Here is a 57,671-nt window from a genome sequence, read left to right on the forward strand (position 1 = left end):
GTGTAATTGGCAGGCTCATTGACACCCTACACAGCCAGCCCCCGATGGGATATCAAACCATCAGACGTAAAGTACGACCACCAAGAAAGCAGAACGGCCTACATTCCCCCTTATGAAGCCGGCGAGCACTGAGGTCATTCGGCGATCAGGCCCGAAGGGGCGCAACAGGGACTGATGCGCCTGCGATGAGGTACAGGATGTACCGTCAGCGCAGCCCGCCGAATGATCTCAGAGCGCAGCGAATAGGCTTCATTGGGGCGTGCTTTCTTTGCATACTTTCTTTGGCACGAGCAAAGAAAGTATGTCGTCGACAGGCGAAATACGGGCCCGAAAAAATCAGCGGAGCTTCCGTCTGCAAGCGCGATCTAGAGCACTTTCATCTTACCTCGACCCATATCCGGCCGCCTCGAAGTAAGGAAGCACTCAAACAAAACAACCTCGATCGACAGATAAGTGTTTCGTGAAAATGCTCTAGCCGATAAGGCCCTGCGACTGACGTGCTGCGAGCGAGCGCGCATAAAAAACGACAGCCCGGGCTGTCGTTTTTTATGCCGGGCACAGAGCCGAGGCAATCAGGCGGGAAAAAGGCTGCCGTCACGCAACTCAAGCTTGCGGTCCATGCGCGAGGCCAACTCCAGATCGTGGGTCACGACGATAAAAGACACGCCGGTACGCTGATTCAGCTCATCCATTAGCGCCTGTACTTCAGCCGCCGTATTGCGATCCAGATTGCCCGTCGGCTCATCCATCAGTACACAGGAAGGCTCCGTCACTAGCGCGCGGGCGATGGCAACGCGCTGGCGCTCGCCACCACTAAGTTGTGCCGGGCGATGCTGCAAGCGCTTGCCCAGGCCCACCCCACGCAGCACCCTGTCGGCAGCGGCGGCGGCTTCGCGCACCGGCGTGCCACGAATCAGCAGCGGCATGGCCGTGTTTTCCAGCGCACTGAACTCCGCCAGCAGATGGTGAAACTGATAGACAAAGCCCAGTGCCCGATTGCGGATTTCACAGCGCTGACGTTCCGCTACGGCGTAAAGATTTTCACCCCCCACCTCAACACTGCCGGTGCTCGGGCGATCAAGGCCGCCCAAAATATTCATCAGCGTACTCTTGCCGGAACCTGAGCTGCCGATAATTGCCACCCGCTCACCGCGCGCGATCTGCAACTGCACATTTTCAAGCACCTGCAAAAAGGTATCGCCCTCGCTGTAGGCCTTGGCGATATTCTGCGCATTCATCACCCAGTTACTCATAGCGCAGCGCCTCCGCAGGCTCGGTGCGGGATGCGCGCCAGGCCGGATACAGGGTTGCAAGAAAGCCGATGGTCAGCGCCGCACTGCAAATCAGCGTAACGTCATCCCACTGCAGCTGCGAAGGCAGGTAACTAATGAAATACACATCGGCGGAAAGAAACTGAATGCCCAACGCCCGTTCCAGCCAGGCCACCAGATCCGTGACGGTCAGGGCCAGCAAAACCCCAAGCCCAGTACCCAGCAGAGTGCCGATGGTGCCGATAAGACAACCCTGCACCATGAAGATGCGCATGATACGCCCGGACGTCGCCCCCAGGGTGCGCAAAATGGCGATATCCGCCTTCTTGTCTGTCACCACCATGACCAGGGTCGACACTATATTGAATGCGGCCACAAAAACGATCAGAAACAACAGCAATCCAATCATGCGCTTTTCCATCTGAATCGCCTGAAACAGGTTACCGTGGGAGCGGGTCCAGTCACTCACCAGATAAGGCCCGTTAAGGCCGGTGGCAATCTGGCGCACGGCGGCCGGCGCATCGAACAGATCCTCAAATCGCAGCCGGATACCATCCACACCGTCGCCCTGACGCGTAATAATGGCGGCATCTTCCAGACTGATATAGGCCAGGTTCGCATCCAGCTCCGCGCCCACTTCAAACACGCCCACCACGGTAAAGCGCTTCATGCGCGGCACCACACCGGCCACGCTGACCGACGCTTCCGGCAACACCAGCGTCACTTTGTCGCCGTCACCCACACCCAGAGAGCGCGCCAGAATGGCACCGAGCACAATACCAAAACGCTGATTACCCAGCGCAGCCAGGCTACCCTCGCGCATGTGATCGCCGATGATGGACACCTGATTTTCACGCACAGGGTCTATTCCTGTCACCTGTACACCGTGCACGCTGCCACCCTGGGTCAGCATGCCCTGGGCCTGAATAAAGGGCGCAGTGCCCAGCACACCAGGCTGGCGTGCAATATCGTCGGCGACGCTGCGCCAGGATTGCAGCGACTCGCCGTAACTCGAAATGGTGGCGTGGGGTACCATCCCCAGAATGCGCTGTTTGAGCTCGCGGTCAAATCCGTTCATGACGGACAGCACCAGAATCAGTGCGGCGACACCGAGCATTAACCCGAGCATCGAAACCAGGGAGATAAAGGATATAAAATGATTGCTACGCTTGGCGCCGGTATAACGCAGGCCAACGTAAAGAGAGAATGGTCTGAACATGCGCGGGATTAAACCATAGAGGGGGCATTTACTCTAACAAAATCAGCGCAATGTTGTTATTCTCCGAAGCAGAAAAAGAACCCTAGGAGAGCCTTGCATGGACCAGGATCGGCGCCAGTTTTACCGTATCGAACACCAGGTCGCAATCGAGTACAAGCTGGTACCCGAAGCCGATGTCATGGACAGCGCCCGCCCCTATCAGTTCGACGTGTCGCGCCATTTTCTGCTGCTCAGCGAACTCCAGGCCATGGATACAGACACCGGCCACCTGCTGCGCAAGATCGGTGAAAAGCAGCCCGAAGTATCAGCCTACCTCAAGCTGCTGGACACCAAGCTCAATCGCATCGCCCGCAGCCTGGTATCCGAAGAGCTCAAGGACACCGGCTCACTGCGCATGCACAATATCAACCTCAGTGAAGGCGGCCTGTCCTTCGACTGCGACGATGACCTGCCGCTGGGACAATACCTGGCGCTCAAGCTGGTCTTCCCTGACAGCCTGCTGGGCCTGCTGCTCTATGCCAGCGTGCAACGCAATGAAGCCATCGACGGCGGTTACCAGATAGGTATCGAATTTTTCAAAATGCCGGAAAGCTGCCGCACCCTGCTGGCTCGCTTCATCCTGGAAGCCCAGGCACGGGAACGGCAGCGCCGGCTCAACCCAGATGACTAAAGCAGCCTCAGCCGCCAGTCAGCCCCTGGCCAGCGAGCTACTGGAAGCCTTTGATCTGCTAAACACCAGCCTGACACACTTCTGTACCCAGCTGCGCCAGAGCGATCGCGCCCTCTGGGTACCCAGACGCGACAGTGAAAGCGGTTTTAGCGAGCGGGACTTCGCCTGCTCGCTGATGGCAGACATCTGGTACAAAGACGGCCAGGACGGGCGCTGCACCCGCAGCCGCCACGGCCTGATCGGCGCCGATGAGACACTGCTTGCCAGCGCTCAGACGCTCAACCTGCACAAGGCCGCCTTCCAGCGGGCCGCCAGCAGCCTGAACGCACAGCACTTGCGCGAACTGCCCACCCAACTGGCTCATCGCAGCACCCTGCTGGGCGAGTTACTGAATAACCAGGGCCTGGGCCGCATTCATCTCAAGCAGTGCTATCGTCAGATTCCCATACTGGAGCGCACGCCAACACGTATTGGTTTCAACTGGTACAGCAGCGGGCGCAGCATACGCCGCCTGACGGCGGGCGAAGCGATGCAGCTGCTGCTCAAGCTCGACCAAAGCCAGCCCCATGTGCAAATTCAGCTGGCGCGCCTGTCGCCCCTGAGCGCAGAAACACCGCTGGCCCAGCTGCAGACCCAGGTACCGGTGATGCGCGCCAATATCGGCTGGAAAACCGATCAGGGCTGGCAACGCCAGGCCCGCAACTGCCCACTGCCGCTGCTGTTCCCGCTGGCGCAGGGTGGCGCCCTGCCAGAACACAACAGACCCGAACTTACGCCACCCATCGGTCGCCAGCGCGCCGAACGCTCGGATGCACGCATAGACCCCGAACCCTTTATTGCCAGTCTGCGCATTCACCGCTACCAGCATTAACGATACCGATCAGGCCAACCATGTCCCCAGCCAGAACCAAACTGCTGCACCATATCGCCACCGCCCTGGGCCTGCTGTTCCTCGGCCTCTGGTACGTCCTGTTCAAACAGCTCGGCGTCCTCGACTGGATCATCAATCTGGTGCCACGCTCCCACGCCGGTGCCGGCCTGATGCTCGGCATAGCAGCGATCATGATACCGGGCTTCTTTATCTGGAAACTGTATAACCGCTGGGTCGAGCACCGCCTGCAAATTCGCGGCCGATACTACGAAGACGAGTACTACAAAAGCACAGCAAGCACTGCGCAGCAGGACGACAGTGAAGAACCCGAAAAATAACCGCTATTACCCGAACAACCCCCGCGGCAGCGTCAACCGCTGCCCGACATCGGCCACCTGATCGTCTACACTAGTGACACGCCTTTACCACCATAGAAACTCATGTCGCTGGCCGTCGATAGGCAAGATGACACCATGGAGCTACCAACGCATTAACAGGACGTTATGAGCCAGTCAGATACCGTTAGAGACACCAGCATCTCACCCAAATACCGCCCGGCTGCTGAATCACCAAAGCAGTCGGACACAACACAGCCACAACCACCGCGCCTGCTTGCCTGGGCACAGCGCAACCCAACGCAACTCAGAGCCTGCGCTGCGCCGCTCATCCTCCTGCTCATGGCCTCTGTCTATTGGCTGGTATACAACACCGGCGGTGTCAAATACGTCTATGCACACTCCATGTATCTGGTGATACTGCTGGGTGGTTTTATTTTTGGCGCACCTGTCGGCGCCCTCACCGGCGCCCTGGCGGGACTGGTACTGGGCCCGCTGATGCCAATTGATGTCAGTACGGGCGAAGCTCAGAAAACCCTCAACTGGCTTTATCGCAGTGGTTTTTTCATCCTTGCAGGGCTATTCTGCGGCACCGCCAGAGACTGCGTGCTGCGCTACCTCGGACATATCCAGTGGCTTATGCACCACGACTGCAGCAGCGAACTGCCTAACCGCCAGGCATTGATCACCCACCTGAACGCGACCCCTAACAGCAATCAGAACTGCAGGCACAGCTACCTGGCGGTGATTTCGGTGGAAAACATGCTGGAGATGGAAACCGCCTATGGCCTGGGTGTCAGCGATGAAGTCATCCAGCAGCTGTCCCACCGCCTGCAAAACCAGCAAGACATGAAACATGAACCCTACCGCATCAATAGCCATCAGCTGGCAATCATATTTGCACCAATACCTGAACACTGCATAGATAAGTGTCTGGCCCAGCTGAGCGATACTTTCAGCCTGCCATTTCGTTTCGACACCCTGTCGATTCACGCCGATATCGGCGCCGGCTGTACCGAGCTTGCAAATCGCAATGAAGACGCCGAAACCTGCCTGCGCCAGGCAGAAATCGCACTGCGCCGAGCCGCCGAACATTCACAGCGCTGGGTGCGCTTTAACCCGGAGCTCGACGTTGCCCAGAATGAGGATACCCTCGAACTGCTAGCGGAGCTCAAGACAGCCCTGACATCCAGTCAGCTGACGCTGCACTATCAACCTAAAGTCTGCCTGCTCAGCAATACCGTCCTCGGTGTCGAAGCCCTGATGCGCTGGCAGCACCCCGAGCGCGGCTTTATCCCGCCGGGGAAGTTCATCCCCCGCACCGAACACAGCACCCTGATCGACCAGCTTACCGCCTGGGCCATCGACAGCGCCCTGGCGCAGATTTCCCAGTGGCAGGCCATGGGCATTCAACTGAGCATTGCCGTCAACATCTCCACCCGCAACCTGCTGGCCCCTGACTTTGCCGATAGCGTACTGGCGCTGCTGGAAAAGCATCAGGTCGATGGCACCCTGCTGGAACTCGAGATCACCGAAAGCGCCTTTATGCTCGACATTGAGCGCACCGTGCACGAACTCACGCGCCTGGCGGACGCCAAGATAACCCTGTCCATTGATGATTTCGGCACCGGCTACTCTTCACTGCATTACCTTGATGCCCTGCCAGCCTCCATCATCAAGGTTGACCAGTCATTCGTGAAATCCCTCTCCAAAACGTCGGGTTCATACCATATCGTCAAGGCCGCCGTGGACATGGCCCACAACCTCGGTATGCAGGTGGTTGCCGAAGGCGTTGAGACCAAGGCCGCCTATGAGCTGCTGACAGACTTCGGCTGCGATTTTGCCCAGGGCTATTTCATAGCTCGCCCCATGCCCGCCGACGCGTTCAATAGCTGGTACCTGAGCCACAAAGGCCGCTATCGCCCCTGCTAACGCAAGCCCTGCGCCTGGGACTGTGCAGCCGCGCTCCAACGCAGGTGATATAATCGATGGCAACATTGCGCCGCCCCGACGACTCGCGCATCTGACATTGATACTCCCAAAGGATCACGCTGATACCATGAACCAGCCGCAACCCAATAACCCCCTGCACGGCATTACTCTGGAACAGGTGATCACCCGCCTGGTAGAGTATTATGGCTGGAGCGAGCTGGGCGATCGCATTGATATCCGCTGCTTCACTCAGGACCCGTCCATCAAGTCGAGTCTCAAATTCCTGCGCCGCACCCCCTGGGCACGCAAGAAGGTCGAAGACCTCTATATAGCTGTGCTGACAGACAGCCCCCACGGCTGAGAACCCTGGGCGCCTTGGCAGCCTGATCTCCCGCAGGATGTCTTATCCAGACACCCTCGACCATCCTCAACGCGGAACCCCGTTTAATGGCGAACAAAGCATTTATTTTACAGCGCATCTGTATCTATGCCGGCACCAGGATAGACCCCGATGCCGACGCCGAGGTCAGGCAGATACTGCTCAACAAGTTCAACCTGCCCCTGCCGCAACGCCGCTCAATGGACGAGTCCTTGATGGCCGTGGCCACGCCGCGGCCGGAAATCATCGACCTTATCATTGAATACCGCGCCCTGACGGCGAGCAAAAACAAGGCAAGCCTGATCAATGCGCAAAGAAGAACGTGAAGCCCCCGGCAAGGCCGACATTGCCCTTATGCCCCCATTCCAGGGACTGGGTCTTGCCCAAATCCTGATACCGCGCAGTCATGAGGACTTCATAGCGGCCACCCGGGATCTGCTGCAGTGCCGCTATGTGGGTTTTGACACTGAGTCCAAGCCCACCTTTGACAAGGGCGAAACCTCCCGCGGCCCCCATGTAGTGCAACTGACGACCCTCAAGCACGCCTATATCTTCCAACTCTGGCGCGAGCATTGCTGCGAGCAGCTGTGCCGCATTCTGCAATCGGCGGACACCGTCAAGGTAGGCTTTGGACTGCGCTCCGATCGCAGCCATATCCGTCGCAAGCTGGGGATTACGCCCAACGCGCTGCTGGACCTGGATCAGGTATTTCGCAAACAGGGCTATCGTCGGGAGCTGGGCGTCAAGGCTGCCATAGCAGTGCTGCTACAACAAAAATTCCAGAAATCGAAAACCGTTGCCATGTCCAACTGGGCTTTGCCGGAACTCAAAGACAACCAGCTGCTCTATGCCGGCAACGATGCCTATGCGGCACGAGTAGTACTGGAGCTGCTTGATATCGACGATGCGGAACTGCCAATCAGCCATGCTGACACACCCAAGACCGGGCAGCGTAATAACAAGCGAAGGGGTACGCAGAGGACGCTCAGATCACCAGCCTGACAGGCTGACGGATAAGAACAGCCCCGACCAGAACCAGACGGCTCCGACCGGGGACATCGCCAAGCTTCTAGAGGTTGGAAATTCGATTCAAACCAGAGATAGCCGCAACCCGGTAGGCTTCCGCCATGGTCGGGTAGTTGAATGTTGTATTGATAAAGTACTTCAAGGTGTTAGCCTCACCCTTTTGCGCCATGATCGCCTGACCGATATGGACGATCTCGGAAGCATGGTCACCAAAGCAGTGAATCCCCAGAATCTCCAGCGTATCGCGGTTGAACAGCAGCTTGAGCATACCCACCGTCTGGCCGGATATCTGCGCCCTGGCAGTATCCTTGAAGAAGGCCTGACCCACTTCGTAGGGCACACATTCCGCCGTCAGCTCTTCCTCGGTCTTGCCGAGCGAACTGATTTCAGGAAGCGTGTAAATGCCGGTCGGCACTTCATTGATGTAACGGAAGTCCTCGCAGTTCAGCAGATCCCCCGCCGCCGCGCGCCCCTGATCCAGCGCCGCGGACGCCAGGCTCGGCCAGCCCACTACATCACCTGCGGCATAAATACCTTCGCAACCGGTACGGTAGTGATCATCCACCTCGAGCTGACCACGGCTGTTAGCCACCAAGCCGATCTTCTCCAGCCCCAGCCCGTCGGTGTTACCGGTACGGCCGTTACACCATAGGAAAGCATCGGCATGAATGCGCTTGCCAGACTTGAGGGTCATGATCACGCCGCCCTGGTCCGCCACTACAGATGCGTATTCTTCATTGTGACGAATTTTCACGGCGTTGTTACGCAGGTGATAGCTGAGCGCATCCGAAATTTCGCCATCCAGGAAGGACAGCAGACGGTCACGCTGATCAATCAGATCCACCTTGACGCCCAGACCTGCAAAGATGGAGGCGTACTCACAACCTATAACCCCGGCACCGTAAATCACCATGGTACGGGGCGTATGGCTAAGCTTGAGAATGGTATCGGAGTTGTAGATACGCGGGTGTTCGAAGTCAATATCCGCCGGGCAGTAGGGACGCGAACCGGTCGCGATCACCACATTGCGCGCACGCAGCGTTTCCTCGCCATTAGCCGTGCCGCGCACGATAAGGGTGTTCTTGTCAGCAAATTCAGCCCGGCCAAAGAACACATCCACCCGATTGCGGGCATAAAAGTTAGTGCGCAGCATCACCTGATTGGCGATAACCTTTTCGGCGCGATTTAACACTATGGGAAACGAAAACCAGCGCGGCTCACCAATATCACGAAACATCGGGTTGGTGTTGAACTCGATGATCTGCTTCACGGAATGACGTAGTGCCTTGGAAGGAATTGTACCCTTGTGCGTACAGTTGCCGCCGACCAGGTCCTGTTCCTCGATCACCGCAACGCGGCGCCCTTTCTTGACCGAATTCATGGCCGCACCCTCACCCGCAGGTCCGGATCCGATCACAATGACGTCATAGTCATACACTGCCATTCGTTTCCCCTTCGTATCTTGTAATAGCACCACTGTGGGCGACTATAAATCCAGGTCCAGGCCTATGCCTTGACCTCGTACGCCATGGCCGCCAGTGTCTTGGCACGGTCGGTCTTTTGCTGTTCTTCGTCGCACTTGTTCGGATTACCGCCGCAGATATCGCACACGGTTTCCACGCCCATGGCACCCATGCCGCCACAGGACCCCGCGATAGGCTTGCGTCCCATCAGGACACCCACGGACATGGCCAGGATCACGGTACCCAGCACCACAAAAGTCAAAATCATAATATCCATCAGTAACACCTTACTTGCTTAGGTACTGCTCGAATTGCGGCGTCATGCGCTCTACAAAACCAGCTTCGGACTTGACGATAAAAAAGGCCGCTATCTGGTTATCGACCGCATATTGGTAGCCGCGTTCATCCCCCATCACCGTCAGCGCCGTGGCCAGCCCATCCGCTTCGGCGCAGGTTGAGCGCAATACGGTCACCGACGCCAGTTGATGGGTAATAGGCCTGCCGGTAAGCGGATCCAGGGTATGGGAAAAACGCACCCCGTCTTCCTGGAAGTAATTGCGGTAGTCGCCGGAGGTGGCCACGCCGGTTTCATGCACCGTAATAACACGCTGCACTTCACGGCCCGCATCGACCGGGCTTTCAATCGCGATGCGCCAGCCATTGCCATCGGGCTTTAGCCCCCTGGCACGCAGCTCGCCGCCAATTTCAACCAGGTAGCTGCCAATACCTTCATGCTCCATCACCCGCGCCAGCTCATCAACACCATAGCCCTTGGCGATAGCCGAGAGATCAACGTAGAGATCAGCCGCCTTGCTCGCGTGCAGCCTTGGGGCATCCAGCTGCAGGTACTGATAACCCACGCGCTGACGCGCCTGGTCTATCTGTGCCTGTTCAGGCGCATGGGTCACGCGCCCATCAGGCCCAAAGCCCCAGAGGTTGACCAGCGGTCCGACGGTCACATCGAAAGCCCCCTGGGTACTCTCACTGAGACTCTGAGCCAACTGCAGCACTTCAAACAGACCGGCCGAGACTGCAGTGCTGTAGCCCGCCCCTGCCTGGTTAAAGCGCGACAGCTCAGAATCCTCGATGTAGGTCGACATCGACTGGTTCACGCCCAGCAAGGATTGCTGCAGAAGCGCCCCTATGCGCTCAACAGACTCATCTCCAGCTTCAGCCGACACCCATTTGACGGTATAGGTCGTGCCCATGGTCGCGCCTGACACACTCAGCACTCGCTGCTCGGGCTCCGAACTGCAGCCGGACAAAATTAGCAGCCACACAAACAAAATGGCCAGCAGGGAAGCTGCTGGCCATTTTGTTGTCAGCTTCGGCACAGAAGCGACCATCCATTAACCACCGAAGTCGTCAAGATAGATGTTTTCACGCTCCACACCCAGATCTACCAGCATCTGGATGACCGCCGCGTTCATCATTGGCGGCCCACACATGTAGTACTCGCAATCTTCGGGCGCATCATGATCCCGCAGATAGTTTTCGAACAGTACATTGTGGATAAAGCCGGTGTGGCCATCCCAGTTATCTTCAGGCTGGGGATCCGACAGTGCCAGATGCCACTTGAAGTTATCGTTCTCTGCCGCCAGCGCATCATATTCTTCGCTGTAGAAGGCCTCACGCATGGAACGTGCGCCATACCAGAAGCTGATCTTGCGCTTGGAGTTCAGGCGCTTGAGCTGATCGAAGATATGGGAGCGCATCGGCGCCATGCCGGCACCACCACCGATAAAGACCATCTCGTTATCGGTTTCCTGGGCGAAGAACTCACCGAAGGGACCGTAAACGTCGATCTTGTCACCGGGTTTGAGGCCGAAGACATAGGACGACATCTTACCCGGCGGGAAGCTGGTGCCAGGCGGCGGCGAAGCGATACGGATATTGAACTTAACAATACCCACTTCTTCCGGGTAGTTGGCCATGGAGTAGGCGCGGATAACCGGTTCATCAACCTTGGAGACATACTGCCAAACGTTGAATTTGTCCCAGTCTGCGCGGTATTCCTCTTCGATATCGAAGTCCTTGTAGTGCACTTCGTGAGCCGGAGCCTCGAGCTGCACATAACCACCGGCGCGGAAATCGACGTTCTGGCCTTCAGGCAGGCGCAGCGTCAGTTCCTTGATGAAAGTCGCCACGTTCGGGTTTGAATCGACGGTGCACTCCCATTTTTTCACGCCGAAGACATCGTCTTCGAGCTCGATCTTCAGATCCTGCTTGACCGCAACCTGGCACGACAGACGCCAGCCCTGCTTGCCTTCACGCAGCGTGAAGTGGGACTCTTCTGTCGGCAGCATGGAGCCACCGCCCTCTTCCACGATACATTTGCACTGGGCACAGGTACCACCACCGCCACAGGCGGAGGGGACAAAGATGCCAGCGCCTGCCAGGGTCGACAACAGCTTGTCGCCGGCCGCAACTGTAATGGTTTTTTCCGGGTCGCCATTAATCTCTATATTGACGTTACCGGAACTTACGAGCTTTGAACGGGCTGCCAGGATAACCGCGACAAGTGCCAACACCATCGCGGTAAACATGACAACGCCGAGAACGATTTCAGCATTCATTGGCTTGATCCACCCTTGTGTTCATCATGTTCCTTACAGCTGCACACCGGAGAAGGACATGAAACCCAGAGACATCAAACCAACAGTAATGAAGGTGATGCCCAGGCCACGCAGTCCTGCCGGTACGTCGCTGTACTTCAGCTTTTCGCGAATACCCGCCAGCGCCGTGATGGCCAGAGCCCAGCCCGTACCGGCACCTACTCCGTAAACCACACTTTCGCTGAAGTTGTAGTCACGCTCTACCATGAACAGAGCCGCACCCATGATGGCGCAGTTCACGGTAATCAGCGGCAAGAACACACCCAGGGCGTTGTAGAGCGCCGGTACGAACTTGTCGAGGAACATCTCGAGAATCTGCACAACCGCCGCAATAACGCCGATGTACGAGATATAGCCGAGGAAGCTCAGGTCCACGTCAGGGTAACCGGCCCAGGCCAGTGCACCTTCACGCAGCAGATGGTTGAAAACCAGGTTATTGATCGGCGTCGTGATGGCCAGCACCACTATAACCGCAATACCCAGACCAATCGCCGTCTGTACCTTCTTGGAGATCGCAAGGAAAGTACACATCCCCAGGAAGAAGGCGAGCGCCATGTTTTCAACGAAAACGGCCTTAACGAAAAGGCTTATCAGCTGTTCCATGATTACACCGCCTCCTGCTTGCTATTGGGGGCCAGCACATATTCCGGCGCCTCAACCTGGTCTTTCTTCCAGGAACGCACGATCCAGATAAACATGCCGATAATGAAGAACGCGCTCGGCGGCAGCAGCAGCAGACCATTGGCCTGGTACCAGCCACCGTTGTTGACCAGCGGCAGAATCTCGATACCGAACAGAGAACCTGAGCCCAGCAGCTCACGGATGGTACCGACAAACATCAGTACCACACCGTAACCCAGGCCATTGCCGATACCGTCGATGAACGAAATCACCGGCGGGTTCTTCATGGCGAAGGCTTCTGCGCGCCCCATGACGATACAGTTGGTGATGATCAGACCGACGAAGACCGACAACTGCTTGGACACATCATAGGCATAGGCCTTGAGGAACTGATCCACCACTATTACCAGGGACGCGATGATGGTCATCTGGCAAATGATACGGATGCTGCCCGGAATGTGATTGCGGATCAACGAAACAAAAAAGTTCGAAAACGCCGTCACCACAATAACGGCAAGGCTCATCACCATGGCAGTATTGAGGTTGGACGTAACCGCGAGCGCAGAGCAGATCCCGAGAATCTGCAGGCCTATCGGGTTACTGGCAAAAATCGGTTTCGTCAGGACATCTTTAGCTGAAACTGGTGCCATGATTTACACCCCCCCTGCACGCAGGTTAGCCAGAAAAGGCGCATAGCCATTCTCGCCGAGCCAGAATTTAACCAGATTGCTCACGCCATTACTGGTCAGAGTCGCACCGGACAGACCATCAATCTGATGCGCCGCATCCGCTGAAGACGGATTCACATTGCCCTTGATCAGATGCAGCAAAGGCTCCATGGAACCCTCCGCGTACACCTGCTTGCCTGGCCAGAGTGCTTTCCAGGCCGGGTTGTCAACTTCGCCACCCAGACCCGGTGTTTCGGCGTGGGAATAGAAGCCCAGACCCACCACTGTGTTCAGGTCGCCTTCCAGCGCCAGGAATCCGTACAGGGTAGACCAGAGTCCGTAACCGTGAACCGGCAGTATAATGCGCTCAATCTGGTCTCCATCCTGCACCAGGTAGACCGGCATGTAGCGGGCCTGACGCTTGATGGAAGCAATGTCATCCTGCCGATCCAGCTTAATGGAGCGCGCCGGATCCTTGGCAGCCTTGATTGCATCATAGGTCGCAACATTCACCGCATCAGTGAACTTGCCTGTTTCCAGATCGACGATTTTGGTGGTGATCTGTGCAAAGAGTTCATCCACGGACTTGCCGGGTTCACTGATGCCCGCTGCCGACAGGATGTTGGACTTGCGATCCAGCTCCTTGTTGGAAACCTGCTGAGGCTTGAGCAGTACCGCTGCGGCGGATACAACTACCGAGCAGACGACGCACAGCAGAACGGTAACGGTAATCGTCTTTTTGATCGAATCATTAGCCGCCATGACGTTTCATCCTCCGCTTGATGTTGGCCTGCACCACAAAGCTGTCGATCAGCGGTGCAAAGAGGTTACCGAACAGAATCGCCAGCATCATGCCTTCAGGGAAGGCCGGATTGACGACGCGAATCAGTACCACCATCAGACCGATCAGGGCACCAAAGTACCACTTGCCGGTATTGGTCATGGACGCCGACACCGGATCCGTGGCCATGAAGAACAGACCAAAGGCATAACCGCCAAGCACCATGTGCCAGTAGAAAGGCACACTGAACATGGGGTTGGTATCAGAGCCGATCAGATTCAGCAGCACAGTGGTTACCACAGTACCGGCCAGCACGCCGGCAACGATACGCCAGGCTGCAACTCTTGTGTACAGCAGAACCAGGCCGCCGACGGCGATAAAGAGCGTGGATACTTCACCCACCGAGCCCTGAATGTTGCCGATGAAAGAATCGAACCAGGTGATGTTCTGCGCCAGGATGGCATCCACACCACCCATGGCCGCCAGACCCAGTGGCGTAGCACCGGAGAAGCCGTCAACCGCGGTCCAGATCGCATCGCCTGACATCTGCGCAGGATAAGCGAAGAACAGGAAAGCACGACCGGTCAGCGCCGGGTTAAGGAAGTTTTTGCCGGTACCACCGAACACTTCCTTGCCGATCACCACACCAAAGCTGATGCCCAGGGCAACCTGCCACAGAGGAATCGACGGTGGCAGAATCAGGGCGAACAGAATGGAGGTGACAAAGAAGCCTTCATTGACTTCGTGACCACGCTTCATCGCGAACAGCACTTCCCAGAAACCGCCGACCACAAAGGTCACAGCGTAGACGGGAATCCAGTAGGCAGCGCCGTGAATGATGTTATCCCACAGACTGTCCGGATTGAAGGATGTCAGGGCACCAGCAATGCCGCCCTGCCAGCTGCTTGCGTCGGTCAGACCCAGGCTCGCCATGGCGGTGTTGGCCTGAAAGCCAACGTTGTACAAGCCGAAAAGCACGGCCGGAAAAGTACAGAGCCACACCAGGATCATCATGCGCTTGAGGTCGACACCATCACGCACGTGGGCAGCGCTTTTGGTCACCTGCCCCGGAGTGTAGAAAATGGTATCAACCGCTTCGTAGAGCGCGTACCAGTTTTCATATTTGCCGCCTTTATGGAAATGCGGCTCCATTTTGTCAAGAACGTTTCTCAGGCTCATTGGATCAGGCCTCCTTCTCGATACGCAGCAGGTTGTCGCGCAGGATGGGGCCGTACTCGTACTTGCCCGTACAGGCAAAGGTAAAGAGTGCGAGGTCTTCCTCATCCAGCTCCAGACAGCCCAGCTGCATCGCTGTCACGATGTCGCCGGTGATCAGGGAACGCAGCAACTGTGTCGGCAGGATATCCAGCGGCATCAGCGTTTCGAACTGCCCCACAGGCACCATCGCGCGTTCGGAACCGTTGGTACTGGTAGTGAAGGCGAACTTCTTGCCCGCATTCAGCACAGACGCAAACATGTTCAGTACCGAGAATTTCTCGGTGCCGGCGGCAATCCAGCCCATGAATTCACGCTTGTAGCCTTCTTCCAGCACGCTCACCTGGGTCGCGTAGCGGCCGAGATAGCCCAGAGGGCCTGAGGCGCTGCGGCCATTCCAGATGGAACCGCTGATCACGCGATTGGTACCAGGCTTAAGACGACCGGCGCAGATCTCCGCCAGGCTCGCACCCAGACGGGTACGCAACAGCGTCGGCTTGTCGACCTGCGGACCACCCAAAGCAATAACACGTTCGGTCGACAAACGGCCTTCGGTGAACAGCTTGCCCATGGCGATAACGTCCTGGTAACCCAGTGCCCAAACAGTTTTGGTGCGGGAGACAGGATCCAGGAAGTGAATATGCGTACTGGCGTTGCCGGCCGGATGAATACCGGAAAACTCGGACAGCTGTACACCTTCAACCGTATTGATCTTGGCACCTGCAGCCTTGCACAGGTAAACCTTGGTCTTGCTCAGCACAGTCAGAAGCTTCAGACCATTGGCAAAAGCTTCAGCCTGCTCGGCAACAACGATCTGAGGATCAGCGGCCAGCGGGTTGGTATCGATCGCGGTAACGAAGATCGAGTGTGGCTCGCTGCCAGGCGCAGGAACCTTGCTGAACGGACGGGTACGAAATGCTGTCCAGAGCCCGGACTGCAGCAGGTTCTGTTCAACCTGAGCACGCTCAAGACTCGCCAACTGACCGGCATCGTACTTGGCAAATTCGACCGCTTCTTCGTTGTCATCCAGTTCGATAACAACAGACTGCAGTACCCGGCGTTCGCCACGGTTGATTTCCTTGACGACACCCGCGCCAGGAGCCGTGAAGTCGACGCCTTCTGTTTTTTTGTCGGAAAAGATCACTTGACCGAGTTTTACCCGGTCCCCCACCTTGACGGCCATCGTAGGCTTCATGCCTACATAATCCGGACCCATCACGGCGACGGAGCGCACGGTCGGAGCTGCGCTAATTAGCTGCTCCGGTGCCCCCGCAATCGGTAGATCCAGACCCTTATTGATCTTGATCATACGCCTCACCCAATCACGTTAACTATGTTTCAGGACTCCGCCCTTGAACATCAGTCATCCAGTGAACGCTGCCCCGGCAACGATCGAGATGCTGTTTTGTTTTTGTCCCAAGGAAAGATTTGTCCCGCCAAAAATCCGCAACAGTATAACTGAGCGCAGCCTGTCTTTTCTACAAAGTACCTTTGCAATCAGGCCCTTTGCTTCATTTAAGTTCGATAATTTTTAACCTAGACAAACAGAATGCACAAAAAAACGCCACGGCGGGGAAAAAGCCCCACTCAACTCAACACACAACAGAGTGCAACACAGGAAGCAACCCGACCTTAGTCGCACAGACTGCGAATAAACCCTGCCCCAGATCAGCCAGATACAAAAAATTACTGGAATAAGACACTAGCAGCCATTGCCCGCCAAACACAGCGAACGCACATAAAAACAGCAATTAACCAGAGCCCATAAAAACAAAAACCGGCTGCACCCAAGGTGCAGCCGGTCAGGTCTCTTTTCAGAGATAGTCGGCCAGGCCTACATCAGAACGACCCAGGCCAGAGAGATCTAAATCAGATCCCCTTAAGCGGGAACGCCGGCAGAGTGCAGTGCGCCATGGCCTGCATCATGCGGAATACCTGACAGCTGTAGCCGAACTCATTGTCGTACCAGACGTAGAGAACGCAGCGCTTGCCATCAGCGATAGTTGCCAGACCGTCCACCACGCCCGCGGCACGGGAACCAACAAAATCGGTCGATACAGCTTCAGGCGATGTGCTGAAATCGATCTGCTTTTGCAACTCGGAGAAGAGCGCAGCATCACGCAGGTAGGCATTCAGCTCCTCCTTGGTGGTTTCCTTCCCCAGGTTCAGGTTCAAAATAGCCATGGAGACATTGGGCGTCGGAACGCGAATCGCGTTACCCGTCAGCTTGCCTTCAAGCTGCGGCAGCGCCTTGGCAACAGCCTTGGCAGCTCCGGTCTCGGAAATGACCATATTCAGACCAGCCGCCCGACCACGACGATCACCCTTGTGATAGTTGTCGATCAAATTCTGGTCGTTGGTATAGGAATGCACGGTTTCAACATGACCGTTGAGCACACCGAACTTCTCATCAATCTTCTTCAGCACCGGCACAATGGCGTTGGTGGTGCAGGATGCGGCAGACAGAATACGATCCTCGTCGAGGATATCCTGGTGATTCACACCCATGACGATGTTCTTGATACCCTTGCCAGGCGCCGTCAGCAACACGCGGGATACGCCCGTCGCACGCAGGTGCAGGCTCAGACCATCGGCATCGCGCCACTTGCCGGTGTTATCAATCACCAGTGCATTGCTGATGCCGTAATCGGTGTAATCGATGGTGTCAGGCGCATCGGCAAAGATAACCTTGATCATGTTGCCATTGGCAATCAGGGCCTGGTTTTCTTCATCAACCTGAATCGTGCCTTTGAAGGATCCGTGTACGGAGTCGCGACGCAGCAGGCTGGCGCGTTTTTCCAGATCGTTCTCGGCATTGCCACGGCGCACCACTATGGCACGCAGGCGCAGGGACTGACCACCACCGGTTCGTTCGATCAGCAGGCGCGCCAACAGACGACCAATGCGACCAAAGCCGTACAGTACGACATCGGTAGATTCGCGCTCAGGTGCGCCTATTACGCTATCAAGCTCTTTTTTCAGGAAGGCTTCGATATCACCGTTGCCCTCGTGCCGGAATTTGATCACGAGCTTGCCGACGTCTACGTGGGCGTTGGCAACGCCCAGCTTGTCGACTGCTTCCAGTACTGGATAGGTATCATGAACGCTAAGTTCTTCCTGATCCTGCATCATCTGGCGCGCAAAACGGTGCGCCTTGAGGATATCGGTGACCGAACGCTTGTGTATAAGGCGTCCGAACACAGAAGTTTCAACATTCCGATCACGGTAGAGACGGCCGATTAACGGCACCATGGCCTCTGCCAGCGCTTCTCGCGCCTTCCAGTCTGCGAATACTAGTTCTTGGCTCACAGGTAACTCCAAATTACGTCAAGGCTGAAATTGGCTGCGGGCGCATTATCGCTTTTTCCGCCAAGCGGGGCAAACTTGCCGGCCTACGACTTTCGCACTGCAACATTTGGCGCGGCCCCCTGCGCAGCAAGCCTGCCCTTTTGACCCCGCAGGCGGTAATATAGGCCGCTTTTGTAGTCGGGGCCTCAAGGAGTCAGCAACCGTGTTTGAACTGGACTATCCGATGCCGGCGGGAGCGGGCGATATCAAGCGTATCGGCCAGTTAAAAGGCAGCGCCCAGGGATATCTCGCCGCCACCGCGGCCCGCCGCCACAAGGGCGTCACTCTGGTGATCGCCACCAGCAGCGATGCTGCTGCGCGCCTGGCCAGCGAAATCGCCTTTTTTGATCCCGAGGTCGAACTGCTGTCTTTTCCCGACTGGGAAACCCTGCCCTACGACAATTTCTCGCCGCACCAGGATATTATTTCCGAACGCATCCTCAGCCTCTACCGCCTGCCACAGCTAAGCCGCGGCATTCTGATAGTGACGGCGGCCACCCTGATGCAGCGCATAGCACCACGCCAGTTTATCGGCGGCAACAGCCTGCTGCTGGACACAGGCCAGACACTGGACCCCAGCGAAACCCGCCAGATGCTCAGTGATGCGGGCTATCGCGCCGTTGAAACAGTATACGAGCACGGCGAATTCGCCCAGCGCGGCGCCATCCTCGACATTTACCCCATGGGCAGTCGCCTGCCCTATCGTATCGACCTGTTTGATAACGAAATAGAAACCCTGCGGGTGTTCGATCCGGAAACCCAGCGCTCCATCGAACAGGTGGAGCAGGTGCGCCTGCTGCCAGCACAGGAGTTTCCGTTTGATTCCAGCGCCATCACAGGCTTTCGACAGCGCTGGCGCGAACGCTTTGATGTCGACCCGGGCCGCTGCCCGACCTACCAGGACGTCAGCAATGGCGTGACACCGCCTGGCATTGAATACTATCTGCCACTGTTTTTCGAAAACAGCATGACACTTTTCGATTACCTGCCGGAAAACACCTTGGTGGTGTGCGACCCCGGCCTTGAGGCAGCGGCCGAGCAGTTCTGGCACGAAGCCCAGGCGCGCTACGAAGAGCGCCGCCACGACATCGAACGCCCGCTGCTGGCGCCTGAAGAAGTATTTACCCGCGTCGCCGACCTGTTCGGCGCCCTCAAACGACTGCCCCGACTGGTATTGCACAGCGACAGCGCAGGCACGGGCGGTGGCGCCCAGGACAGCGCTTTTGTCGAGCCACCAGCACTGCAGGTGAACGCCCAGTCGAACCAGCCCATGGCGACACTGAACGCGTTTCTGGACAGCCACCCTGAACCCATACTGTTTTGCGCTGAATCCGCCGGGCGACGCGAATCCCTGCTTGAGCTCTTTGCTGCGGCCGGCATAAAGACGCAAAGCGTCGAGAACTGGCAGGACTTTGCCGAGCAGCAGCCACGTCACGGCATCTGTGTTTATCCACTGGAACTGGGCCTGAGCCTGCCTGGCCAGTGCCAGCTAATTACCGAAACTCAATTATTCGGCCAGCAGGTATTCCAGCGCAGGCGTCGCAGTCGCGACAAGGAGCAGGCCGACCAGGTCATCAAGAACCTGTCGGAACTGCGCACCGGCGCACCCGTGGTACATCTTGATCACGGCGTTGGCCGCTATCTGGGCCTGCAGTGCATCGAACTGGACGGCCAGCAGAATGAATTTCTGACACTGGAATACGCCGACAACGCCAAGCTGTATGTGCCGGTTAGCTCACTGCACCTGATTAGCCGTTACGGCGGCAGCAGCGACGACAATGCCCCGCTGCATCGCCTGGGTACCGAGCAATGGGTCCGCGCCAAGCGCAAGGCGGCCGAAAAGGTCCGCGATACCGCCGCCGAGCTGCTGGATATTTATGCCCGTCGCGGCGCCCGCGAAGGCTTCAGTTTTGGCACACCGGATGCCGAATACCGACAGTTCAGCGCCAGCTTCCCATTCGAGGAAACCCCCGACCAGGCACTGGCTATCGAGGCCGTCATCAATGACATGACCGCCAGCCAGCCGATGGATCGCCTGGTGTGCGGCGACGTCGGTTTTGGCAAGACGGAAGTGGCCATGCGCGCCGCTTTCCTGGCGGTGCAGAACAGCAAGCAGGTGGTGATACTGGTTCCCACTACCCTGCTGGCACAGCAGCATTACGATAACTTTCGCGACCGCTTTGCCGACTGGCCCGTCAACGTCGAGCTGATTTCGCGCTTTCGCAGCACCAGCCAGCAGACCCAGGCGCAGGCCAAACTCGCCTCCGGCGAAATCGATATCATAGTGGGCACCCACAAGTTGCTGCAGGGCGACATCCAGTTCAAGGATCTGGGCCTGGTCATCATTGACGAGGAACACCGCTTTGGCGTGCAGCAAAAAGAGCGCCTCAAATCCCTGCGCGCCCAGGTGGACATCCTCACCCTCACCGCCACACCGATTCCGCGCACACTCAATATGGCCATGTCCGGCATGCGTGACCTGTCGATCATCGCCACGGCACCGGCGCGGCGCCTGTCAGTAAAGACCTTTGTGCGCGAGGGTGACAAGCCCATGATCAAGGAGGCCATCCTGCGTGAACTGCTGCGCGGCGGCCAGGTGTACTACCTGCATAACGAAGTCAAAACCATCGAGCGTACCGCTGAAGAGCTCAAGGCGCTGGTGCCTGAAGCCCGCATCGGCATAGGCCACGGTCAGCTGCGCGAGCGCGAACTGGAAAAAGTCATGACCGACTTCTACCACAAGCGCAACAACCTGCTGGTGTGCACCACCATTATCGAAACCGGCATCGATATCCCCAACGCCAACACCATTATCATCGACCGGGCCGACAAGTTCGGCCTCGCCCAGCTGCATCAGCTGCGTGGCCGTGTCGGCCGCTCCCACCACCAGGCCTACGCCTATCTGCTGACACCCCCCGTCGCCAACATGACCACCGACGCCGGCAAACGACTGGAAGCCATCGCCCAGGCCAGCGATCTGGGTGCAGGTTTCACTCTGGCAACCCACGACCTGGAGATTCGCGGCGCCGGCGAACTACTGGGGGAAGGCCAGAGTGGCCAAATGCAGAGCGTTGGCTTTACGCTTTATATGGAAATGCTGGAACAGGCCATACAATCGATGCGCGATGGCAAGACCCCTAACCCAGACGCGCCGCTACGGCACGGCCCCGAGATCAACCTGCGCCTGCAGGCCCTGATTCCGGACGACTATCTGCCAGATGTGCATAACCGGCTGATTCTCTACAAGCGCATTTCCAACGCCAGCAACGACGCCCAACTGCATGAACTCCAGGTGGAAATGATTGACCGTTTTGGCCTGCTGCCGGAACCGGTGAAGAGCCTGTTCCGCATCACGGCGCTCAAGCTGTGCGCCAGCGCACTGGGGATATCCAAGGTCGATGCCGGCGATAAAGGCGGACGCATCGAATTCAGCCCAGATACCACCATAGACCCCTACAAACTGGTCACTCTGGTTCAGAGCCAGCCGCGACGTTTCAAACTCGAAGGCGCCAGCCAGTTACGTTTTAATGTCGACATGACAACTCCCGAACTGCGTGCCCAGACCGTCGAAGACCTGCTAAACGAGCTTTCTGCATGAGTTTTTACCCGCCCCGCCCCACTCTCTTCAATACCCTGGCGTTCACGCTTCTAACCCTGCTCAGCCTGTGCGCCCGGGCCGAGAACCCCGTCTACAAGGTCGAAGTGCTGGTATTCGCCAATCAGGACCCCGCCGCCCTTAAAGAGCAGACATGGAACACCCTGGAAATACCCCGTCTTGCGGGTGCTGCGGAGCTCGGTAGCGGCGGCAGTGGCCCCTATCAGCGCCTGCCCGGCAACAACCTGGTACTGACAGCGGAAAAAAATCGGCTGGCTCGCCAGCAGGGATTTCGCACCCTGTTCCACGGCGCCTGGTATCAGCCGGTGGGTAACCAGAACAGCAGCCGTGCGGTGCACCTGCGCGGCGGCCAGTTGATGCCCAACGGCGCCTACGAACTGGACGGCTACATCAGCATCGACCGCGACGACTTCCTGCACCTGCGCCCCGACCTCTACTACACCAGCATCAACCCACAAACCGTCGAAAAGCTGCAGATGGCAACGCTGAATACACCCAGGCGCATAAAAGCCAACCAGATTCACTACCTGGATAATCCGCTGTTCGGTGTACTGGTACTGATTCAGCGCTGACCCGACAGACCCAACATCGCCGGCGCACAAAAAAGGGCCCTTGCCGGGCCCTTTGTATAATCGAATCCTTGTACCTCAAAACCACTGCCTTGCCTAAGACCCACTCCCGGGCACTGCTTAAACGCACACCTTATCAGCGTGCGGCAACCCTGCTGTCATCCTAACCCGCAACTACCTTTTCCAAGGGCTTGCCTGAAAGCTCAGCGTCAACCGTCACCACAGGCAGGTCGACATGAAATACAGTGCCCTGCCCTGGGGCCGTGTCAAAACTGATCCGCCCACCGTGGCGCTCAACGATGGCCCGCGTAATAGCCAGACCCAGCCCGGTTCCACCCAGCCGCCGCGTATCCGAAGAGTCCGCCTGAGTGAAGCGCTCGAACACCTGCGCCTGAAATTCCTGCGGGATACCTGATCCTGAATCCGCCACACTGATACGCAAGCCTCCAGCCGCTGACAGCAAGGACACCACAACCTCGCCGCCCGCCGGCGAGTATTTGCAGGCATTGGACAGCAGGTTTGAAAACACCTGCAACAGGCGGCTCTCATCTCCCAGTACCAGCACCGTCTCGTGCACGCAGGACACCAGGCGACAGTGCACGCCAAACTTGTCGGCATAACCCTGATTCATCGCCAGCGCCTTTTCGGCCAGCGCATTAACCGGCACCGACTGCAAATTAAGCTCAGCTTCGGCGTACTGAATCTTGCCAATATCCAGCAGGTCATTAATCAGGGTCTCAAGCCGCTGGCAGTTATCATAGGCCAGCGAAATGGCACCAGCCTTGCGCTCTGGATGAGCATCCAGTACGCCACCAACCACCAGCCCAAGAGCCCCCTTGATCGACGTCAGGGGCGTCCTGAGCTCATGATTGACCGTGGAAATGAATTCATCCTTCATGCGATTGACCTTATGCCGCTCGGTCAGGTCGTGAATGATGAGGGTGTAGCGCCTGCGCTCACCGACCGGCAACGGACTCACCGCCAGCTCTATGGGCACCCGGATTCCATCAGGGCGTAAAGCCCAGCTATCGCAGCGACTACCCTCTTCGGAGAGCGACAGCAAGCCCCCGGCGCCCGCCACCAAACTGATAAAGAACTCAGGTACAACCTCGCTAATCAAACGCCCGACAAGCGCATCGGCGGGCCGAGCAAACAGCGCCTCGCCGACCGGGTTGACCGACTCCACCCGCCCCTTTCCATCCAGCGTCATAATGGTTTCAATGGCGGTATTAAGAATTCCGCTCAACTCGGCGGTACGCCTATGTACCAGCACCCCCACCTGATAGGCGCGGCCGGTCATGGCCAGCAGGAATGCACCCAGCACACAGGTAAAGAGCAACCCCGCCGCCAGCACCCCCCAGGCCTGCCAACCGCGATGCCCGGACAGGTAACCCGCCGATGGCCAAAACTGCAGCTCCCACTGCCTCCCACCAACATTAATATCCGCTGCAAAGCCATAGGTGGCACCTTCCTGGCTCGCGTGCTCTTCGGGACCATAGAGATGGGCCTTTCCCTGCGGGGCCCCTCGATCATGGATCGACAACAGAACATCACTAGGCAGACTGGTGCTCAGCACCGCATCCACGATGTCACCCACACGCAAGGCCCCGAGCGCAAACCCAACCAGACTTAGCCTGCGCTCAGCCTCATTACTGCTTGGCCCGCGGTACACCGGCTGAAACAGCAAAAAGCTGGACTGGGTACCCCTGTCCAGCACCAGCGTTATTGGCGCCGTCGCCACCGCAAGCCCCGAATCCCGAGCCCGATTCAATGCCTCGAGGCGCTCACTATTGGACGTCACATCGAATCCCAGCGCCTTGCCATTAACGTCCATCGGCTCCAGATAGGTCGTCACCACATATTCTGCTCGCCTGGCGGCGGCTACCATATCGCCCGAAGGATTCCGCTCGGTAATGGTAAAGCCAGCAAAGCCCTCAGCCTGCATCAGCTCTTCGAAATCCGCTCTCTGGGCATCGGTGATACGCGGATTCCAGGCCAGTGCCTGAATACCCGGTTTTTTCACCAGCATGTTTTCAACAAAGGTACTGAATTCCGCGCGCGTTACCCGGGATGAACTGACAAAAAAACGCTCGATCGATGCCACCGAATCCAGATGACCGGCCACACTGGAGCGCAAAGTTTCCACCGCTTCGCTTGAGACCTTGCGAAATTCAAGCTCGGCCCGCTGGACTTCCCACTTGCTGACCCACACGAAAAGCAGAATCACCAGCGCCAGCGACAACAACAAGGGCACTGCCACCGAATTGCGCCGCCCCCACCACAGCGACCTGGGCTGAGAAAAACAGATAAACATCAGTGGCGCACCTATCAGCACGCCGATTACATCCCCCACCCACCAGGTAAACCAGCTGTAGCCGTAATCGGCGATACTAATAACACCGCCTACATAGAGGCTCGTCGCCCCCATACTGGCACTCACCAGACTGGCAACAGGGCCTGCCAGCAGCATAAACCAGAAAATATCCTGCTCACGGGACTGAGGTGTCGGATACCCCACAACACGACGCACCAACCAGGCCCCGGAAAGCGCCTGCAGGGTTGCGCCACTGGCAGCACCAAAAGACACCAGCAGGGCAAGCAGCGATAGCCCACCCTGCTCCAGCCCCACCCAACCATTCAGCAGCACCGACCCCATAAAAATACCCGGCCAGAGACGATTGCCCCAGATCAGCAGAGCCGCAACAGCAATACCGGCGGAGGGAAAAATCGCCGTCGCATAGCCAGGCGGTATGGCCAGCAATAGCGCCAGTCGCCCCAGCAGCGCGTAAACAATGCTCAACACCAGTAAAGCCACCAGCCAGGCCGGCTTACTCCCTGTACTAAAAAATCTGTCCATATAGCGGGACGCCCCTCAATATGTGGAATAGGATCCCTGCAGCGACGGCGATGATCCCGCAAAAACGCCGCACTCTGCCAATATCCCTGCGGAATAATAGTGCACCATCTTCCGGCGAGGTACCACAGCGGGGGTCTTGCGCCAGAACCCCACCACCAGCAGATTACGGGGCCGCCACGCGCCAGAACGAAAAAATCCCGCCACCTCGTGCAAGGTAGCGGGAATCTTAAGGGCATACTGAGGCCGAACCTGGGCCCAGAATAGCCCGATCAGGTCTGCGCTGGCGCTCGTTCCGATTGGGTCTGCGATGGCAGCACTCCCTGCGCCACAGCAGTATCCGGCAACGATGCCAGGTGCAGCGTTTGGGTCGGGAAGGCCACTTCTGCACCGCGGGCTTCGATGATCTCAATGATGCGCAACAGCACATCCTGCTTGATCTCATGGAAACGCACCCAGTTGGTGGTACGCGTGAAGGTATAGACGAAGAAATCAACCGACGATGCACCGAAGCTGTTCAAATTGACGATCAGCGTCTGCTCCTGGTCAATCTCATCGTGCTGGCGCAGCATGGCATGTACATCCGCCACTATCGCCTTGACGTGCCCAACATCGTCGTAGCGCACACCAATGGTTTCATAGATGCGCCTGTTGGTCATGCGCGAGGGATTCTCCACCGAAATACTGGCAAAGGTGGCATTGGGCACATAGAGCGGGCGCTTGTCGAAGGTGCGGATACGCGTCTGACGCCAGCCGATTTCCTCCACCGTACCCTCGATATTCTTGTCCGGGGAACGAATCCAGTCTCCTACCTTGAACGGGCGGTCCAGATAGATCATCAGACCGCCAAAAAAGTTAGCCAGCAGATCCTTGGCCGCAAAACCTACGGCGATGCCGCCTATACCGCCAAAGGCCATGACGCCGGACACGCTGTAACCAAAATTCTGCAGTACGACCAGCCCAGTGGTAATAACGATCGACAGACGCAACAGCTTGCCGATGGCACCGACGGTGGTCTGATCCATCGGCGTTTTGACCTTCTGCGGCGACACCAGCGCCACTTCGGCACGGCGAATCAGACGAATCAGGAACCAGGTGATCAACACTATCACTGCCATGCGCCGCATCGGATCAACTACATCCATCAGCAGGGTACCGGTCTCGCGGTCGATGACCTCCAGCGCCCAGGCAGCGCCGAAGACCCAGATCAGCACCGCAATCGGGCGCCGCGCCGCCGACAGCAGCAGGTCATCCCACACATTGCTGGTCAGCGTAAGTCGCTCATTCAAGCGCCGAAACAGCCGATTGGAAAGATAATTCACCAGCATGGTCATAAAAACGATGAAAAAGACCCGCAACATCCAGCGCGTGTCCTGACCGAAAGGCCAGTAATTCGCCAACTGCTCACTAAACTCCTGCCACATCCGTTACATTCTCCGCTTGATTACAGATTACCGTCAGAGCGCCCGCAGCTCAGCTGCCAGCGCCTGCGCCCGCACCTGACGTTGCTGATCGATTGCGCGCCTGTCGCCGCGCAGCGCAGCAATAGCCAGGCTTGGCACCCGGGGGTGCGCCCGCAGATAATCCAGCACCTCCTGTGCACCTTCCGGGTGATTGCACACCAGCAGCATGTCGCAGCCAGCTTCAAGTGCACGTGCAGCCCGTGCCGCATAGCCGCCGGCAAAGCCAGCCCCTTCCATACTCAGGTCATCACTGAAGATGACACCTTTAAAGCCCAGCTGCATGCGCAGCACCTGCTGCAGCCAGTAGCGCGAGAACCCTGCGGGTGACGGGTCCACGGCGCTGTAGATGACATGGGCTGGCATAACGCCTGCCAGCCCTGCATCGATCAAGCGCACAAAGGGCTGCATGTCCTGCTGCTCAATGGTGGCGAGATCCCGCTCGTCGGTGGGAATTTCCAGGTGGGAGTCAGCCTCGGCCCAGCCGTGCCCCGGGAAGTGCTTGCCGGTGGCGGCCATGCCAGCCTCAGCCATGCCGCACACAAAGGCTCCCGCCAGGGCGCTGACCGTTGCTCCATCGCCACCAAAGGCGCGATCGCCAATAACCCGGCTGCGGCCATAATCCAGATCCAGCACAGGCGCAAAGCTGATATCGATCCCCACATCCAGCAGTTCCGCCGCCATCAGCCAGCCAAGCTCAAGCGCTTCAGCCAGCGCAGCCTCAGGCGCCCTGGCATAACGCTGGGCCAGCACACCCATGGCGGGCAGCAGGGTGAAGCCCTGGCGAAAACGCTGCACCCGTCCACCCTCGTGGTCGACCGCAATAAGAATATTCGGCGCAAGCGCCCGCACCGTCACAATCAGCCTGCGCAACTGCACCGGGCTCTCAAAGTTGCGACTGAAGAGTATCAGCCCGCCAACCCCCTCTTCGGCCAGCAGCCTCGCTTCATTGGCACTCAGCTCGGTGCCCGCCAGATCAAGCATCAGTACAGCGGCTGTCATGAAAATCCCTCAGCTCTCAACTTTTTACACACCCAAAAGGCCACCAACTGACACTGTCGTGACTTAATAAATTCAAGGGTCAATCTCAACCAGGGTACCTGTGACCACACGTTCAAACAGATCCAGTACATCGGCATTGCGCATGCGAATGCACCCGTGGGACAAGGCCACCCCCATGGGTTCGGTATCCGGCGTGCCGTGTATATAGATGTATCGACGCATGCTGTCGACCATCCCCAGGCGATTAAAACCTGGCTCACAGCCACTGAGCCAGAGAATGCGCGTCAGTATCCAGTCCCGCTCAGGGTGTGTGCGAGCCAGCATCTGGGAGTAAATTTCACCGGTAAAGCGGCGCCCGCGAAAAACCGCGTTAAGCGGCTGCCCAGCACCTATCTTGGCTCGAATGCAGTGTCGGCCGCGGGGCGTACAGCCGCTGCCTTCCTGCTCGCCAGGGCCGTTGCGCGCCGTGGATACGGCATAGCTCTGCAACAACCGATCACCCTCGAACAGCTCAAGCTGCTGCCGGCTAATCGACACCCGCACGCGCCGCTCGCTCATAACCAGCAGAATTTCGTGTTTTCGGCCCGCGCCTGAAAGCCGCCGGCCAACACCGGCACCAGACGGTGCAGAGTACGCTCGATTTCGGCATCCAGATCAAAGGTCTGTTTTTCGATCGCCACCAGGGTCTGGAAGTTTGCCAGGGTAAAAACGACCGAGCCCAGCAGAAAGTGCAGGCGCCAGAAGAACTCATCGTCCTCCATGGGCGCCGAATCCTGCCTCAGATGCTGCAAAAACGGCTGCAGACGCGCACCGTAGCGCGACACCAGATGTTCGCGCAGTGCCTGCTGGCGCCCCATATAGGCCAGATCCAGCAAGCGCATGAATACGGTCAGCCCATCAGTGCTGAGCCTTTGCGCCTGCAAGAGCGCGCGCATCAGCATGTCCATTAGCTCATCGAGCATCAGAGACTGCGGCGCCAGCGCCAGGCGTTCCACCAGCACTCGCTCCAGCTCTTCCACCAGCGGTTCGATACAGGCATCCGCCAGCGCCAGAATCAAACGCTCCTTTGAGCCGAAATGATAGTTGACTGCAGCAAGGTTAACATCGGCCCGTGCGGTAATCTGACGCATGGTAGTGTCATTGAAACCCTGTTCGGCAAACAGCGACGACGCTGCCTGCAATATCTTGTCCGTGGTGTCGGATTGGGGCATCCGTTTTTCTCCATTTGAACGTGCCACTCGTCCCGAGTGGCACGATACAGCTTGCCTGCTCTGTTAAACGCAACCCGTATTAGCGGGACAACAAGCGACTTTTGTACAGCCGGTCCCACCAGCGCAGCATCAGACTGTCGCCGGTATGTATGGCAAAATCGCTGATGCGCTCCTGCAGGCTCTTCTTTTCTTCATAGCGTACAACGAACACATCAGCTTCACGCGCGGCCTGCATCAGGTAGTCGTCACTGGTGCAGATTTCATCGATCAGGTGCTGCTCCAGGGCGCGTTTGCCGAACCAGATTTCACCAGTGGCCACCTTGTGAATGTCGAGCTGAGGCCTATAGCCCGTGACAAATTCCTTGAACAGCTCATGGGTGTCTTCCAGCTCCTCAACGAACTTTTCCCGACCCTTATCGGTGTTTTCGCCGAACATGGTCAGGGTGCGCTTGAATTCGCCGGCGGTAAGAATTTCCATGTCGATATCATGCTTTTTCAGCAATTTGTGGAAGTTCGGCATCTGCGCCACCACACCAATGGAACCCAGCACTGCAAAGGGCGCTGCCATCAGCTTGTCGGCCAGGCAGGCCATCATGTAACCGCCGCTGGCGGCGACACGGTCAACACAGATGGTAAGGGGGATTTTCTGTGCACGAATGCGTTCGAGCTGCGAGGCGGCAAGACCGTATTCATGCACCAGACCACCGGCGCTCTCCAGCCGGAGTACGACTTCATCTTCGGGGCCGGCCACGGTAAGGATCGCGGTAATCTCTTCGCGCAGCGGTTCAACATCGCTGGCCTTGATATCGCCATCAAAATCGAGCACAAACAGGCGTCGCCCGGAGGATGCCTCAACCGGCTCACCCTTTTTAAGCGCCTTTTTGCGCGCCTTGGCTTCGGCCTTTTCCCTCTTGGCCTCGTCTTTCATCTGCTGTTTGTAGCTGTCTTTATCCATCACCGATTGTTCGATGGCGCTTTGCATATCTTCAAGCTGATCGTTGAGGCTAGTGACACTGATCTCCCCGTCCGAACCGCCTTTGCGATTACGCCCGGCAATCAGGGCAAGCCCCAGTACACACACCAGCACCGCAACCACCAGGGTCATCGTTTTGGCCAGAAACAGGCCGTATTCAGACAGGAACGAGAGCACGCGCTTCTCCAGAAAGTCTTAGATCAATGTAAGCCGGGTAATGTACCATAAAACGCTGTCGTCACGACCAGACGGTTTACTGCCCAGGACACAGTGGAATCCCATGAACGAACAGATCAGCGTCGACCAGGTAATTGATAAACTCCCCTCCCGTTTTTGTGCCGACCAGGCGAAGGATCTGAACTGCTCTTTCCAGTTCATTATCGATGACGAAAATGCCTTTTATATCGCTATTCAGGACCAGCAGTGCCAGGTAGTACGCCAGCACCACGCCGACCCCGACATCACTATTTATGTCGGCAGTGACGCCTTTATCCGGGTAGTCACCGGGGAGCAGGATGGCATGAGCGCCTTTCTGAAAGGTCAGCTACGCGCTGAAGGCAACATCATGCTGGCCACGCGCCTGGGCAAACTTTTTTCCCGCCAGCGCCAGAGCTGATACGCAGGACGCAGAGCCTCAGCCCAGCTCGCCGCGGCGGTAACTTTCGATCAGCTGGCGCGAGATGGAAAAAGACGGCGGCAGGTCCGGCAGATTGTCACGACTGAACCAGTGGGCCTCCAGTATCTCCACGCCATCGGGCATCAGCTCTCCCGCCTTGTAATCGGCAAAGAAACCCAGCATAAGCGCATGGGGAAAAGGCCAGGACTGGCTCTTGAAGTAACGCACGTTCTGGACCTCGATACTGACCTCCTCCTGAATTTCCCGCGCCACTGCGGCCTCTGCGGTCTCACCGGCCTCAATAAAGCCCGCCAGGGTACTGAAGCGCCCCACTGCGTAATGGGGTGCCCGGGCCAGCAGACACTGATCCCCGCGCACCACCAGCACGATAATGCACGGCGAGATGCGCGGGTACTGGCTCAGGCCGCAGGGCTCGCAGGTCTTGGCCAGGTCCTGGGCGTGATGGATGAGTGCAGCGCCACATCGGCCACAAAAACGATGTTGTTCATGCCAGGTAGCCAGCTGAGCGGCCCGCGCGAGCCAGGCATATTCCGTCTCGTTGCGTGCCTGGGCCAGCGCATCGCGCAACGCCATGGCGGGCTGTCGCAGCGCAGGTTCGCTGTCAGCGTGCAGCACCAGCAACCGACCATCCACCGCATCAGGCCCTAACGGATACTCTGCTTCTATCACCTCTGATGGCAGCGTTTCCAGTTCTGCCGACATGTCCAGCGACCCACCGGTGCGGCTTTGCAGCAAGCGCCCACCGGCTGCCAGCAGTATCGGCTGACAATCATCCTGTCTCATCTATTCGCCTCTTCTGCGATACACATAAAGTTTGGTTTATCTTAACAATAAACAAACATGATAATGACTTATAGGTTAACGCCAACAGTCCCGAAACCGGTGACCGCAGGGCGGTCGTCAGACCAGACAAGCCGCCATTGGTACCGCCATTTTATAGCTTATGGCTATTCTTATTTTTTGTTGCCGCTGCTAGGCTAGCCGCGCTTTGTCATAAAGGGTCATGATTCAAGGCTGCGCAGCCATAGCTGAGCGTGGCTTGAGTCGTGACACCGTAAACATAACAGACTCTGCTGGCATAGGAATAACAGCCATGACGAACACTTTACCCCAGGCGTTAATACGCAATTTTCTGGGCAACTCACCCGTCTGGTACAAGCAGGCGATTATTGGCTTCCTTATCCTGAACCCCATTCTATTTCAGGTTGCAGGCCCAGTGGTTACCGGCTGGCTGCTGATCTTTGAATTTATCTTCACCCTGGCGCTGGCACTCAAATGCTACCCGCTGCAACCCGGCGGACTTCTGGCCATTGAGGCCATTATCATTGGCCTGGCCAGCCCCGAGTCGGTCGCCCACGAGGTTGAATCCAACCTTGAAGTCATACTGCTGCTGATGTTCATGGTGGCGGGCATCTACTTCATGAAAAGCATGCTGCTGTGGCTGTTCACCAAGATACTGCTCAAGGTGCACTCCAAGGTCATGCTGTCGCTGCTATTTTCCCTGTCTTCCGCCCTGCTGTCGGCATTTCTCGATGCTCTTACTGTCACCGCAGTACTGATCAGCGTGGGCGTGGGTTTCTATGCGGTTTACCACAAGGTGGCCTCGGGCAAGTCGACCCAGCATGACCACGACCACTCTGACGACGATGACGTCGGCGATACTCATCGCAGCGAACTGGAACAGTTCCGCGCCTTCCTGCGCAGCCTGCTGATGCACGGTGCTGTCGGCACGGCGCTCGGCGGCGTCTGCACCCTGGTGGGTGAACCGCAGAACCTGCTGATCGCCCAGAAAGCCGGCTGGGATTTCGTCGAATTTTTCGTCATTATGGCGCCCATCACCATGCCGGTACTGGTTGCAGGCCTGCTGACCTGTGTCCTGCTGGAGAAAGCCAAGCTGTTCGGTTACGGCGAACAGATTCCGCTGAACGTGCGTCAGATTCTGGAAGAGTTCAACCGCGAGGAGAACCGCAAGCGCACCAAGCGCGATGTCGCCATGCTGGGTGTTCAGGTCGTGGTATCTGTATTTCTGGTGCTGGCGCTGGCATTTCACCTGGCAGAGGTAGGCCTTATCGGCCTGTGCGTCATCATTCTGCTCACGGCCTTTAATGGCATTGTTGAAGAACACCAGATCGGCAAGGCATTTGAAGAAGCGCTGCCCTTCACTGCACTGCTGGTGGTTTTTTTCTCCATCGTTTCGGTGATCCACGAACAGCACCTGTTCCAGCCGATCATTCACGCCGTACTGGAAATGAGTCCCAGCGTGCAGCCCGCCGTGTTCTTTGTCGCCAATGGCCTGCTTTCAGCCATCAGCGACAACGTTTTTGTCGCTACCGTGTATATCAACGAAGTGGTGGAGGCGCTAAACAATGGCGACATCACCCGCGAGCATTTCGACAAACTTGCTGTGGCCATCAATACTGGCACCAACATTCCCAGTGTGGCGACGCCCAACGGTCAGGCGGCATTTCTGTTCCTGCTGACCTCGGCGCTGGCACCGCTGATCCGCCTGTCCTACGGACGCATGGTGATCATGGCTTTGCCCTACACCATAGTAATGAGTCTGGTCGGCTTTGCCGCCGTAAGTTTCACACTCTGAGAACGAGCAGCCTGCCACTCTTTCGCAGGGCACAAAAAAACACCCCCGCAACGGGCCGTTGCGGGGGTGTTTTGTTATGGGCGTGCACCAGTGCACGTAAATAACCGTACCCAGCTTACCGGGTCTAAGGCTCGGACGGCTCCTGCGATTCCCACAGGCAGGGCTCGCCGGCTTTCTTGCTCAACAAGGCGACAAAGGCCCGGTGCGCTTCGAGCTCTTCATCGCTGGCACGCAGCACCTGCAACTTATAGCGCCCTTCTTCCACGCGCCTAATATCCCGCTCCGCGCCACCGCCATCGGAGCCATCATCGCCGGTATCCAGCTTGAGCTGACCACCAGTTAACCCCAGATAAACATCGGCCAGAATCTCGGAGTCGAGCAGAGCGCCGTGCAGCTCACGGTGTGAATTGTCGATGCCGTAGCGTTTGCACAGGGCATCCAGATTATTCTTCTGCCCTGGATGCTTCTGACGCGCCAGCAGCAGGGAGTCGATTACGCCACAGATATCACCAATCCGCTCGGGATGGCGAATACGCTCAAGCTCGGCATTGAGAAAGCCAATATCGAAGGCCGCGTTGTGAATGATCAACTCAGCGCCACGGATAAACTCCAGAAACTCAGCCACCACCGCAGAGAACTTCGGCTTGTCGGCCAGAAAATCATTGGTGATGCCGTGAATCTCGATGGCTTCCTGATCGATGGCATGATCGGGCTTGATATAGACGTGATAGGTGCGCCCGGTAAGCTTGCGACCCACCATCTCGACACAGCCGATCTCGATAACATTGTGACCTTCCGCCGGCTCAAGACCGGTGGTTTCGGTATCCAGTACGATTTGACGCATTTACAGACCCTAACCCTTTATTTGCTCAACGCCCTTGTTGGCCAGTTCATCGGCCAGTTCGTTTTCCGGGTGCCCGCTGTGTCCCTTTACCCAGTGCCACTTGACTTCATGACGGGCCACCTCGGTATCCAGGCGCTGCCACAGGTCGGCATTCTTCACCGGCTGGCGGGCGGCGGTTTTCCAGCCATTGCGCTTCCAGTTGCGCATCCACTCGGTAATACCCTTGCGCACATACTGGGAGTCCGTGGTCAGATCCACAACGCAGGGCTTGGTCAGCGCCGCCAGGGCCTCAATCGCCGCCATCAGCTCCATACGGTTATTGGTGGTATTTTTCTCGCCGCCAAACAGCTGTTTTTCCACATCGCCATAACGCAACAGGGCACCCCAGCCCCCCGGGCCCGGATTACCCTTGCAGGCACCATCGGTGTAAATCTTAACGGAATTCTCGGTTTTCACGGCAATGCTTTCCTCGCGCAGACGGCTCAGGTATCGGCAGACTAATCAGTTTTCGGCGGCGCCACTCCGGCTGTATGGGAGTCATGCCAACCACATCCTTGCGCGCCACCAGCAGCGAAAAAGCGCCGTGATAGCTGCGGCCGGGCTTGGCATAACGCTCCAGCGCAGAGAATCGCTGGCGCCATTTACCCGTCGCCATGGGCGGCAGGAAAAAATCGGTTATCAGCTTCACTTCCACCAGCTCCACCAGACTCAGCCAGTCACTCATGCGCCAGTGGCTGATAAAATGGCCGCACCAGGGCACCTCGGTGCGCTTGCGACACAGACGGCTATAGAGTCCCCACAGGCTAAGCGGATTAAACCCCAGCACCAGCAGATGACCACCCGGGCGCAGCACGCGCGCGGCTTCACGCAGCACCTGATGCGGGCTCTGGGCAAAATCCAGTGCATGGTGCAGCACAACCACATCCAGACTGTTGCGCTCCAGCGGCAATTCCTCGTTGGCCGCAATCACACTGTTCTGTCCCAGCCCCAGCTCCAGTGCCGGTGCAACGATGAACTTGTGTGACACAGGACTGCTGTCATACAGACAGATCTGGCTGTCAATACCCAGCTGCAGCAGGTGGTAGCCAAACAGGGTGGGTAAAAGCCGCTCTATCTGCGCCCGCTCGGCCGCGAGTAACTCCTGTCCAAGCTCAGTCTGAAACCAGCTGCGCAGTGCCGGAATCAGTTTGTGCAATGGGGGCTGCTGACGAAATCTCATCAAATGAAACCGGTGTAGCTGACAATGACGGTATGTTAACAGCCCCCACCGATTGAGGTAACCTGTATCGCCAAGACGCACCGCGCCGCAGCTACCCACAGAAGAGGACTCCCATGTTTCAGGTCACACCGATTCCGGCCTTTAATGACAACTACATCTGGCTGCTGGCCGACGCCCAAAGCAACAACGTAGCGGTAGTGGATCCAGGTGAAGCTGCCCCTGTGCTGGAATACCTGGAACAGAACAATCTGGTACTGGCAGCGATACTTATTACGCACCACCATCAGGATCATACCGGCGGTGTCGCCGACCTGCTGCAGACCTTTGAAGTGCCTGTGTACGGCCCGCGCCCGAGCCCGTTCGGCGGCATCGACCATCCACTGCAGGATGCAGACCGTCTTGAGCTCTTTGGCCAGACCCTGCAGATACGGGAAATACCCGCCCACACTCTGGACCATATCAGTTATTACTGTGCGTCCGGCACAGACGACGAAACGCCACAGCTGTTCTGTGGTGACACCCTGTTTCTGGCCGGTTGCGGCCGTCTGTTTGAAGGCAACGCCCACCAGCTGCAGCAGGCCATGAATTACTTCGCCTGCCTGCCCGATACCACCGAGGTGTACTGCACCCACGAGTACTCCCTCGCCAATCTGGCCTTCGCCGCCGCTGTTGAACCTGACAACGCCCATATTCAGGCCGCCATCAACGCCTGCAAGGCACTGCGCGCCAATGCCGAACCTACACTGCCAAGCCATATTGGCACCGAAAAAAATATCAATCCCTTTATGCGCACCCACACCGAGTCCGTCAGGGCCAGCGCCAGCCGGCATGCAGGTTCCAGGCTTGATACCCCGGTCGATATCATGGCCGCCATCCGCCAGTGGAAAAACCAATATTGATCAAAGGTTGACCAGTTCCGCGTGCACCCATAAAATGCTGCAACTTTTTTACAAAACAGATTTTGGCCCATGACCTTTACACGCAACTGGATTTCCATCACAGCTGCAGGACTTCTGCTGTCCGGCTGTAGTAGCGCCCTGACACAGAATTCCGACAGCAGCCCTGATGCACTCGGGTTGTCCAACAGCAAGGCCGGCTCCCACGCCAGCCCCTGGGACAACCGAGCGACCGGCAGTCGTGACAGCATCGGCCGCACCAAAGCCCGTAGCAATATCCCCGCTGACACGACAGCCCCCCCTGAAGACCTGTGGCAACTGAGCCGCGACCACTTTCAGATTAACCTTGAAGCCGACAATCCCCGCGTCGCGTCTCAGATCAAGTACTACAGCAAGCACCAGGACTACCTGGATCGTGTTACCGACCGCGCCGAACGCTACTACCACTACATACTGCAGCAAATTATTGAACGCGGCCTGCCCGCCGAACTCGCCCTGCTGCCGGTAGTTGAAAGCGCCTACGACCCCTTCGCCTACTCCTCCAGCCGCGCCGCCGGCCCCTGGCAGTTCATCCCCGGCACCGCCAAGCACTTTGGCCTGCGCAAGACCTGGTGGTACGACGGTCGACGCGACATAGTCGCCTCCACCGACGCCGCCCTGACCTACCTCGAACAGCTCAACAAGCGTTTTGATGGTGACTGGCTGCTGGCCCTTGCCGCCTATAATGCAGGCGGCGGCACCGTCTCCAAGGCCATCCGCAAGAACACCAAGAAAGGCCTGCCGACGGATTTCTGGTCCCTCGACCTGCCCAGTGAAACCGAAGCCTATGTACCCAAGCTGCTGGCCATCGCCAGCCTGGTGGACACGCCTGACAGCTACGGCGTCAGCCTGAGACCACTGGCCGTCGAGCCCTACTTCGCCATTATCGAAACAGAGGGCCAGCTCGACCTGGCCCAGGCAGCCAAGCTCGCAGATACCAGCACCGAGGAAATGGCACTGCTTAATCCTGGCTTTAACCGCTGGGCAACCGACCCCGAAGGCCCGCACCGTCTGTTGATTCCGGTCGATAGTGCCGAGGATTTTCGCAACAACCTGGCCGGTCTGCCAGCGGATCAGCGGGTACGCTGGAACCGCTACCGCATCAAGCGTGGCGACTCCCTGTCGGCCATAGCCGCGCGCTTTAACGTCAGCACTTCGGCGATCCGCAGCGCCAACAAAATGAAGAGCAACCGCATTACTGCAGGTAAAACCCTGCGGATACCGGGTCCCGGCAATGCCCGCGCCGCCCTGGTTGCCAGCAATGACCCCAGCGAATCCGCCCAGGAGGCACGCACAAAGCTCAGCTACAAGGTCCGTTCCGGCGACAGCTTCTGGAAAATCGCCCGCAGCCACAAGGTTTCCGTCGGCGATCTGGCGAGCTGGAATCAGATGACACCGCGCAGCGCACTCAGGGTCGGCAAGGAACTGGTGATCTGGCGTGACAACAACAGGGGCAACACCCTGGCCAGCAGTGGCAGGGAAAACCTGCGCAAGGTGGGCTACAGCGTGCGCAGCGGCGACTCTCTGTCGGGTATCGCCAGCCGCTTCAGTGTTAGCGTCGCGGACCTTACACGCTGGAACAAACTGAATCAGCGCAGTTACCTGCAACCGGGCCAGCAACTGACCCTGTTCGTCAATGGAGCCGACAGCTGATCCCGCGACCCCCTCCCCAAAAAACAGCACAGCCTTAAACGCGCTCCGGCGCTGCTGCTTTTCTACCAAAAAAGCAGCAGCCCAGGGGCGCTTTGTCATCCAGCCCCAGAGCCCTCTGTGAGCGCCCTTTGCCTCCTATTCAAAGTTGCAGTGAGCCAAAAACCCGGCAGCAGCTGCTTTATAGCGCCTGTTTCACCCATCGATGGAATAAATCTGCAATTCCCCTGTCATATAGCGCTACTCTAGGCCCATCCACGGTTCCATAAGCGACAAGTGACTGATATAACAAGTCATATTCTTGCAGAGGTGACGGAGCTTTATGACCAGTACACATTTGCCCTTGCGACTGCTCGGCGCGGTAATTATCAATGCCTGCCTGTTTGCCAGCAGCTATCTGCTCGCGGACAGCCACCCCAGCCACGGCATCGCCATGCACGGGGATCTCAAGTATCCTGCCGACTTCAGCCACTATGATTACGTCAACCCGCAAGCCCCCAAGGGCGGCGCCCTGAAACAGTGGGATATGGGTACCTTTGACAGCTTCAACAGTTTTATCATCAAGGGCAACGTGGCCGCCGGCACCAGCTTGATGTACGACAGCCTGATGGACCAGGCCGCGGACGAGCCCTTCTCCCAGTACGGACTCCTGGCCGAATCAGTCGTCATGCCAGAAGATCGTCGCTGGGTAACCTTCAAGCTGCGCCAGGCCGCCCGTTTTAGCGATGGCACGCCCGTGACCGCCGCCGACGTCATTTTCACCTTTGACATATTGCGCAGCAAAGGCAGCCCTTTCTATGGTGCCTACTACGCCGATATAGACCGCATTGAAGCGCCCGACCCCCAGACCGTCACCTTCCACTTCAAGGGTGAAAACAACCGCGAGCTGCCGCTGATCGTGGGCCAGGCCAGCATTCTGCCCAAACAGTACTGGCAGGAGCGCGACTTCGACAGCCCCTCCCTCGACATTCCCGTCGGCTCAGGCCCCTACCGCATCGACAGCTTCGAGGCAGGCCGTTCGGTCACCTATAGCCTGCGGGATGACTACTGGGGCGCAGACTTGCCGGTGCGACGCGGCCACAACAACTTTAGCCAAATGCGCTTTGACTACTACCGCGACGCCACCGTTGCACTCGAAGCCTTCAAAGCCGGCGAATATGACTTTCGCCTCGAAACCTCCTCCAAGGAGTGGGCTACCGCCTACACGGGTCCCGCATTCGACGATGGCCGCATCCTGAAACAGGAATTGAGCAATGGCAATCCCACCGGCATGCAGGCCTTTATCTTCAACACAAGGCGCGACAAGTTCGCCGACCCCCGGGTACGTGAAGCCCTCGGCTATGCATTTGATTTCGAGTGGACCAACCGCAATATTTTCTACAACGCCTATACCCGTACCCACAGCTTTTTCTCCAACTCTGAAATGGCCGCAACCGAACCACCGGGGCCCGAGGAACTGGCACTGCTGGAGCCGCTTCGCGGCCAGGTACCTGCCGAAGTCTTCAGCAAGGTCTACCGCGCTTCCACCACCGATGGCAGCGGCAATATCCGCGGTGAACTGCGCCAGGGCATGCGCCTGTTACAAAGCGCCGGCTGGGAGTTCAAGGACAACAAGCTGGTAAACAGCAAAACCGGCGAGCCATTTCGCTTCGAGATCCTGCTGGTTCAGAAAGAATTTGAGCGCGTTATCGCACCCATGATTCGCAACCTTGAGCGCATGGGCGTGGCGGTGGATATTCGCATTATCGATGTCTCGCAGTACATCAACCGGCTGCGCAGCTTCGACTTCGATATGGTGGTGGGTTCCTTCCCGCAATCCAGCTCACCCGGCAACGAGCAGCGCGATTTCTGGCATTCGGAGCTGGCCGACATGCCCGGCACTCGCAATTTGGTGGGCATCAAGAACCCCGCCATCGACAGCCTGGTGGACACCCTGATCGCAGCGCCGGATAGAGCCAGTCTTGTTACCGCCGCCCGCGCCCTGGATCGGGTACTGCAGTGGAATTACTACGTCATACCGCAGTTCCATATCGCCACCTATCGCATCGCCTACTGGGATCGCTTTGGCATGCCCAAGGTACGCCCTGCCTACAGCCTTGGCACTGATACCTGGTGGGCATTACCGACTGACACTGCGGCGTCCACACACTGATGGCAGCTTATATACTTCGACGCCTGCTGCTGATTATTCCAACGCTGCTGGGCATTCTGACCATCAACTTCTTTATTATCCAGGCCGCGCCCGGCGGCCCGGTAGAGCAGACTCTGGCGCAGCTTGAGGGACTCAATGTCGAAGCCACCGGGCGCATTGGCAGTGGCGTACAGAGCGATATCATTCAGAACAGCAACGGTGACAGCAGCTACCGCGGTGCCCAGGGCATGGATCCAGCCCTGGTAGCCCAGATCGAAAAGCTCTACGGCTTTGACAAGCCGGTGCATGAGCGTTTTCTGCAAATGCTCAAGAACTACCTGGTGTTCGACTTTGGCCGCAGTTTCTACAGTGACAAACCGGTCACAACCCTGATCATGGAAAAAATGCCGGTATCCATCTCCCTCGGACTCTGGACGACCCTGCTGACCTACCTGATCTCGGTCCCCCTGGGCATCAAGAAGGCGGTGCGGGACGGCACCCCCTTCGATGTCTGGAGCAGCAGCGCCATCATCGTCGGCTATGCCATACCCAACTTCCTCTTCGCCATCCTGCTGATCGTGGTCTTCGCCGGCGGCACCTATTTCAACTGGTTCCCCCTGCGCGGGCTGACCTCGTCGAACTTCGAGGAACTCTCGCTGCTCGGCAAGATAGGCGACTACTTCTGGCATATAGCCCTGCCGGTACTGGCATCGGTGATCAGCAGCTTTGCAACGCTTACCATGCTGACCAAGAACTCCTTTCTGGATGAAATTGGCAAGCAGTACGTACTCACGGCCAGAGCCAAGGGCCTGAATGAAAATCAGGTACTCTATGGTCATGTCTTTCGCAACGCCATGCTGCTGATCATCGCCGGCATGCCCGCCGCCCTGATTGGTATCTTCTTCACCGGCTCCATGCTGATCGAGGTCATATTCTCCCTCGACGGTCTGGGCCTTCTGGGGTACGAAGCCGTCATCAACCGTGACTATCCGGTGATCTTCGGCACCCTTTACATCTTTACGCTGATTGGCCTGGTGCTGAAACTGATCAGCGACATCACCTATGTGATCGTGGACCCGCGGATCGATTTCGAGAGCAGAGAGGGATGATGCGACTCAATCCAATCAATCGTCGCAGGCTCGACAATTTTCGCGCCAACAAGCGCGGCTACTGGTCGCTGTGGCTGTTTGGCGTGCTGTTCTTTGCCAGCCTGTTTGCCGAACTGATCGCCAACGACAGACCGTTGCTGGTGCAGTACCAGGGCGAGCTGTACTGGCCGGTCGTGCAGGATTACAGCGAAACCCGCTTTGGCGGCGAGTTCGAGACCCTGGCCGACTTCAAGGACCCCTATATTCAGGATCTGATTCACAACCAGGGCCAGGGCTGGATCCTCTGGCCGGCGGTACGCTACAGCTTCGATACGATCAATTACGACCTGTCGGTACCGGCCCCCTCGCCGCCGAGCACCGACAACTGGCTCGGCACCGATGATCAGGGCCGCGACGTACTGGCGCGGGTTATCTATGGCTTTCGCGTGTCCGTGCTCTTTGCCCTGGTGCTGACGCTGGCAAGCTCGGTGGTCGGCGTGGTCGCCGGCGCCGTCCAGGGCTATTACGGCGGCAAGGTGGACCTGCTGTTTCAGCGCTTTATCGAGATCTGGTCTGGCCTGCCGGTGCTCTTCCTGCTGATTATCCTGTCGAGCCTGGTGCAGCCCAACTTCTGGTGGCTGCTGGGGATAATGCTGCTGTTTTCCTGGATGAACCTGGTGGATGTGGTACGGGCCGAGTTTCTGCGTGGCCGCAATCTTGAATATGTCCGCGCCGCCAGAGCCCTGGGCCTGGGTAACCGGCTGATCATGTTCCGTCATATTCTGCCCAACGCCATGGTTGCCACCCTGACCTTTATGCCCTTTATTTTCAACGGTTCCCTGGTGACCCTCACCGCGCTGGACTTTCTTGGCTTTGGCCTGCCACCGGGGTCTGCCTCCCTCGGCGAGCTGGTCGCCCAGGGCAAGTCCAACCTGCATGCGCCCTGGCTTGGCATCACAGCATTCTTTGCCTTGGCCATCATGCTGACGCTGCTGATTTTTATCGGTGAAGCGGTACGCGACGCCTTCGATTCAAGGAAACTCAAACTGTGATGCTGCCCTCTGTATCCCCACACCCGTGCCATCAACCCGCACGCAGGAGGCTTCCAGCATGAGTGAGACACTGGTCGAGGTCAGTCATCTGTCGGTGCGTTTCGAACAGGATGGCCAGGCCATTGATGCTGTGCGTGACATCAGCTTTAACATCCCCCGCGGCCAGACCCTGGCTCTGGTGGGAGAATCCGGCTCCGGCAAGTCCGTAACGGCCCTGTCCATGCTGCGCCTGCTGCCCTATCCGCGGGCCAGCCACCCCGGTGGCAGCATCCGCTATCAGGGTGAAGATCTGCTGCAGGCCGACGAGCCGCGACTGCGCCAGATTCGCGGCGACCGCATCGGGGTCATCTTTCAGGAGCCCATGACCTCACTCAACCCGCTGCACACACTGGAAAAGCAGATCGGCGAAACCCTGCTGCTGCACAAGGGTCTGAGCGGCATACAGGCACGGCGGCGCATTCTGGAACTGCTGACCCTGGTGGGCCTGCCGGATCCGGCATCGCGCCTTGGCAGCTACCCCCACGAACTGTCCGGTGGCCAGCGCCAGCGCGTCATGATCGCCATGGCCCTGGCCAATGAACCTGAACTGCTGATCGCCGACGAGCCCACCACAGCACTGGACGTCACTATTCAGGAACAGATCCTGGAGCTGCTCGCCCGCCTGCAGCAGCAACTCGGCATGGCCATACTGCTGATCACCCACGACCTCAACATAGTGCGCCGCCATGCGCACCGCGTCTGTGTCATGTATCAGGGTGAAATTGTCGAGCAGGCCAGCACCGAAGCGCTGTTCGCCGCTCCTGAACATGCCTACACCCGCCGCCTGCTCGATGCCGAGCCCTCGGGCACACCGGCAGAGCCACCCGCAGAGCCGCAGGACATCATTAGCACCAATAACCTGCGGATCTGGTTCCCTGTAAAGAAAGGACTGCTGCAGCGTGTTACAGAACACATCAAGGCCGTGGATGGTGTCTCGCTGCAGCTATCCCGCGGCCAGACCCTGGGGGTCGTTGGCGAGTCCGGCAGCGGAAAAACCACCCTGGGCCTGGCCATACTGCGGCTAATTCGCAGCGAGGGTGACATCCTGCTCGAGGGCAAGAGTATCCAGGGCTTGGCACAAAAGCAGATCAAGCCGCTACGCCGCCAGTTACAGGTCGTCTTTCAGGATCCCTATGGCAGCCTGAGCCCGCGCATGCCGATCAGCGATATCATTAATGAGGGCCTCGAAGTCCATGGCATCGGTGAAAACGCCGCCGCCCGCGAGCAGTTGATTATCGATGTCTTGCAGGAGGTTGGGCTTGATCCTGCGAGCCGGCACCGCTATCCCCATGAGTTCTCCGGCGGCCAGCGCCAGCGCGTCGCTATCGCCCGTGCCCTGGTACTCAAACCCAGGCTGATCATTCTGGATGAGCCGACGTCTGCGCTCGATCGAACGGTGCAAAAGCAAATTGTGGAGCTGCTGCGCGAACTGCAGCGACGCCATCGACTGAGCTACATATTCATCAGTCACGACCTGGCCGTGGTGCGTGCCCTAAGCCATCAATTGCTGGTAATGAAACAGGGCAAGGTGGTCGAACAGGGCCCTGCTGCACGCATCTTCGAGCAGCCCGAGCAGGAGTACACCCGCCAACTGCTCAAGGCTGCGTTCCGCTAAGCCGACAGCTTGCAGCCTTGGCAGCCGTTACTCTTTTCAGATATTGGCCACAGAAACCAAAAAGCCACCAGGGTGAGAGCCCCGGTGGCTTTTTGGTAGTGGCAGGCAGGCTCTTACCAAGATACTGCCTGGCGTACAACTGAGAAAAAGGCGCCTGCAGTGAGCAGGCACCCATAGCAACCTGTCGGACTTAACACTGATCTACTGCGGAAAAGCCGAATTTGGTCAATTTATGTACTCTTTTTTGTTAAATAGAACCACTATTCGCCTCAAAAGAGCCCAAAAACTGCCTCAAATCGGCCTTTCCCTCGCTACGATCGGTCAAGTCCGACAGGCTGCCAGCTCAGTTTTTCTCGATCTCGGCTGCGTCCTTGAGCGTACGCACCAGATCCTGGTAATCCTGCTGCCCCTGACGACCCGCCAGATATACGCGCATGGCCTTGAGCTCCTCTGCCGACACTGCATCCTCCAGATTCGGCGTCTTAACAGCCTTGAGTGCCACAATAGCCCGACCGCCGTTGTTCAGCTCCACCGAGGCATAGCTGGCCGCATCGGCCTGCGGTTGCGGCATGCGAAACAGCTCGGCACGCACTTCGCTCGTCAGGTCCTGGCTGGCGCGACTCACATCGACAAGCTCAATCAGCGACTGATTCTGAGCTGCGGCAAGTTCGGCCATATCCGCGCCCTGCTTCAGCTGCTCCAGCAGCTCAGCCGCCAGCGTATCAATGCGCGCCGCCGCCTTCTCGTCCAGCAGCTCCTGACGGATCAGATCGGCGACTTCTTCTTGCGTCTGCTGTCGCGGGCGCAGATGTTCCTGCACCCGAATAACGACGCTACGACCCGTATCCAGCTCGATGGGGGCACTATTGACGCCATCGTTGATCAACTCAGCAGAAAACGCTGCCGCCAGTACCCGTGGGTTGGCGCTGATGGCATCGCTGCCACCGGCACGACCGAAGGGCTCGCTGGTCTGAATCTCCAGCTGCAACTCTTCGGCGGGCTCTTCCAGGTTACCAGACGAAAAAGTGACGTCGGCAAGGCGGTCCAGTTGCTCAACATAGCGGCTTTCGCCCTTCTGCGTCAGAATCTGCTCGCGCAGCTCCGCTTTCATCTCGTCAAGGGACGGCGCTTCGGTCTGGACGATTTTGCCAAGCTTGATCAGGTGATAACCGAACTCGGTACGTACGGGGTCTGAAACCTCGCCTTCATCCTTCATCGCAAAGAGCGCATCTTCAAAAGGACCGACAAACATGCCCCGGGTATTCAGCCCCAGATCACCACCGCTGGACGCAGAGCCTGGATCGTCAGAGTTGGCTTCTGCCAGTTCCGCGAAGTCCGCACCCTCATCCAGCTGCTTTTTCAGCGCCTGCGCTTTGGCTTCTGCTGCCGAGGCGTCCTGATCATCGGACACTTCAATCAGGATATGGGCCGCCTCACGCTCTTCATCAGAACTGAAGCTCCCCAGCACCTGCTGATACTGACCCTGCAACTCGGCATCTGTGACGTCGATGTCGCCCAGCAGGTTCGCCTTGTCCAGCAGCAGATAGCGGATGCTAACCTGCTCTTCGGTCTGATACAGATCGCGCTGGGTTTCATAGCGCGCAGCTATATCGGCATCGGTCACCTCGATCTGCGCCCGGACAGGGGCCGCTGGCACTTCAAACCAGGCCATGTCACGGGTCTGACGATCCAGCGCCAACAGGTTGTTTAGCTGGTTGTCGGTGACAAAGGCAGACAACTGATAACCCGACTTCTCCTGCTCGATCAGGGTTTCCCTGCGCAGATAGTCACGGTAAGTCAGGGGCGTGAGCCCGACATTGCGCAACACCGCCTCGAACTGGTCACGGTTGAAGGTGCCATCAAGCTGGAAGTCACCGGTGCTGACGATCATCTGATCGAGCATTTGCGGTGAAATCGCCAGGCCCTGGTCATTAGCAGACTGTACCAGCACCGCGTCATCAATCAGGCGATCCAGCACCATGGCGCGAATCAGATTGTCATCCAGTGCAGCGGGGTCAGCATTTGCACCCATCTGAGCCAGCAGCTGACGGCGTTGCAACTCGACGGCACGAAACAGCTCCTGCTCACCGATCTCTTCACCGTTAACGGTCGCCGGTGCCTTGGTGCCTGTTGTCAGGCTGACGAGCGACTCAACGCCGAACAAGGCGAAGGTCACGACGATCAGACCCACAATTACTTTAGCTACGATACTTTGGGAATTGTCCCTGATGGACTGCAACATGCTGAATCCAAAAATTCAAATGTACGAGATTAAAAAAAAAGCGCATTCAAATCGAATACGCCTTTTTTGTATTAGTTGGTACAAAAACGCATTTTGTATTTCTGCACCAAAACCGGACCAGCGACTGCTCGAAATACAACCGCTTGTTCCCCTGCGTATCCCGAAATGAAGAATCTAACTGGTCGATATTTAACCACTCAAATTCTGCATACGTACGATGAAGACTTAATTAACACTCGACATCTCACACCGTTAAAATACTTCAGCAAAAAGGTGACAATATTTACACCTGATTACAATGGAAACAGCAATGAATAAATAGACTGCTGCTTCTGTATCCGGGCTACGGAAAACGGAGCAGGCAGACCCGAACCATTTTCCTGCACAGCTCCAGCTAAAGACTCAGGATCCTGCCTGGACAGGATACTCGCCATTGCCGAAGGCTCGCTCCGCGATCAAATCCTTACTTGTTTACTGCGTCTTTCAGAGCCTTGCCCGGCTTGAAAGTCGGCAGAGTCGCCGCTGCAATCTCAATCGGCTGACCAGTTTGCGGGTTACGGCCGGTGCGCGCTGCGCGCTCTTTGACACCGAAGGTACCAAATCCAACCAGAGCGACAGAGTCACCTTTTTGCAGAGCGCCAGAGATGCTTTCCAGAGCAGAGTCCAATGCACGGCCAGCAGCTGCTTTTGGAATGTCAGCAGAAGCTGCAATAGCATCAATCAGTTCAGACTTATTCACGATGTTCCCCTTGAATCCAATTCGTTAAGTTCTTATGTACCGTAGTCCATGCCCAGCAAGACGATCAGGCACTTTATACCAACTGGCAGAAACGGCTGTCAAGCAGACGCCACGCGGTTTCTGCCGATGTTGCCGATTAATGAGTCTTTATTTGTCCAGACTCATCCTTCACCGTTTTTTTATCTGAAGCCACCGGCTCCTTCAGATCATCTTCACGCGGTTTGGGCTGGTATTTGAGAGCAATATCCAGTACGTCGTCAATCCATTTAACGGCTTTTATTTCCAGATCCGCCTTAATGTTATCCGGTATTTCCTTCAAATCACGCTCATTTTCCTGCGGGATAATTACCGTACGAATGCCACCACGGTGTGCCGCCAGCAGTTTTTCCTTGAGCCCGCCGATCGGCAACACCTGCCCACGCAGCGTGATTTCACCGGTCATGGCGACGTCCGCCCGCACCGGAATTCCGGTCAGTACCGACACCAGCGCGGTGCACATGCCAACACCTGCACTGGGACCATCCTTGGGCGTAGCACCTTCCGGAACATGGATGTGAATATCGCTTTTTTCGTGGAAGTCCGCCGCAATACCCAGACTTTGGGCGCGACTGCGTACTACTGTCAGCGCCGCCTGAATAGACTCTTTCATCACATCGCCCAGACAACCAGTGGTCACCTGACGCCCCTTGCCAGCCACAACAGCCGCCTCAATGCTGAGGATTTCGCCACCCACCTGAGTCCAGGCCAGACCGGTCACATGACCCACCTGATCCTCTTCCTCTGCGATGCCAAAACTGTGCCTGCGCACACCACTGTAGTGCTCCAGCTCATCGCCGCCAATGACCCGCGTCTCGCCCTTGAACTGCCCCAGGGACAGCTCCTTGACCAGCTTGCGACAGATCTTGGCGATCTCGCGCTCCAGGCCTCGCACGCCGGCTTCGCGGGTATAGTAGCGAATCAGGTGCGTGATGGCTTCATCGCAGATCTCAATTTCGGATGATTTGAGACCATTTTGCGACAACTGCTTGGTCACCAGGTACTTGCGGGCGATATTGAGCTTTTCGTCTTCGGTGTAACCTGGAATGCGGATGATTTCCATGCGATCCAGCAATGGCCCTGGAATATTCATGGAGTTCGAGGTGCACACGAACATTACATCGGACAGATCGAAATCCACTTCCATGTAATGATCGTTAAAGGTGCTGTTCTGTTCCGGATCCAGCACTTCCAGCAACGCCGATGCCGGATCTCCGCGCTGATCCATGCCCATTTTGTCGACTTCATCCAGCAGGAACAGCGGATTCTTGACACCCACCTTGCACATTTTCTGAATCAGCTTGCCCGGCATGGAACCGATATAGGTACGGCGGTGACCGCGAATCTCGGCCTCATCCCGCACGCCACCCAGCGCCATGCGCACGTACTCGCGGTTGGTAGCACGCGCAATAGAGCGGCCCAGGGACGTCTTGCCGACCCCCGGAGGCCCCACCAGACACAGAATAGGCCCCTTGAGTTTGCGCACCCGTTTCTGCACAGCCAGGTACTCAAGAATACGATCCTTCACTTCCGCCAGACCGTAGTGATCCTCGTTGAGGATTTTCTCGGCCCGTTTCATGTCATGCCGCACCTTGGAGCGCTTGGCCCAGGGAACCTGCAGCATCCAGTCGATATAACCGCGCACCACCGTAGCCTCAGCCGACATCGGTGACATCATCTTAAGCTTGTTATACTCGCCCAGCGTCTTGTCGTAGGCTTCTTTGGGCATGCCCGCACCATCGATACGGCGCTTGAGCTCATCCATGTCATTGGTGCCGGACTCGTCCAGATCACCGAGTTCTTTCTGAATGGCCTTCATCTGCTCATTCAGGTAGTACTCGCGCTGGCTCTTCTCCATCTGCTTCTTGACCCGGCCGCGGATGCGTTTCTCCACCTCAACCAGATCAATTTCAGACTCCATCAGCGCCATCAAATGCTCGAGACGTTTATGGTTATCCAGCATTTCGAGAATATGCTGTTTCTCATCCAGCTTGAGCGACATGTGTGCCGCGATGGTATCGGCCAAGCGGCCAATATCATCGATATTCTGCAGCGATGTCAGCACTTCGGTTGGAATTTTCTTGTTGACCTGAATAAACCGCTCGAACTGATCCAGTGCCGTGCGCTTGTAGATTTCAGATTCAGCGGGATCGGTATCTTCAACCTTGAGCACCGAAACACGGGCGGTAAAGCTGTCGTCTGTCTGATGGAAGCTTTCAATATTGGCGCGGTAATCGCCTTCCACCAGCACCTTGATGGTGCCATCCGGTAATTTGAGCATCTGCAGCACGGATGCAACGGTACCAACCTCGAACAGCCCTTCGGCCACAGGCTCGTCGTCGGATGCATTTTTCTGTGCGACCAGCAATATTTCCTTGTTGCTGCTCATGGCCGCTTCGAGGGCCTGAATAGACTTTTCACGACCAACGAACAGCGGAATGACCATGTGCGGATAGACGACGACGTCGCGCAGCGGCAATACCGGAAGCTCGATGGCTACAGCATCCTCTTTTGCTTCAATCTGATCCATGTGGATGATGCCTCTTTGCAGAGCATCCGCCCCGAGCGCTGGCGAATGCGGGAACCTTGGAAATAATGGTAATACCAATCAATGGGGCTGGAGCATCGAAAAACAAGCAATACCCTGAAAAAAACCCCATATCAATGGCTTTGACTCACCCTGGACCACAAAAACCGCAGGCTACAGGACAGAACCCCGCTTACTGCACCACAGTACAATGGCGCAGACTCCGTTATAGCAGCAACCGGGGAGACAGGACAACGGCCCAAAAAAAACGGGGCCCTGGCATTCAGGGCCCCGTTCCGGATAACAACTTACTTATAGTAGGCTTTATCGGTCTTGCTGTGATCGGTTTCATCACGTACGGCGATCAGGCCAGGAACACGCTCAAGCAGCGTTTTCTCGACGCCGTCCTTGAGGGTCATGTCCACCGCACTACAGCCCTGGCAGCCACCGCCAAACTTGAGCACGGCGATGTGGCCGTTTTCCTCTTCCACCAGTTCTACCAGCTTGACCTCGCCACCGTGGCTGGCCAGCCCCGGGTTCACATCGGAATACAGAATGTAATTGATCTGCTCTTCCATTGGGCTGTCGGCAGACACCTTGGGTACCTTGGCGTTAGGCGCCTTGATGGTCAGCTGACCACCCATGCGATCTTCGGCGAAATCGATCATGGCTTCTTCAAGGTACGGCAGGCTGTTGCGCTCCAGATAGAAGCGGATCAGCGTCAGCTCCAGCAACTCGTCATCCGCAACCACCTCGTCAGGACGGCAATACGCCAGACAGGTTTCAGCATAAGGCGTGCCCGGCTGGGTGACGAACATCCGCACGGACATGCCTTCAGCGTCCTGCTTTGCCAGCAGATCAGCCAGATATTTTTCAGCACTTTCGGTAACCGTGATATTCATGGGAATTACTGGACTCCTACTTCACAAACTGACAGGTGATGGCCTAATAAATCGAAGGATACACGCAATCTAATTCCGAGTAAATTGATCAGCTATTATGACCATCCCCCACCGCCGGCATAAGTCTGCTAGAATTGCCGCCTCTTTTTTCACCGCCCATACAGCCCGCAAACCACGCCCGATGAGCCAACCGCAACGTGTGCGCACCATTCTGACACTGGGTCTGCCCATCATCGGCGGCATGCTGTCGCAAAGCCTGCTGAACCTGGTGGACGCCGCCATGGTCGGCCGTCTCGGGGAAACCGCGCTGGCGGGCGTCGGCATCGCCGGCTACGCCAACTTTATTGCCCTCAGCTGCATTATAGGCCTGTCGTCTGCGGTCCAGTCACTGGTGGCGCGGCGCCATGGCGAAGGCCGACGCGCCGAGATGGCCCGTCCGGTCAATGCAGGCATTATTCTGGCGCTGACCATAGCCCTGCCCCTGAGCCTGCTGTTTGCCACCTTCTCCGACAGCCTGCTCGGCCTCATGAGCCGCGATAGCGCGGTACTGGCCATCGCCAACGATTATTTCGATTATCGCATCCTCGCCATGAGCGCCGTGGGTATTAACTTTTCCCTGCGGGGCTGGTGGAACGGCACCTACAGACCCATGGTGCATCTGCGCCTGTTGCTGGTCATGCACCTGCTGAATGTCATTCTGAGCTACGGCCTTATTTTCGGCACCCTCGGCCTGCCGACCCTGGGTGCCGCAGGCGCGGGTCTGGGGACCTGTATTGCACTCATTATTGGCTGCCTGCTGAACGCAGCCCTGGTGTGGCACGATGCCAGAAAACACGGATTCCTGCGCGCCAAACGCGATCGCCGCGCGCTCGCCACTGTGCTGAGGCTGTCGATACCCCACTCACTGCAGCAACTTTTGTTCGCCATCGCCATCGCTGTGCTGTTCTGGATTATCGGACAGATCGGCACCCAGGAACAGGCCATCGCCCACGTCCTGATCAATCTGGCGCTGTTCCTGATTCTGCCGGGTGTTGGCCTTGGCATGGCGTCCACCTCTCTGGTCAGCCATGCCCTGGGGCGCAACCAACCGAGTGAGGCACAGCAATGGGGCTGGGATGTCATAAAGACGGCCCTGGTGATTATCTGCCTGCTCAGCCTGCCAATGTGGCTAGCGCCCGAGCGCATTCTTGCACTCTTCATAACGGATCCGCAGCTTGTGGAGCAGGCCCGGCTGCCGCTGCAGATCACAGGGCTGGCCATCTGCCTGGATGCCGCCAGCCTGGTGCTGACCCAGGCGCTTCTGGGTGCCGGCGCGCACCGCTTGGTGATGATGGTCTCGGTGGGAGGCCAATGGTTGTTCTATCTGCCACTGGCCTGGCTGTTTGGCCCCCATCTGGGCTTCGGCCTGACCGGTATCTGGCTCGTCCAGCTCGTCCATCGCAGCCTGTCATCGCTGGTGTTTATCAGTATCTGGCGACGGCGTCACTGGGCCGACATAAAACTCGGCTAGTTTGATACACTGAAACAACATTGCGGCAGACAAGACGCGACAATCACGCTGCAAGAGTCACGCAGCTGCCGACTTCCCAGCGCGAGAGCAATACCACAACAGCTCTATTCTCGGAGGGATCAACTGGCTCGCGGCGTAGCAGCACAGGAACCCCATATGGCAGAACAGAGCCTCGTATTCTCATTTTTCCTGATATTCACCGGTGCCGCGATTCTCGCCACCGCAGCCCTCTATACCCGCCAACCACTACTGGTTGCCTACATAGTGCTTGGCGCCCTGCTCGGCCCCTACGGCCTCAGCCTGGTAACCGATACAGCCCTGCTGGCAGACATCTCCCATATCGGCATCATTTTTCTGCTCTTCCTGCTAGGGCTCGACATGCAACCGAGCCACCTGTTGCACATGCTGAAAAAGGCAACCCTGGTCGCCATTGGCAGCTCGCTGATATTCATGGCCACCGGCTATGGCGTCAGCCTGCTGTTTGGCTTTAGTCAGATAGAAGCGCTGATAATAGGCGCGGCGCTGATGTTTTCCAGCACCATCATCGGCATCAAGCTGCTGCCCACCACAGTCCTGCACCACCGCCATACGGGCGAACTGGTTGTCGGCCTGCTGCTGTTACAGGATGTTATCGCCATTCTGGTACTGCTGTTGCTTTACAGCGGCAGTAACGAAGAGCAGAGCGGTGCCCTGGCCTTTTTGAAAACCCTCGCAGCTCTGCCATTGATGACCGCAGGCGCCTTCCTGTTCGTGCGCTACGTGCTGCTGCACCTGCTGCAGAGCTTTGATCGCTTCCACGAATATATTTTTCTGCTCGCTCTGGGCTGGTGCCTGGGAATGGCAGAGCTCGCCCAGGCCATAGGTCTCTCGGCCGAGATGGGCGCCTTTGTAGCCGGCGTCACCCTGGCCACCAGCCCAATCTCCCAGTACATCGCCACCAGCCTGAAACCGCTGCGTGATTTTTTCCTTATTCTGTTCTTCTTCTCCATCGGCGCCAGCTTCAACCTCGCCCTGGTCGATGTCATTCTGCTGCCCTCCCTGGTCATGACCGCACTGGTGCTGGCACTCAAGCCCGTGGTATTTCGCTTCCTGCTGATTCGCATCAGCGAAAGCAAGAAACTGGCCTGGGAAATCGGCTTTCGCCTGGGCCAAATCAGCGAGTTTTCGCTGCTAATCGCCTATCTGGCCACCAGCGCAGCCCTCATTGGCCAGGAAGCTTCCCACGTTATTCAGGCCACCACCATCCTGACCTTCCTGTTTTCCAGCTACCTGGTGATCTTCAACTTTCCCTCCCCCATCGCCATCTCGGACCAACTGCGCAAGGACTGAGACCCTACCGCGGCCACTTTCGCGCACCAACGAAAAAGCCGCCTTCCGTTATGGAAGGCGGCTTTTTGCAGCAACCGCGATACAGGCTATGTAATTACTCAGCCCCAGTGACGCACGGGGCCGACATCCACATGCAGAAAGTTGCTGCGCGAATAAAAACCCACACCGCCAGCCTTCATTTTAAGCGCCATGCGCTGCACATCCCGCAGCGCTATGCCCGGCACACGGATATCAATCGCCTTGCCCTGCATATGGTAGCTTTTCTTGGCCACGCCCTGACCCTGCTTGCGCAGCTTCTCGTTGGTTTCGGGCGAACGGTAACCGGAGATCACCTGAAACTCCTTATGCAGGCCAACATCGCGCTGCAGCAGGTAGAGCAGATCAAACAGTTGACGATCCATCTGGATGGAGGTGCCGGTACGGTGATCCCGCAACAGATGATCCACCTCCTGCAGCACCTGGGGCATGTAATGGCCATCGGCCCAATACACGGCGGTCATTTTTTCACCGGTGTGCATGTTGTTCAGGGTGAGCTTGCGCTCAAGCCCGGGATTCTTGATCAGCGGTGCACCAATAGCACCAGAGCCTGCCAGACCTGCCGCAGTACCGGCCAGTGTCTTGATAAAAGTACGACGATTCTGAAGGATTCTATGGGGCATAATTCAGCAACAGTTGGTTGAAATACTTACAGCTATTATCCACAAATAGCATCAGCTGTATATTTTTTACACGATATATTAATCATTTAGTACGCATCTTTAGTGCGCGCGCACCACAAATCCCGCGCCTGGCGTACCGCGTCCTCAGGTTCAGATGCACGCCCGAGCAGCTTCAGCACCGCTGCCAGAGTGTTGATAACAGCACCCTCGCCGTACTCATGCTCCAGCTCGCCACGCCACAATTGCAGCAACTCCCGCGGCTGCAGACTTTCATCGCGCACTACCCGCTGGCCCAGCAGCCTTGGCCATTGCTGGGTGTGCATTTCACCGCCGAGAATCCACTGCAGTTCGCTTTCAGAATCCGGCTTGAGCTCGGCCTCGCCACCATCCCCCTTGACCGTTACGCTATTGCGCATTCCCAGCAACATGCTGGTTTTTTGATGCATGGGGCCGTAGGGCGGATGAAAAACACCGTCGATTACGTGCTCGGCAGCCAGTGGGTTTAGCAGCCTGCACAGCGTATGGACAGGCGAGCGCAGCCCCAGCACAGAGCGCAGCTGAATAATTTCACCCAACTGCGGCGCCAGCGCATCAATGGACATAAAGGCAAAGTTGCGCCCATCCAGCTCAGCCGCAACCTCCGCCCAGTCGCTGCAGGAAGGCAAGCCGAACAGGTCGAGCATATCTTCGGTATAGAGTCGACCCGGCATATGACCGCGCGCGCCGTGCATGAACACCCGTACGCCGGATTGGGCCAGCGCCAGAGACGCCAGCAGGAACCAGGGCAAACGGCGTTTCTTGCCGGCATAGCTGGACCAGTCGAGCTCGACCTGCAAATTCTGAGGCGCGTCTAGCCGCTCACGCACCGCAGTGACGAAACCGCACAACTCTTCCGGCGCCTCTTCCTTTACCCGCAGCAGCATCAGGAAGGCCCCGAGCTGCTCCGGCCGCACCTTGCCATCGAGAATCATGCCCATGGCATCGCGGGCCTCTTCAGTGGTCAGCGAGCGTGAGCCCTTCTTCCCCTTGCCGAGAATGCGGACATAGACTGCAAACGGATGTTCCTGACTGCTCATGGATCTGATGCCTCTTTTGCTCTAGAGTGTGGCCGCGTCATATATACCCCAAGCGCAAGCCTTAATGCGAGTCCGAATGAACGCTTTGACCCGGGAACTACATCTTTTTTTTAACGCCCTGACTTTTTTTACCCGTATTCCGCCACCCGCCTGGGTGAAGTTCGGCACCGATGAGCTCAATCACGCCAGCCGTTACTTCCCGCTGGTCGGCCTGCTCGTGGGACTTGTCGCGGCAGCGCTTTACGCAATATTTGCGCTGCTGTTTCCGACCGCCATCGCCGTACTGCTCAGTACCGGCTGCATCCTGCTGCTGACCGGCGGTTTCCATGAAGACGGCCTGGCAGATCTGTGCGATGGCTTTGGTGGCGGCTGGACACCGCAACAGACGCTGGACATCATGAAGGATTCAAGACTTGGCAGCTACGGCGCCCTGGGCCTGATAACAGTGCTGGGCCTGAAGCTCGCCAGCCTGATCAGTATCAGCGATGTGCTGCTTGCCCTGATCGCCGGCCATACCCTCAGCCGCTTCGTTGCCGTCAGTCTGATCCACACCGACCGCTATGTACAGCTAGACCAGCTCAGCAAGGTGCGTCCGCTGGCGAGCAACATGAGCCGAGCCGAACTGCTGATTGCCGCCGTCCCGGCACTGGCCTGCCTGCTTCTGCTGCCCGGCTACAGCGCGGTTGCAGCCATAGCCGCGCTGTTGTTGCTACGGCTCTACCTTTGCCGCCTGTTCCGACGCAGGCTCGGCGGCTATACCGGCGATTGCCTGGGCGCGACCCAGCAATTGGCAGAAGTCACGGTCTATCTGACACTGTGCCTGCCGCTCAGCCTGCCTTGAAGTACCCTTGTAAGCCGCTCTGCGTTTTCGCCGCGGGCCATAGACTGTTAGAATGCGCGCCATTCACTAGTGAGAGTTCTCATGAGCCGCAACAAACCGATCCGTTTTGGGGGCCCAGCCCGCAAGAGCACCAGCCACAGTCCGCAAACCCTGGAGATTGAAGGCCTGAGTCATGAAGGTCGCGGCGTTGCGCGACTCGAGGGCAAGACCGTGTTCGTTACCGGCGCCCTGCCCGGCGAGCAGGTAATTGCGCGCATCGACAACGACCGCAACCGCTACGCCGAAGCCCAGACCCTTGAAGTACTGAGCGCCAGCCCAGATCGCTGCGAACCCGGCTGCCAGCATTATGGCCAGTGTGGCGGCTGCGACCTGCAGCACCTGCGCCACGACCAGCAAATCCACTTCAAGCAGGACCAGGCGCTGGATCAACTCAAACGCATCGGCAACTTGATACCTGAACAGCTTGAGGCGCCACTGGTCTCGCAGCCATGGCACTATCGCCGCAGCGCCCGCGTCGGCATCAACCAATTGCAGCGTAACGGCGAGCCATTGATCGGCTTTCGACGCCGCGCCAGTAACAAACTGCTGCAGATCGAACAATGCGACGTGCTTGATACCCGCGCCCAGGATCTGTTTCGCGGATTGCGCGATACGCTTACAGGGCTGGACGATCTGAAATCCATTACCCACGCCCAGGTGCAATACGGTGACACTCAGGGTGCCCTGACCCTGCGCACCAAAAAGCCACTGCGCGACGACACCCTGGCACGCCTGCAACCCCTGGCCCAACAGTTTGACCTGCAGCTCTACCTCGAAGACAGCCTGGGCACTCAGTACGCCGGCAAGGACGCCGAGCAACCGCTGACCTATGCGCTGCCTGCATTCAAGCTGGAACTGGAGTTTGCCCCCGGTGATTTTCTGCAGGTGAACCCGGATCTGAACCGCCAGATGGTCTCCCGTGCGATCGAGTGGCTCGACCCGCAACCCCAAGACCGCGTACTGGATTTGTTCTGCGGCCTTGGCAACTTCACCTTGCCACTGGCCACGCGCTGTGGCGAAGTCATAGGTGTAGAAGGCAGCGAAGCCATGACTGAGCGGGCAACGCTTAACGCCAAGGCCAACGGCATTGAAAACGCGACCTTCTTTCGCAATGACCTTAGCCAGGACTTCCGCCATCAAAAATGGTATCGCACGGGCTTTGACCTGATACTGCTGGATCCACCGCGCACCGGTGCCCGCGAAGCCATATTGCAGCTGATAGGCTACAAGGCCAAACGCATTCTGTACGTATCCTGCAATCCGGCCATGCTGGCACGGGATGGCGCCGAACTGGCCCAGGCCGGTTATCGCCTGAGCCGCTTCTGCGCCATGGACATGTTCCCGCACACCGCCCACGTCGAGGCGCTGGCGCTGTTCGAGCTAGCCCCATGAACTACAGCCTGACCTGGGCTGACGCAGAGCTGGTTGTGGTGGTTAAGCCCGCAGGCCTGTTGTCGGTGCCGGGCCGCGGCCCCGACAAGCAGGACTGCCTCTGGCATCGGGTACAGGCGGACTTCCCCACCGCCCGCATCGTGCACCGGCTCGATTGCGCCACGTCCGGACTCATGGTGCTGGCGCTCAATGCGGCCAGCCATCGTGAGCTGAGCCGCCAGTTCCAGATGCGCGAAACCCGCAAGCGCTATCAGGCCCTGGTCGCAGGCCGGCCCACCGAGAGCAGCGGCGTGATGGAATGGCCACTGCGCTGTGACTGGGAACGCCGCCCACTGCAGATCGTCGACCCAGTAGAGGGCAAGTCTGCCCGCACCGAATGGCAGCTACTCGACAGCGACGGCGCCCAAAGCCGCATTCAGTTGCACCCGATTACCGGTCGCTCGCATCAGCTGCGGGTACACCTGAAAACCCTGG

50 protein-coding genes (1 of these 50 running past the window's edge) are annotated in these 57,671 nt (G+C 57.7%); 22 read left to right on the forward strand and 28 right to left on the reverse strand.

Annotated features, from left to right (window positions below):
• Window positions 1-572: 572 nt before the first annotated feature.
• Together lolD and MPRO_RS15785 are read right to left on the reverse strand one after the other, a co-directional pair.
• Window positions 573-1,253, reverse strand: coding sequence for a lipoprotein-releasing ABC transporter ATP-binding protein LolD (gene lolD, locus MPRO_RS15780; RefSeq protein WP_067294796.1), 681 nt, complete (start codon window positions 1,251-1,253; stop codon window positions 573-575).
• A complete protein-coding gene (locus MPRO_RS15785; RefSeq protein ID WP_067294798.1) occupies window positions 1,246-2,490 on the reverse strand; it encodes a lipoprotein-releasing ABC transporter permease subunit in 1,245 nt (414 codons plus the stop codon). The genes lolD and MPRO_RS15785 overlap by 8 nt, the downstream gene beginning before the upstream one ends.
• A 97-nt stretch (window positions 2,491-2,587) precedes the next feature.
• Between MPRO_RS15785 and MPRO_RS15790 the strand changes: the two genes are divergently transcribed.
• The 7 genes from MPRO_RS15790 (at window position 2,588) to MPRO_RS15820 (ending at window position 7,679) form a co-directional block, all read left to right on the forward strand.
• Window positions 2,588-3,160, forward strand: a complete 573-nt coding sequence (locus MPRO_RS15790) for a PilZ domain-containing protein (RefSeq protein ID WP_067294801.1) — start codon at window positions 2,588-2,590, stop codon at window positions 3,158-3,160.
• Complete coding sequence (locus MPRO_RS15795; RefSeq protein ID WP_067294804.1) at window positions 3,153-4,031, forward strand: hypothetical protein; 879 nt, start codon at window positions 3,153-3,155, stop codon at window positions 4,029-4,031. Before MPRO_RS15790 ends, MPRO_RS15795 begins: the two co-directional genes overlap by 8 nt.
• A gap of 20 nt (window positions 4,032-4,051) precedes the next feature.
• Window positions 4,052-4,369, forward strand: a complete 318-nt coding sequence (locus MPRO_RS15800) for a hypothetical protein (RefSeq protein WP_067294807.1) — start codon at window positions 4,052-4,054, stop codon at window positions 4,367-4,369.
• A gap of 165 nt (window positions 4,370-4,534) precedes the next feature.
• Complete coding sequence (locus tag MPRO_RS15805; RefSeq protein WP_067294811.1) at window positions 4,535-6,298, forward strand: putative bifunctional diguanylate cyclase/phosphodiesterase; 1,764 nt, start codon at window positions 4,535-4,537, stop codon at window positions 6,296-6,298.
• 127 nt (window positions 6,299-6,425) lie between these two features.
• On the forward strand, window positions 6,426-6,659 hold the full coding sequence (locus MPRO_RS15810; protein ID WP_067294813.1) for a VF530 family protein: 234 nt from the start codon (window positions 6,426-6,428) through the stop codon (window positions 6,657-6,659).
• An 86-nt stretch (window positions 6,660-6,745) separates the two neighbouring features.
• Window positions 6,746-7,003 (forward strand): hypothetical protein, encoded by a 258-nt coding sequence (locus MPRO_RS15815; RefSeq protein ID WP_067294816.1) that lies wholly within the window; start codon window positions 6,746-6,748, stop codon window positions 7,001-7,003.
• On the forward strand, window positions 6,984-7,679 hold the full coding sequence (locus MPRO_RS15820) for a 3'-5' exonuclease (RefSeq protein ID WP_082708867.1): 696 nt from the start codon (window positions 6,984-6,986) through the stop codon (window positions 7,677-7,679). The genes MPRO_RS15815 and MPRO_RS15820 overlap by 20 nt, the downstream gene beginning before the upstream one ends.
• A 67-nt stretch (window positions 7,680-7,746) precedes the next feature.
• Here MPRO_RS15820 and sthA read toward each other — a convergent pair whose 3' ends face one another.
• From sthA to MPRO_RS15870, 10 genes are all read right to left on the reverse strand, one after another.
• The gene (gene sthA / locus MPRO_RS15825) at window positions 7,747-9,147 is read right to left on the reverse strand and encodes a Si-specific NAD(P)(+) transhydrogenase (protein ID WP_067294819.1); all 1,401 of its coding nucleotides are present in this window, start codon (window positions 9,145-9,147) and stop codon (window positions 7,747-7,749) included.
• Window positions 9,148-9,209: 62 nt separating this feature from the next.
• Window positions 9,210-9,443 carry a (Na+)-NQR maturation NqrM gene (nqrM, locus tag MPRO_RS15830; RefSeq protein ID WP_067294822.1) on the reverse strand — a complete coding sequence of 78 codons (234 nt, stop codon included), beginning with the start codon at window positions 9,441-9,443 and terminating at the stop codon, window positions 9,210-9,212.
• 10 nt (window positions 9,444-9,453) lie between these two features.
• Entirely contained in the window at window positions 9,454-10,374 is a 921-nt protein-coding gene (locus MPRO_RS15835) for an FAD:protein FMN transferase (protein ID WP_369406738.1), read from the reverse strand.
• 141 nt (window positions 10,375-10,515) lie between these two features.
• A complete protein-coding gene (gene nqrF / locus MPRO_RS15840; protein WP_067294827.1) occupies window positions 10,516-11,742 on the reverse strand; it encodes an NADH:ubiquinone reductase (Na(+)-transporting) subunit F in 1,227 nt (408 codons plus the stop codon).
• Window positions 11,743-11,775: 33 nt separating this feature from the next.
• Window positions 11,776-12,384: an NADH:ubiquinone reductase (Na(+)-transporting) subunit E gene (gene nqrE, locus MPRO_RS15845; protein ID WP_067294831.1), complete on the reverse strand. Its 609-nt coding sequence runs from the start codon at window positions 12,382-12,384 to the stop codon at window positions 11,776-11,778.
• A gap of 2 nt (window positions 12,385-12,386) precedes the next feature.
• The gene (locus MPRO_RS15850) at window positions 12,387-13,052 is read right to left on the reverse strand and encodes an NADH:ubiquinone reductase (Na(+)-transporting) subunit D (RefSeq protein WP_067294833.1); all 666 of its coding nucleotides are present in this window, start codon (window positions 13,050-13,052) and stop codon (window positions 12,387-12,389) included.
• Window positions 13,053-13,055: 3 nt separating this feature from the next.
• On the reverse strand, window positions 13,056-13,832 hold the full coding sequence (locus MPRO_RS15855) for a Na(+)-translocating NADH-quinone reductase subunit C (protein WP_067294836.1): 777 nt from the start codon (window positions 13,830-13,832) through the stop codon (window positions 13,056-13,058).
• Window positions 13,822-15,030, reverse strand: a complete 1,209-nt coding sequence (locus MPRO_RS15860; RefSeq protein ID WP_067294840.1) for an NADH:ubiquinone reductase (Na(+)-transporting) subunit B — start codon at window positions 15,028-15,030, stop codon at window positions 13,822-13,824. Before MPRO_RS15860 ends, MPRO_RS15855 begins: the two co-directional genes overlap by 11 nt.
• Before the next feature lie 4 nt (window positions 15,031-15,034).
• Window positions 15,035-16,375 carry a Na(+)-translocating NADH-quinone reductase subunit A gene (locus MPRO_RS15865; protein WP_067294843.1) on the reverse strand — a complete coding sequence of 447 codons (1,341 nt, stop codon included), beginning with the start codon at window positions 16,373-16,375 and terminating at the stop codon, window positions 15,035-15,037.
• A 560-nt stretch (window positions 16,376-16,935) separates the two neighbouring features.
• Window positions 16,936-18,375 (reverse strand): glyceraldehyde-3-phosphate dehydrogenase, encoded by a 1,440-nt coding sequence (locus tag MPRO_RS15870; protein WP_067294847.1) that lies wholly within the window; start codon window positions 18,373-18,375, stop codon window positions 16,936-16,938.
• A 202-nt stretch (window positions 18,376-18,577) separates the two neighbouring features.
• Here MPRO_RS15870 and mfd point away from each other — a divergent pair, with 202 nt between their 5' ends.
• Together mfd and MPRO_RS15880 are read left to right on the forward strand one after the other, a co-directional pair.
• Window positions 18,578-22,012 carry a transcription-repair coupling factor gene (gene mfd, locus MPRO_RS15875; protein ID WP_216821318.1) on the forward strand — a complete coding sequence of 1,145 codons (3,435 nt, stop codon included), beginning with the start codon at window positions 18,578-18,580 and terminating at the stop codon, window positions 22,010-22,012.
• Window positions 22,009-22,602 carry a CsiV family protein gene (locus MPRO_RS15880; protein ID WP_067294850.1) on the forward strand — a complete coding sequence of 198 codons (594 nt, stop codon included), beginning with the start codon at window positions 22,009-22,011 and terminating at the stop codon, window positions 22,600-22,602. The genes mfd and MPRO_RS15880 overlap by 4 nt, the downstream gene beginning before the upstream one ends.
• Window positions 22,603-22,762: 160 nt before the next feature.
• On the opposite strand, the gene MPRO_RS15885 is transcribed toward MPRO_RS15880, so the two are convergent.
• The 6 genes from MPRO_RS15885 to sohB form a co-directional block, all read right to left on the reverse strand.
• Window positions 22,763-25,456 carry a CHASE domain-containing protein gene (locus MPRO_RS15885; protein WP_067294853.1) on the reverse strand — a complete coding sequence of 898 codons (2,694 nt, stop codon included), beginning with the start codon at window positions 25,454-25,456 and terminating at the stop codon, window positions 22,763-22,765.
• A 269-nt stretch (window positions 25,457-25,725) separates the two neighbouring features.
• A complete protein-coding gene (locus tag MPRO_RS15890) occupies window positions 25,726-26,877 on the reverse strand; it encodes a mechanosensitive ion channel family protein (protein ID WP_067294857.1) in 1,152 nt (383 codons plus the stop codon).
• A gap of 33 nt (window positions 26,878-26,910) precedes the next feature.
• On the reverse strand, window positions 26,911-27,915 hold the full coding sequence (nagZ, locus tag MPRO_RS15895; protein WP_067294860.1) for a beta-N-acetylhexosaminidase: 1,005 nt from the start codon (window positions 27,913-27,915) through the stop codon (window positions 26,911-26,913).
• Between the two features lie 72 nt (window positions 27,916-27,987).
• Window positions 27,988-28,473 (reverse strand): L,D-transpeptidase, encoded by a 486-nt coding sequence (locus tag MPRO_RS15900; RefSeq protein WP_067294863.1) that lies wholly within the window; start codon window positions 28,471-28,473, stop codon window positions 27,988-27,990.
• Window positions 28,470-29,126: a TetR/AcrR family transcriptional regulator gene (locus MPRO_RS15905; protein WP_067294866.1), complete on the reverse strand. Its 657-nt coding sequence runs from the start codon at window positions 29,124-29,126 to the stop codon at window positions 28,470-28,472. The genes MPRO_RS15900 and MPRO_RS15905 overlap by 4 nt, the downstream gene beginning before the upstream one ends.
• 79 nt (window positions 29,127-29,205) lie before the next feature.
• A complete protein-coding gene (gene sohB / locus MPRO_RS15910) occupies window positions 29,206-30,276 on the reverse strand; it encodes a protease SohB (RefSeq protein WP_082708869.1) in 1,071 nt (356 codons plus the stop codon).
• 103 nt (window positions 30,277-30,379) lie between these two features.
• Between sohB and MPRO_RS15915 the strand changes: the two genes are divergently transcribed.
• Complete coding sequence (locus MPRO_RS15915; protein WP_067294870.1) at window positions 30,380-30,715, forward strand: SCP2 sterol-binding domain-containing protein; 336 nt, start codon at window positions 30,380-30,382, stop codon at window positions 30,713-30,715.
• Between the two features lie 18 nt (window positions 30,716-30,733).
• On the opposite strand, the gene nudC is transcribed toward MPRO_RS15915, so the two are convergent.
• A complete protein-coding gene (gene nudC / locus MPRO_RS15920) occupies window positions 30,734-31,519 on the reverse strand; it encodes an NAD(+) diphosphatase (protein WP_067294873.1) in 786 nt (261 codons plus the stop codon).
• Between the two features lie 310 nt (window positions 31,520-31,829).
• Between nudC and nhaB the strand changes: the two genes are divergently transcribed.
• Window positions 31,830-33,332: a sodium/proton antiporter NhaB gene (gene nhaB, locus MPRO_RS15925; protein WP_067294876.1), complete on the forward strand. Its 1,503-nt coding sequence runs from the start codon at window positions 31,830-31,832 to the stop codon at window positions 33,330-33,332.
• Between the two features lie 124 nt (window positions 33,333-33,456).
• Here the strand turns inward: nhaB and dnaQ are convergent, their stop codons facing one another.
• Genes dnaQ through MPRO_RS15940 form a run of 3 tightly spaced genes read right to left on the reverse strand, consistent with a single transcriptional unit; the run spans window position 33,457 to window position 35,395 of the window.
• Window positions 33,457-34,176, reverse strand: a complete 720-nt coding sequence (gene dnaQ, locus MPRO_RS15930) for a DNA polymerase III subunit epsilon (RefSeq protein ID WP_067294879.1) — start codon at window positions 34,174-34,176, stop codon at window positions 33,457-33,459.
• Window positions 34,177-34,185: 9 nt separating this feature from the next.
• Window positions 34,186-34,632 carry a ribonuclease HI gene (gene rnhA, locus MPRO_RS15935; RefSeq protein ID WP_067294882.1) on the reverse strand — a complete coding sequence of 149 codons (447 nt, stop codon included), beginning with the start codon at window positions 34,630-34,632 and terminating at the stop codon, window positions 34,186-34,188.
• Complete coding sequence (locus MPRO_RS15940; protein ID WP_067294886.1) at window positions 34,610-35,395, reverse strand: class I SAM-dependent methyltransferase; 786 nt, start codon at window positions 35,393-35,395, stop codon at window positions 34,610-34,612. The genes rnhA and MPRO_RS15940 overlap by 23 nt, the downstream gene beginning before the upstream one ends.
• A 113-nt stretch (window positions 35,396-35,508) precedes the next feature.
• Between MPRO_RS15940 and gloB the strand changes: the two genes are divergently transcribed.
• The 6 genes from gloB to MPRO_RS15970 all read left to right on the forward strand — a co-directional run bounded on the left by gloB (window position 35,509) and on the right by MPRO_RS15970 (window position 43,905).
• A complete protein-coding gene (gloB, locus tag MPRO_RS15945; protein WP_067294889.1) occupies window positions 35,509-36,294 on the forward strand; it encodes a hydroxyacylglutathione hydrolase in 786 nt (261 codons plus the stop codon).
• Window positions 36,295-36,363: 69 nt separating this feature from the next.
• A complete protein-coding gene (locus MPRO_RS15950) occupies window positions 36,364-37,983 on the forward strand; it encodes a lytic transglycosylase (protein WP_067294892.1) in 1,620 nt (539 codons plus the stop codon).
• Between the two features lie 319 nt (window positions 37,984-38,302).
• Window positions 38,303-40,132 (forward strand): extracellular solute-binding protein, encoded by a 1,830-nt coding sequence (locus MPRO_RS15955; protein WP_067294895.1) that lies wholly within the window; start codon window positions 38,303-38,305, stop codon window positions 40,130-40,132.
• Window positions 40,132-41,220, forward strand: a complete 1,089-nt coding sequence (locus MPRO_RS15960) for a microcin C ABC transporter permease YejB (protein ID WP_067294899.1) — start codon at window positions 40,132-40,134, stop codon at window positions 41,218-41,220. The genes MPRO_RS15955 and MPRO_RS15960 overlap by 1 nt, the downstream gene beginning before the upstream one ends.
• Window positions 41,220-42,251: an ABC transporter permease gene (locus MPRO_RS15965; protein ID WP_102136322.1), complete on the forward strand. Its 1,032-nt coding sequence runs from the start codon at window positions 41,220-41,222 to the stop codon at window positions 42,249-42,251. Before MPRO_RS15960 ends, MPRO_RS15965 begins: the two co-directional genes overlap by 1 nt.
• A gap of 58 nt (window positions 42,252-42,309) precedes the next feature.
• Window positions 42,310-43,905, forward strand: coding sequence for an ABC transporter ATP-binding protein (locus MPRO_RS15970; protein WP_067294905.1), 1,596 nt, complete (start codon window positions 42,310-42,312; stop codon window positions 43,903-43,905).
• Window positions 43,906-44,248: 343 nt separating this feature from the next.
• Here MPRO_RS15970 and MPRO_RS15975 read toward each other — a convergent pair whose 3' ends face one another.
• The 4 genes from MPRO_RS15975 to nfuA form a co-directional block, all read right to left on the reverse strand.
• Entirely contained in the window at window positions 44,249-46,147 is a 1,899-nt protein-coding gene (locus MPRO_RS15975) for a SurA N-terminal domain-containing protein (protein ID WP_067294909.1), read from the reverse strand.
• A 463-nt stretch (window positions 46,148-46,610) separates the two neighbouring features.
• The gene (locus MPRO_RS15980; RefSeq protein ID WP_020679779.1) at window positions 46,611-46,886 is read right to left on the reverse strand and encodes an HU family DNA-binding protein; all 276 of its coding nucleotides are present in this window, start codon (window positions 46,884-46,886) and stop codon (window positions 46,611-46,613) included.
• Window positions 46,887-47,022: 136 nt separating this feature from the next.
• Window positions 47,023-49,452, reverse strand: coding sequence for an endopeptidase La (gene lon / locus MPRO_RS15985; RefSeq protein ID WP_067294912.1), 2,430 nt, complete (start codon window positions 49,450-49,452; stop codon window positions 47,023-47,025).
• A gap of 305 nt (window positions 49,453-49,757) precedes the next feature.
• On the reverse strand, window positions 49,758-50,351 hold the full coding sequence (gene nfuA / locus MPRO_RS15990; RefSeq protein ID WP_067294916.1) for a Fe-S biogenesis protein NfuA: 594 nt from the start codon (window positions 50,349-50,351) through the stop codon (window positions 49,758-49,760).
• A gap of 181 nt (window positions 50,352-50,532) precedes the next feature.
• Between nfuA and MPRO_RS15995 the strand changes: the two genes are divergently transcribed.
• Both MPRO_RS15995 and MPRO_RS16000 read left to right on the forward strand, forming a co-directional pair.
• A complete protein-coding gene (locus MPRO_RS15995; protein WP_067294920.1) occupies window positions 50,533-51,861 on the forward strand; it encodes an MATE family efflux transporter in 1,329 nt (442 codons plus the stop codon).
• 156 nt (window positions 51,862-52,017) lie between these two features.
• Window positions 52,018-53,190, forward strand: coding sequence for a cation:proton antiporter domain-containing protein (locus MPRO_RS16000; RefSeq protein WP_067294922.1), 1,173 nt, complete (start codon window positions 52,018-52,020; stop codon window positions 53,188-53,190).
• Between the two features lie 98 nt (window positions 53,191-53,288).
• Here the strand turns inward: MPRO_RS16000 and mepK are convergent, their stop codons facing one another.
• Window positions 53,289-53,849, reverse strand: coding sequence for a peptidoglycan L,D-endopeptidase MepK (gene mepK / locus MPRO_RS16005; protein ID WP_067294925.1), 561 nt, complete (start codon window positions 53,847-53,849; stop codon window positions 53,289-53,291).
• An 86-nt stretch (window positions 53,850-53,935) separates the two neighbouring features.
• Entirely contained in the window at window positions 53,936-54,925 is a 990-nt protein-coding gene (locus tag MPRO_RS16010; protein WP_067294928.1) for a glycosyl transferase family protein, read from the reverse strand.
• A gap of 76 nt (window positions 54,926-55,001) precedes the next feature.
• Here MPRO_RS16010 and MPRO_RS16015 point away from each other — a divergent pair, with 76 nt between their 5' ends.
• The 3 genes from MPRO_RS16015 to MPRO_RS16025 form a co-directional block, all read left to right on the forward strand.
• The gene (locus MPRO_RS16015) at window positions 55,002-55,766 is read left to right on the forward strand and encodes an adenosylcobinamide-GDP ribazoletransferase (protein ID WP_067294931.1); all 765 of its coding nucleotides are present in this window, start codon (window positions 55,002-55,004) and stop codon (window positions 55,764-55,766) included.
• An 81-nt stretch (window positions 55,767-55,847) separates the two neighbouring features.
• A complete protein-coding gene (gene rlmD / locus MPRO_RS16020) occupies window positions 55,848-57,197 on the forward strand; it encodes a 23S rRNA (uracil(1939)-C(5))-methyltransferase RlmD (protein ID WP_067294934.1) in 1,350 nt (449 codons plus the stop codon).
• Window positions 57,194-57,671, forward strand: the 5' portion of a protein-coding gene (locus MPRO_RS16025) for a pseudouridine synthase (protein WP_067294938.1). The gene runs 146 nt beyond the window's last position; 478 of the gene's 624 nt are visible here — the first part of the coding sequence; the start codon lies at window positions 57,194-57,196; its stop codon lies off the right edge, out of view. Before rlmD ends, MPRO_RS16025 begins: the two co-directional genes overlap by 4 nt.

The organism is Marinobacterium profundum, assembly GCF_001528745.1.
Classification (GTDB): Bacteria; Pseudomonadota; Gammaproteobacteria; order Pseudomonadales; family Balneatricaceae; genus Marinobacterium_A; species Marinobacterium_A profundum.

Coding starts and splice junctions, on each gene's coding strand:
- nagZ (WP_067294860.1), bottom strand. CDS start 27,915: ATGACAGCCGCTGTACTGATGCTTGATCTGGCGGGCACCGAGCTGAGT.
- MPRO_RS16000 (WP_067294922.1), top strand. CDS start 52,018: ATGGCAGAACAGAGCCTCGTATTCTCATTTTTCCTGATATTCACCGGT.
- MPRO_RS15815 (WP_067294816.1), top strand. CDS start 6,746: ATGGCGAACAAAGCATTTATTTTACAGCGCATCTGTATCTATGCCGGC.
- MPRO_RS15785 (WP_067294798.1), bottom strand. CDS start 2,490: ATGTTCAGACCATTCTCTCTTTACGTTGGCCTGCGTTATACCGGCGCC.
- MPRO_RS15820 (WP_082708867.1), top strand. CDS start 6,984: ATGCGCAAAGAAGAACGTGAAGCCCCCGGCAAGGCCGACATTGCCCTT.
- MPRO_RS15880 (WP_067294850.1), top strand. CDS start 22,009: ATGAGTTTTTACCCGCCCCGCCCCACTCTCTTCAATACCCTGGCGTTC.
- MPRO_RS15790 (WP_067294801.1), top strand. CDS start 2,588: ATGGACCAGGATCGGCGCCAGTTTTACCGTATCGAACACCAGGTCGCA.
- dnaQ (WP_067294879.1), bottom strand. CDS start 34,176: ATGCGTCAAATCGTACTGGATACCGAAACCACCGGTCTTGAGCCGGCG.
- MPRO_RS15890 (WP_067294857.1), bottom strand. CDS start 26,877: ATGTGGCAGGAGTTTAGTGAGCAGTTGGCGAATTACTGGCCTTTCGGT.
- MPRO_RS15835 (WP_369406738.1), bottom strand. CDS start 10,374: ATGGGCACGACCTATACCGTCAAATGGGTGTCGGCTGAAGCTGGAGAT.
- nudC (WP_067294873.1), bottom strand. CDS start 31,519: ATGAGACAGGATGATTGTCAGCCGATACTGCTGGCAGCCGGTGGGCGC.
- MPRO_RS15865 (WP_067294843.1), bottom strand. CDS start 16,375: ATGATCAAGATCAATAAGGGTCTGGATCTACCGATTGCGGGGGCACCG.
- nhaB (WP_067294876.1), top strand. CDS start 31,830: ATGACGAACACTTTACCCCAGGCGTTAATACGCAATTTTCTGGGCAAC.
- MPRO_RS15850 (WP_067294833.1), bottom strand. CDS start 13,052: ATGGCACCAGTTTCAGCTAAAGATGTCCTGACGAAACCGATTTTTGCC.
- MPRO_RS16010 (WP_067294928.1), bottom strand. CDS start 54,925: ATGAGCAGTCAGGAACATCCGTTTGCAGTCTATGTCCGCATTCTCGGC.
- lolD (WP_067294796.1), bottom strand. CDS start 1,253: ATGAGTAACTGGGTGATGAATGCGCAGAATATCGCCAAGGCCTACAGC.
- MPRO_RS15970 (WP_067294905.1), top strand. CDS start 42,310: ATGAGTGAGACACTGGTCGAGGTCAGTCATCTGTCGGTGCGTTTCGAA.
- MPRO_RS16015 (WP_067294931.1), top strand. CDS start 55,002: ATGAACGCTTTGACCCGGGAACTACATCTTTTTTTTAACGCCCTGACT.
- MPRO_RS15950 (WP_067294892.1), top strand. CDS start 36,364: ATGACCTTTACACGCAACTGGATTTCCATCACAGCTGCAGGACTTCTG.
- mepK (WP_067294925.1), bottom strand. CDS start 53,849: ATGCCCCATAGAATCCTTCAGAATCGTCGTACTTTTATCAAGACACTG.
- MPRO_RS15905 (WP_067294866.1), bottom strand. CDS start 29,126: ATGCCCCAATCCGACACCACGGACAAGATATTGCAGGCAGCGTCGTCG.
- MPRO_RS15885 (WP_067294853.1), bottom strand. CDS start 25,456: ATGGACAGATTTTTTAGTACAGGGAGTAAGCCGGCCTGGCTGGTGGCT.
- MPRO_RS15955 (WP_067294895.1), top strand. CDS start 38,303: ATGACCAGTACACATTTGCCCTTGCGACTGCTCGGCGCGGTAATTATC.
- lon (WP_067294912.1), bottom strand. CDS start 49,452: ATGGATCAGATTGAAGCAAAAGAGGATGCTGTAGCCATCGAGCTTCCG.
- MPRO_RS15810 (WP_067294813.1), top strand. CDS start 6,426: ATGAACCAGCCGCAACCCAATAACCCCCTGCACGGCATTACTCTGGAA.
- MPRO_RS15800 (WP_067294807.1), top strand. CDS start 4,052: ATGTCCCCAGCCAGAACCAAACTGCTGCACCATATCGCCACCGCCCTG.
- MPRO_RS15855 (WP_067294836.1), bottom strand. CDS start 13,832: ATGGCGGCTAATGATTCGATCAAAAAGACGATTACCGTTACCGTTCTG.
- nqrF (WP_067294827.1), bottom strand. CDS start 11,742: ATGAATGCTGAAATCGTTCTCGGCGTTGTCATGTTTACCGCGATGGTG.
- nqrE (WP_067294831.1), bottom strand. CDS start 12,384: ATGGAACAGCTGATAAGCCTTTTCGTTAAGGCCGTTTTCGTTGAAAAC.
- MPRO_RS15995 (WP_067294920.1), top strand. CDS start 50,533: ATGAGCCAACCGCAACGTGTGCGCACCATTCTGACACTGGGTCTGCCC.
- rlmD (WP_067294934.1), top strand. CDS start 55,848: ATGAGCCGCAACAAACCGATCCGTTTTGGGGGCCCAGCCCGCAAGAGC.
- MPRO_RS15860 (WP_067294840.1), bottom strand. CDS start 15,030: ATGAGCCTGAGAAACGTTCTTGACAAAATGGAGCCGCATTTCCATAAA.
- MPRO_RS15975 (WP_067294909.1), bottom strand. CDS start 46,147: ATGTTGCAGTCCATCAGGGACAATTCCCAAAGTATCGTAGCTAAAGTA.
- MPRO_RS15960 (WP_067294899.1), top strand. CDS start 40,132: ATGGCAGCTTATATACTTCGACGCCTGCTGCTGATTATTCCAACGCTG.
- sthA (WP_067294819.1), bottom strand. CDS start 9,147: ATGGCAGTGTATGACTATGACGTCATTGTGATCGGATCCGGACCTGCG.
- gloB (WP_067294889.1), top strand. CDS start 35,509: ATGTTTCAGGTCACACCGATTCCGGCCTTTAATGACAACTACATCTGG.
- MPRO_RS15965 (WP_102136322.1), top strand. CDS start 41,220: ATGCGACTCAATCCAATCAATCGTCGCAGGCTCGACAATTTTCGCGCC.
- MPRO_RS15915 (WP_067294870.1), top strand. CDS start 30,380: ATGAACGAACAGATCAGCGTCGACCAGGTAATTGATAAACTCCCCTCC.
- MPRO_RS15795 (WP_067294804.1), top strand. CDS start 3,153: ATGACTAAAGCAGCCTCAGCCGCCAGTCAGCCCCTGGCCAGCGAGCTA.
- MPRO_RS15900 (WP_067294863.1), bottom strand. CDS start 28,473: ATGAGCGAGCGGCGCGTGCGGGTGTCGATTAGCCGGCAGCAGCTTGAG.
- nqrM (WP_067294822.1), bottom strand. CDS start 9,443: ATGGATATTATGATTTTGACTTTTGTGGTGCTGGGTACCGTGATCCTG.
- MPRO_RS15805 (WP_067294811.1), top strand. CDS start 4,535: ATGAGCCAGTCAGATACCGTTAGAGACACCAGCATCTCACCCAAATAC.
- nfuA (WP_067294916.1), bottom strand. CDS start 50,351: ATGAATATCACGGTTACCGAAAGTGCTGAAAAATATCTGGCTGATCTG.
- MPRO_RS15940 (WP_067294886.1), bottom strand. CDS start 35,395: ATGAGATTTCGTCAGCAGCCCCCATTGCACAAACTGATTCCGGCACTG.